Below are 57,671 nucleotides of genomic sequence, written 5' to 3' on the forward strand. Positions count from 1 at the left end.
ATAAGTTCTCCAGCGTCCAGCTCGCCGCTTGTCCGAAAACGCTGTTCGAAGGTTTTTGCGCGGGGATCGGGCATTTGGGAGCCTACGCTTTCGCATGCACAGCCCTCCCGTTGTCCGCCAAAGGTCGGACCCCATGAGACGTCTGCGAGCACAGCTTCAGAAGGAGCGGCCTTAACCGTGCTTCCTCATCGCGTCTTGCGGCGTTCCTACAGCGTCAAACTGAAAGGAGACAGCCAAACCATTTTCAGACACGCTCCGAGGCTTCGATCCCTTCGTTAGAACGTTCGGCCGATCTTAGGAATCAAGTACAGGTGTTTTTCAACAACCTTCTATGACCCTTTGGGGCCACGTTTTTGCCGTGCCTGCACGTAGTAAGCCACCCCGAAGATGCCTAAAATATATCCAATACCCCCAAGAATGTCCTTGAAGTCCGGCTCCTGCACGGCCGTCTTTAAGGCGGCCATCTCCCTCTTGATGGCCCGCAATTCCTGATTCATCTCTTTTTGTTGCGCCTGCAAAGCCTCCAGAACCAGCATGGAATCCTGTGCGGGCAAAGCCTTCACGTCCGAAGGTGCCGTTTGCATCCCCTGAGCCTCCAAACCGGTTGCATCCGGCGGCTGAGCGTAAGCCCACGCCCCTGCCAGGGCAAAAGCTAACATGAGCCATCCCAAGAAACATTTCACCATCGCCGTGCCCTCACATGTCGTTTTTTTTCAAAATGAATACCACTCGGTGCCCCATGGAGGCGTTGAGCTCGATGGTGAGGTCTGACTTTTCCGCAGGTACGGCGAATTGAGCCTTGCCTTGAGCATCCGTTTTCCCTTCAAAGACTGGGGTGCCCTTGGCATCCGTAACGCGAAGATTTCCTTGAACCACAGGAGATCCGTCGGGAAAATAGCTTTCCACATACACGGTTCCCCCCTCGGCGTAGGCAAACAGGTTAACCTTATGCGCCCAAGCAAGAAGTGAGAGGCCTACGGTAAGAGCCGTGATGCAGGTGCAGGCCACAAGAACCTTTTGAACCATTGGATGTCCTGGTGCTGCAGGCATCGCATTTCCCCCTTTCGTTGTTTTGGCCGAAATGCCGGCCATCCATTCATGCGGGCGCTGTAAAGACAACCCATCATTAATGATGTCTTCCTATTCATCGTGTTGTTAAAGCCTGGGGCACAAAACAAAAGGCCGAACGTCCATCCCCAGACGCCAGCCTTCGTGACCGCTTTTCCAAGAGGATAAGCCCCACTTGGTGCTCTATGGCTTCCATTGAGCTTCAGCCCGAGAGTTCCGAGTTCGCTCGGAGCCCTTGTGTAAACGTACCATAATCCCAACCCCCCAAAGCCGTCAAGGCGACGGCAAAGAGCGCACGGCGGGGCTTCAAGATTTCAGATTCCCTTTTCTCTCGTCAGCGCCACGGCGGCCTTTTTCCTAGGCCTTTGTCCCTTGGCCGCCGGAAAATATTTGCGTTTTACACGCACTTCATGTAGAAGTTCTCTAGTTTGTCACGTGAAATATCTCTCGTTCACGAGGTGGCCACCGCATGGAAGGCTCGCATTCGGATCTTCCCGCAGAAAGCGCCTGAGATTTCCTTTACGCCACACGAGACGCCATCCTTTTTGTGAATGCCCAAGGTCATATCGTCTACGCCAATCCGGCGGCCTGCCGTCTTCTCGGCTATGATGCAGAAGAGCTTTGCAAGGCGCACGTGAGTGTCTGTTTGCGTCAACAGGACATGGGACGTGCCTTGGCGGAAGCTTCGGAGCAGTCCAAAGTGCCTTCGCGGCTTGCGGAGTATGTCCCGACGCGTGCCGACGGAGCCCAGGTTTGGGTGGAGATGAGCGCCTTTGAGTTTCCCGTGGAACGCGCGGACCTCATGGGCTGGGGGCTGAGAGACGTCACGGCGCGCAAGGAATTGGAAGCGGACATCGCCAAACGCACAAAACTCGAAGCGGTGTCCACCATGGCCGGGGGCATTGCGCACGATTGGAACAACATTCTCACCATCATTCTCGGCAATCTGGATCTGGCGCTGAGCCTTTGTCGCCCGCAAGATGCCATCACGCCCATGCTCCGCAGTGCCAATGTGGCGGCCCTGGAAGCACGAGAGCTCACTTTCAAATTTCTGTGCTTTGCGCGCCGTGCCGTGCAGGAAAGGACGACGATTCACGCCGGATCTCTGGCCGAAGAGACTTGTCGAACCACCTTGTCGGGCAAGCCTGTGTCGGGTCAGGTGATTTTCGAAAACGGCCTGCGGAGCCTGAAAGGGGACCCGCAACTGTTGCGCACCGTTTTGGTGAACGTTTTGGACAACGCTCGAGCCGCAAGCCCTGTGGGCGGCCGCATTTTCGTGCGCATAAAAAACATTGATGTGAAACCCGACGATGCCCTGAGCGGGCAACTCCGCCCAGGCCCGTATCTTCGCTTGGAAATTCAAGACGAAAGGTGCGGGATTCCTCCGGATATTCAGGATCGCGTGTTCGACCCGTATTTTTCCACCAAACAGCGTGGCACGCAAAAGGGGATGGGCATGGGTCTTGCCGTGGCTTGGGGCATTGTGCAGAGTCATGGAGGGCACATTGCCGTCACGTCTCGGGAAGGGGCTGGAACCACGGTTACGATTCATTTACCTGCAGTTCCCGAAGCGAGATCCCTGGCTGCGGGTCTGGCCGAAATGGAAGGGCCTCTGCGGGCAAAAATCCTGGTGATGGACGATGAACCGATGCTTCGCCAGTTGGCGGAAGCCGTCATGGAACACTTGGGATACCAATGCGACACGGCGCGGCACGGCAAGGAAGCCATCGCCATGTACAAGCAGGCCATGGAAGCGGGAGAACCCTATGATCTGGTGATTCTAGACCTGACCGTCAAGGGAGGCATGGGCGGCATTCCCACCATGGCGCAACTTCTTAATGTAGACCCCAAGGTTAAGGCGGTCATCTATACGGGATATTCCGCAGACCCCATTTTTGGAAACTTACCGACTTTACGGCTTTCAAGGGGCCTTGCCCAAACCCTACGCCATCAAAGATATGGCCGCTCTCATTCGACGAGTGGTGGGGAAAAAGGAACACTAAGCGGCGTGTTCGTCGGTGCCGTCAACGGGAGCGACGCACTTCGCGATCGCTTATCGCGCCGTGCGATGCTCCTGTGGTCTCGAACCCAAAATGACGCGGGAAAGCCCTCCTTGAACGATCTCACCGAAAATGCGGAGCGCGAGGGAACGATCCTTCCCAATAACAAACATGGTGCAGGGGCCCATCTCCGAGTGCCCATAGCGTGACTAAACCCAGAGAAGCTTCGCCGATTCGGTTTGGCTGCGTCCTTTCACCTTGAGGCTGTGTGAGCGCCGCAAGGCGAGATAAGGCATCGCGGTTTGCCCCGCTCCTACTGGGGCGTTCACGGACGCGCTCTCGCATCGAAGGGACGCGCTCCTGCGCCTTCGTCCTGCCGGCCCCCACCAAGAAGCGCTCGTGCGTTTCCGAGAATATTCCGGACGGGCAGAAGCCGGTCCCTCCCTAAGAGCCAATCCATGCGTGACGACAGGGCGCAGTTCCTCGTCGGCCGCGTCCTCACGCCGGTCCGCCCTTCATGTTTTGCACCAGGTCTTGAATGGCACCTTGAATCTTGCTCAGGGCGCCAAGCCTTGCCTTGGCCCGCTCCAAGTACGGTAAGGCTTTGGGGTTCTTCTGCCGTCCAAGGGCTTGCGCCGTCCAGTTCACCACGTAAGGGTTTTCATGATTCGTCATATGCACCAGAATCCGAAAGCTCTGCTCCGTCGGCACGGCGCCCAGTACCATGAGAAGGCCTGTTTTAAGCTCATCAAAGGCCGTGTTTTCCAAGAGGGTCTTTTCGATGACCGGCACGGCGGCTTCCCCCATCTCTTCTAGATACTTCAAACACATCTGGGAAAAGTAGGGAAACCGAAACATGGAAAGTTCCGCCAAAAGCCGCGCCGATTCGGAATGTCCTCCGGTATGGAGCAGTTCCGGTACAAACATGCTGGCCCAGGAGAAATTGTAGCATAGGGGCAAAAGATACGGCACGGCGGCCGGCCCGTCCTTTTGAAGATCCTCAACGACCGATGCGAGCGCGTTTCGGCGCACCTCGAAGCCAGCCATGTCCTTTTGAGGAAATCTCTTGAGATCATTGGCAGCCTTGAGTCGGGCCACACGCTGCATGAGGCGCTGATTGTCATCGGTGGGAAATTCTTGGGCGTAGGCGCGGGCTCTTTGAGCAATCCAGAATTTCTCGAGCCATGTGCTGGGCGAGTAGAAATGTACCAGCTGCGTGCGCTCCAAACCTTCCCGCTTGTGGTAACCGTTTTCCTGAAAGAAATCTTTTTCTTCCACCGCCACCTGATAGCGCGTGCGGGCTCGATAGAAGGCGGCGTCGTAGTCTCCCTGTCCCAGGCAGGCGACAACGACGATATCGTGCAGTCGGTCATCTTCCGGGAACTTCTCCAAGAGTTGCTCGGCAAGTTTTCGAGCTTTGTTGTAAGATTCTTCCATAAGGGCCTGAAAGCCTTTGTGGATGTCCTCCTGAAGCTTTTCCCGTTTTTGAAGGCGTTCCTCGAGCTTTTGCAGTTCATCTCGGGGCAGGGCCTTGCGGGCTTCCTCGTGCAGGGCCATGCAGCATTTCTTGTATTTTTTCCCGGACCCGCACGGACAGGGATCGTTTCGGCCGACTTTGCGCACGATGAATTCATCGGCCAGGGCCATTTGACGCCGGGAAATTTTGTAATCGGCGATAAGCTTGTCCAAGTCCTGTTCTCGAAGGCCGTAGCGCGCGCAGACCGTTTTGCGGCTTACCCCTTGAAAGATATCGTACACAGGCTGCCAGGGGCTGGGGGTCGGTTCCATGGAGCCGGACGGTGAAGGGTTGAGTGTCTCGGTCATACAGAGGATCCTTTCAGCAAGGGGCGGTCCAAGTTCTTCAGCCATAGGGCCGAAGCACGCCATGTCTACCATCAGGAAACAGTTCTGTCAAAACCAGCCGAGGCTTCATAAGCTTGAAGGATTTTCTGTGCAAGCAGCTCCAAAGGGAAGGCATCTGCCTCGAGCACCAGATGTGCTGACGCTACGTACCAAGGTGTTCTTTGCTGAAGCACTTCGGCAGTCTCCTGGATGGTGGACTGCCCCGTGAGCGACGGTCTTTGGGTGGCCGTTTTGTCATCCAAGGCAAGGCGGTGACAGATCGTTTCAAGACGGCAGCAAAGCCACACAGAAAAGAAGTCTTTCTGTAGCCTTTCTCGGTTGATCGCGCTTTCCACGACCCCGCCTCCCGTGGCCACCACAATGTGGGTTTGTCGAGAAAGTCTTTCCAGAAGCCGGGATTCTTCCTGGCGAAACCGTGCCCAGCCGAATCGCTCGACCCATGCTGCGATGGAGTCGCCGAAAGAGCGGGTCAATTCCTCGTCCATATCCACGAAAACCCATCCCAGGGACCGAGCCACCAAAGGGCCAACGGTGCTCTTTCCCGAAGCTCGAAAACCCACCAAGGCCAGCCGTGGCGGCACAGCCATAAACCTTTCTCCCTTTGATTCTCAACAAACACGCTGCCAGGCACTTTCCTACGGAGGCCGTCCCAGAATGCCGATTTTGGTCAAAGGCGGCTTTGTAACTCATTGAAATTGCAAGCCTGTAAGCCGTAAGAAAGGGGTTCTTGCACAGGCTCCTACGGAGCTCGTCCGACAATGGTTTGGCCACGCCCTCGCAGCTCGAGACTGTAGGAGCACCGCAAGGCGCGATAAGGCATCGCGGCTTGCGGCGCTGTTACAGCATATATCGAAAACGGCCCCGAAAAGCCATTTTCGGACACGCTCCCAAGACGTCCTTGACGGCATGACGAAAAATTCTCGCTTTTCTGGCCTTGAAAAATCATGATGCACAGACGCAGAGCTTAAGATAGAAAAAAGCGGGTAATGAAACAATGTCTAACAAAGTGAGGAGTTCTCAGGGCATGAAGAGGGTTTTGGTGCTCCATGGTGTCAATCTCAACATGTTTGGCCGAAGAAATGCCCGCCATTACGGCACATGCACTCTTGCCGAAATCGATCGCGCTTTGGTGGATCTGGCGGCGGTTCTGGGAGTGCATGTGGAGACCTATCAGACCAACAAAGAAGGGGACATGGTGGAACGCATTCACGCGGCACTGGACGACGGCACCGACGCCATTGTGATCAACCCGGGCGCATGGACCCATTACAGCTACGCCCTGAGAGATGCGCTGGAAATGCTGTCCATACCGGTGGTGGAAGTGCACATGTCCCACATCGACGCGCGGGAACCTTTTCGCCAACAGTCTGTTTTGGCTCCTGTCGTCCAAGGTCGCATTTCAGGCTTTGGCATGCAAAGTTATTTATTGGGGCTTCGAGCCGCCCTGTCCTTGGTAGCGCCAGATGAGACGTCACCTTGACGCAGCTTTTTCAACTCGGCATAGAGCATGTCCGAGATTGCTGGCCGACGGATCGGTACCCCTGCTGGAAGGACACGATTTGTCCACGAGAGCACTCGGACAACATTTTCGGACTGGCTTCCGCAGAATGAAGCCGCGCGGGTGATGCTCAGTCAGAGTGCAAGTTGAAGCGAGGCACAAAAATGTAGATAGCTTTGCGTGCGCAAGGGAGCCTTTCAGGAGCTGAGTGTGCTAAGGGAGCTTTTTTCAGCCGACCATCCATTGCTGCGGCACCTTCCCTGCTGGGGAGCGTCGTTCCTTTCGGCCTGGCATCGAACGTGCCGCTTTCACGTCGTGGGAAAGGCTCATCTTCGAGCCGCGTTGGATAAGGTTCCTGGCGGTCTTTTGACCACGTGGCACTTCGCCTTTCCTTCGGTCCTTTATTTCTTTCGGCATGTAAACGGAATCCTCATGGTCAGCCGATCCCGAGACGGTGAATGGGCTGCACGACTTGCCCACTGCCTGGGTTTTCAGACCGTTCGAGGGTCTTCGCACCGTGGGGGTGCCCAAGCTTTGCGCGCCATGCTTCGACTCACACAAAAAGGTCACCCCGCCGGGCTCATTGCAGACGGCTCACAAGGCCCCCCGCTTCGGGCCCAAAGAGGGATCGTTTGGCTCGCCTCCGTCACCGGACTGCCCCTCGTGCCCTTGAGCCTTGCCGCCGATGCGGCCTGGCGCCTGCCCAGCTGGGATCGCACTTTAATTCCTAAGCCTTTTGCGCACATAGTCATTGCGGCGGGGGATCCCATTTGCGTGCCTCGCCGCGCAGCCGATCAAGACTTGGAAGCGTTTCGAGGTCTTCTGGAAACCCGCTTGCATGGGCTGACAGAGCTAGCCCAAAAAACCGTGTCGCGCACCGAGGCGTTGCCGTCAGTGCCTCGAGGCGGTGGCTGGGCGAAGCGGTTTCGCCACCAAACGCTTGTGTGAGCATGTGTCGGGGAAAGGAGAACCCATGATCCGCAGCGCCATTGTCGGCATCGGCAGCTACGTTCCGCTCAGAGTCGTCACCAATGATGACCTGGCTCAGAAGTCATCCAGCATATCCTGGACGTGAACGGCCTCAAGGGCGAAGATATCAAGTATGTCATTCCGCATCAGGCCAACATGCGCATCAATCAAATGGTGGCCCAAAAGCTGGGATTTCCCGAAGAGAAGTTTCTTCACAACATGCAGCGCTACGGCAACACGACAGCCGCCAGCATTCCTTTGCTTCTGGACGAAACCTATCGAAACGGTAGGCTCCAAGCGGGAGACCTTGTGCTCATGGCAGCTTTTGGATCCGGATTCACATGGGGAAGCGCCTTGCTGCGCTGGTAGTCCGAAAGAACCGAGACCGCTCGGTGCTTCACGCCGACGGCGTGCGCTCGAAAAGGCTTCCATGCCGGTATTCGCCAAGGTCTCGACCACTCTTGTGTGACATTGACAAGGACGCAAACCACTCACACAAGACGCTCGGGCGACGTCCCAGCACGAGCCGAGGCTGCGGTGGATCTTTTGGCCCTGTCAAAAGAGTTGCGGCTTTGAGCAGGGTTGAAGCCTGCTTCTCAGACAAGCGCGTCTTCCGGGCAAGTCGTGGCCTGGGCTTCAATGCCGAGAAATTCCTTGAGGCCGGACATGACATAGCTCAAGTCTCGAGCTTCCAGGCGTATTCCTACGGCGGCAATGACGGAATGGCGCCGATACGGGTCCACCTCAAACTGCCACGGCCGCACGAGCGCCGCCATCCCTTTGGTTCCAAGGAAGCTCTGAAACTCTTGAACCTGCCGGCACAGCTTTTCATATTCGTCTCGGCCGTAGACGACCCCGTCGAATTCTCCAAAGGAACATCGGCCAAAGGCGATCACGTACCCCGGATCTTGGCCGGGATTGTCGCTGGATTTTTCTCGCATGATGCGGAGTTCAGGATAAGGGGCAAAAACCGGATCCAAATGATAGAGATCCACGAATTCCCCTTCGGCCACGGCGCTTTGCAGGGTGATGGGACAGCCGTGCTTGGTTTGATCCAAAAAGGTTCGCAGGTACCGGCACACCACGTCGAAATCTTCGTCGGGAACGGCCAAACCGATGCTCACAATGCGCGCGTGCCCCTGCCCCAAGGGCGGCTCCCCTTGAATGATCCTCAACTTCTTTCGAAGGCGAGGGGTGATCTGCTCCAGATAGGCCAAGAAATGGCGTGCCAGGACTTCCTTTTCCGCGTACTTCATGAGGCCCGGATTGACCTGAACACTGTCCAGATCCTGATCGTATTCGAAGTTGCTGGCAAAAATAAGGTAATAGTAATGGGGCACGCGCATGAGATGAAACCCTTCGGCTTCAAACTCTTTGACCACACTCATGGTCCGGTTCTTGATGAAAATGTCCCGAATCACGTCCCCTTCGCTTTCGCCACGTTCTTTGGCTTTGGCCACCATGATCTCGTGAATCCAGTGCGTGCGCCACGTGGTGCAGAGCATGAGGGCTCTGAGGATCTTGAGCACCTCTTCGCCCAGCTGATGTCCTCGGTACACCAAGGGAGGCCCCAGGTCGAATTGGTCCACTCGAACGTCTTTCAGGGCCAGAGTGCGTTCCCGATCCCTTGCCGGAATGTAGGCCAGATAGGTCCCAAAGGCGTGCATGAGTTCTTTTTCGGAAACCGTGCGGTCGCCTTCCTTGATGCGCGTTTCCAGGCGCTGATAGTGGGCGAGCTCCAGTTCCATCTGATAATGAATGTCCAGGAGCGTTTCGTAATCGAGTTCGTGATAGCCCGCCCGGTCGAATTGCTCCCGCAGGTACTCCCAATCCACATAAAGTTTTTTGCGGATTTTTCTGTCCACCAGAAAATCGTGGGCTTCGGTAAAGCCCACGATGCCGCGTTCGCCGTCGACAAATATGTCACGGCCCATGTAGGCGGCCAGAGTGCATTGGGGATTGAGTTCAATGCGGTCTTCATCCACCAGAAGCAGTGGCCGACCGTGCACATCCGTCACGTTGATCAAATAAGGTTTGCTGTAGGCCACGGCGGAGACGGCCTCATGGCCGGTGACGTTTCCGTCACAGCGGATGATGCCCCGCACATTGGGATGATTGACGGCCAGATCCGTTTCTCCGTAAGGTCTTTTGCGAAGCATGATCACGGGTCGCCCTTTGCGGGCCAGTTCCAGAGCGTCTTCCGTTCCAAAAACCAAGGTGCCGTGATCCGCCGTGTCCGTGATGGGTTCCCCCACAGCCAACACCTGGTAGTCTCTAAAGCCTTCGCGAAGCATTTTTTCCGGCTGTTCCAGCGCCGTGTTGATGATGAGGGAGGCCATTTGGACAGTGGTTTTTCCCTCGTCCACCAAGTCCCACATAGCCCGAGCGGTGGCGGAAAAGGTCATGCGCAGTGGGCGGCGCTGCAAAATGTAGAGCTTGCGGTCTTCCACGGTAAATTCGACGTCTAGAGGCCTCTTGGCCCGGGCTTCCAGCCGGTCTCGAACGGTCATGAGCAGCTCGTAAATGTCCGGAAAGCGCTCTTGCAAGTCTTTTGTGTGCAGGAGTTCTTTGCGTAGCTTGCCCGAAACGATCTTGTCGCATTGCACCTTGGGGGCCCACTCAATGACAGGGGCAGCCGCGCCGGTTCTCGGATTGCGCGTGAACAGAACGCCTCCCAAGCACCCTCGGTCGTCGCGATTCCCAAAGACCATGCTCTGCACAATCACCGCCGTCCCCATGTCATCCGGCACCTTGGGGCTTCGGCTGAGCCGCGCTTCGACGGCGGTTTCGGCCATCCAGGAATGGAACACGCTTTCGATGGCCGCCCGCAGTTGCCGAAAAGGATCCGATTCCATTCGATGGGCCGACGCTTTCACAGGAGACTGGAGCAAGACTTTCTTATAGGCGTCAATCAGGGGAAAAAGGTCGTCCACGGACACGGATCCCTCATCCCCCACATGAAACTTCTGCAGCACTTCAAAAAAGCGTTCGTAGGGAATCCCCAGCACCACCTCACCGTACATGCGTAAGGCTTCCAGATATGTTCCCAACAAAAAGCCTTCATCTTCCCCCGCTTCAATCAGAGCGGTCACGATTTCGTCGTTCAATCCCACGTTAAGGATCGTGCTGATGGCTCCGGGCAAAGACACAGGAGCGCCCCCGCGCACGGCGACGATTAAAGGCATGCGGCCGCTGGTGTCGCCGTAACGCCGCCCCACACGACGTTCCAAGTCGGCAAGGGCCAAGGTCACCGCCACAAACAGTCCTTCCGGCAGGGATCCACCCTTGTCATGAAAAGCGCGCCAAGCGTCGGTGGTCAAAATGAATCCATCGGGAACGGAGATGCGGTCTTCCATTCCAGGAAAGTCCGATCGAAGATTTTGAAAATCTTCCACCAGTTTGGCCCCTTTGGCCCCCAGCTTGTCGATCTGGGAAGGGTCCGCCTTCTCAAAAGAAACCACCATGCTCTCGTAAGGCATGAAAGACTCCTCGCCTCTGTGGCTCATCCCACGAAAGACCTCAATACTCTTCATTTGATGCCACAGCTATGCTACAAAAGAAAAGGAATGTGAATTTTTTCGATTACCCGGCTCTTCCAGGAAGGTGGACACCAGCGCATGAAACGCGAGGACGCTCACCGTATCGAATATACAGTGCGTTTTTATCATGTGACGCTGTCTTTGAAAATCGACAGGCAACGCTGTATTCGATGCGACCTCTGCACCTTGGCCTGCCCTCGAGAAGCCGTGCGGATCGATGCTGATGAGCACGGCCTGCAGATTTATCTGGACCATCATCGATGCCTTCTGTGTGAAGTCTGCGCTTACGTGTGTCCCGTCTCAGCCGTGTCCCTGCACTATGAAAATCAGGACAAAGAACTGCTGCGTCGTTCGGGCGGCTTGCCTTCCATCCCCGATAAGGTTTGTGTGCGCGTGGAGCGCTGCCCGCACCGATGCGAACTTCTGGAACATCAAGAAAATCATTGGTGCCGTCAGCAACGTCGCATCGTGGAAAATCGCGAAGCGGAGTGCCCCAAGTATTGCTTTCGGTGTGTGCAGAACTGCCCTCGAAGCGTGTATCAGGAAACGCCCGAGGGCACATCGCCCGATGCTACCTTGTGCCTGCGCTGCGAGCAGTGCCAGGAAAGATGCCCTCACGGATCCATTCAGGTCCAGCCCCTTTTTCGCGGAAGCGTGGTGTTGGACGCGGATCGATGCCCAGAAGACTGCACACGCTGCATCGATGTGTGCCCAGTCCGGGTGATTCAGCGCCATGAAGGGCGGGTTCAGCTCATTCGAGACACCTGCGCTCTGTGCGGTGCCTGCGCCAACGTGTGCCATCGGGATGCCGTTCGCGTGGTGCGGGACGCCGTGCTCGTTTCCGATGAAAACACATGTCCCTTGTGGGACCGTCTGCGCACGGTCCTGACCAGCGCACTGAACCCAGATGGTGACGTAGCGAAATCCGAATTCGGATTAGTCGGCGCCTCTCCTTCTGACGGCTCGCTCAGGTCAAACTCCCCATGAGCCCTATCGGTGTCTATATCTGCCATTGCGGCCACAATATCGCGGGCGTCATCGACGTGGAGGCTTTGCGCGAACGCGTGCAGAAGGCCTGCGACGTGTCGGTGGTCAAGACCCATGTGTTTTGTTGTTCCGAACCCGGTCAAAAGGAGATTCAGGAGGACATTGCCGCCCACGGCCTGGAGAGAATTCTGGTGGCGGCATGTTCTCCAAGGCTTCACGAAGTGACCTTTCGAAGGACCATCGCCCACGCCGGCCTCAATCCTTACCTCCTGGAAATGGCCAATATTCGAGAACAGTGTTCCTGGGTGCACCGAGGTCCCGAAGCCTTGGAAAAAGCTGTCGACCTTGTCCTCATGGGTTTAGCTCGGCTGGCTCGATTGACGCCTCTTTCGGACCGGCAAGTGCCTGTGACGCGTCGTGCCTTGGTGATCGGCGGCGGCCTTGGAGGCATGAGTGCCGCTCTGGAACTGGCGGACTGCGGTATTTCGGTGATTTTGGTCGAAAAGAGTGCAGGTCTGGGAGGCCAGGCCGCTCGCTGGCGTGTGACGCCTCCACACACCGATCCCCTGTCGTGTTTTGTGGGGCCCCTGATCACGCGGACGCTGTTGCATCCTCGCATTCGCGTCATGGAGCGTTGCACCGTGGAGAGTGTCCTGGGCTATGTGGGCCGTTTTACGGTTTCCCTGCGGGAAATCTCGGGGCCGGAGCGGTTCACTGAAGAAGTGGGGGCCGTTGTTGTGGCCACGGGATTTGAACCGTATGAGCCGGAAGTGTCTCGTTATCCCTTTGTGGCCCTGCCCCAGGTCATAACCTCGGTGCAACTGGAAGAAATGTTTTCTCGAATTGCCCGAGACGCCAAAGATCTTCCCTCTGCGCTTCTGGGGGTGCGTTCCGTGGCTTTTCTCCAGTGTGTGGGATCTCGTCTGGAAGACGAGTATCCGCACTGCTCGCGCATCTGCTGCGCCGTGACTTTAAAACAGGCGCTGGCCCTTCGAGCCCTGGGCATGGAGGTGCGAGTGTTTCACCGAGATCTTCGGCTCTATGACAAGAGCCAGGAAGAGGACCTTTACGGCCTGGCTCGGCGCCGTGGCGTGCAGTTTCATCGAGGGACAGTGACCGAGGTGACGCCTCACGATTCGGGAGGACTTATCATCAGCTGGCACGATGAATTTCTTGGATCGGATTTTCGTGTTCCCGTGGATCGGTTGATCTGTGCGGTGGGCCTTCGGCCGCGCTCCGATGCCAATGCCTTGCGCACGGCGCTTCGGCTGGCCGCAAGCCCCGACGGGTTTTTGCTGGAATCGCATCCGAAACTGCATCCTTTGGAATCCGCCGTGGAAGGCGTGTTTTTGGCGGGATCTTGTCAGGGACCCAAGGACGTTCGAGAGACCGTGGCGGCATCGGTGGGCGCGGCCGCCAAAGCCTACGAGCTTTTGTGTCAGGATATTTTGCAGCTGGACGGCATGATCGCCGTCATTGACCACGAGCGCTGTGTGGGTTGCGGCGTCTGTGCAACGGAATGTCCTTACCAGGCCGTGGCCCTGCGTGAAGACGAGGAAGGGAACCTTAAGGCTTTCGTGGAGACGGCGGCGTGCAAAGGGTGCGGTGTGTGCGCTGGAGCCTGCCCGACCCATGCCGCGGATCACCTGGGCTACCCTACGCAAGCCCTTGACGCCGTGATCGATGCGGCCCTTGCACAGGACGCAGGGCGTAAGATTCTGGCTTTCTGCTGCCATTGGTGCGCTTATGCCGGAGCTGACGCAGCTGGAGTGGCCCGCCTGCCCTATCCTTCCATCGTGCGTATTGTCCGCGTACCGTGTTCAGGGCGCGTCAGTGTTTCGCTGGTGGTGCGTGCTTTCAAGAAAGGTGCGGGTCGCGTCGTGGTGGCGGGATGCCATCCTCCCGGCGACTGCCATTACATTTCAGGCAATCTGCGGTTTGAAAGCCGCATTCCGCGGATTCGAAAGGCCCTCGTCAAAAAAGGCTACGACCCGGACCGGTTTGTGTGTCAATGGATTTCGGCGACGGAGGGACCTCAGTTTCAGCAGTTGATTCGTCGTTTGGCCGACGAAATGGCCACGGCGGCCCAGGAAAGCCCATGACACCAAGGACCATCATGAAACAGTTTGAAGCAGTCGATATCCGGAATACCGCCTTGCAGATAGTGCTCTGCCGCTGTCCGGAACGGCACGGACATTTGGATCTGGATCAGGTGGCCCGGAAACTGGTTGCCGATGGGGTTTCGGTGCGTGTTGTGGATACCCTGTGCGATTACCGGACGTTTTCCCAGGAAGTTCTTGAGCCCTGCAGGCAGCACCAAAAACAGCTCATCCTCGGGGCCTGTTCTTTGAGCCTGATCGGCGAATTGTTGGAACAAACCTTGGGCCGGGAAACACATTCGGTGTGGAGCTTGATCGACCTCAAAGAAGTTCGCGACGCGACGGCCCTTTACGGCCTTCTTCGAGCGCGCCGATGTGCCGCGGAATATCCTGAATCCCTCAGGAGCTCAACGCCTCACCGCCTCGGCGCCGCTCGGTCTCTGTTTCGTCCCATCGGCGCCAAGGTTCCTTATCGTGCCCTGGTGGTGGGCGGTGGCGTTGGGGGCTGTCAAGCCGCTCTGGACCTTGCGGGGATGAACATTCCGGTCACATTGGTGGAAGCGGACGATTCTCTGGGCGGCAACATGGCCCGGCTGGATAAGACCTTTCCCACCCTGGACTGCTCCATCTGCATTCTGGGACCTCGTCTTGTGGACGCAGCGTCCCATCCCAACATCACGGTCTGGGCTTCCAGTCGAGTCAAGCGGATCAGTGGCCGCCCCGGTCATTTTCTTGCAGAAATCGAGCATCGTCCCCGGTACGTGGACATGACCCTGTGTTCGGGATGCGGAGCGTGCGCTGAAGTCTGTCCCGTCATTGTCCCCAGCGCCTGGAACGCTGGCCTTCGGCCTCGCAAGGCCATCGACATCGTTTTTGAGCAAGCGGTGCCCTTGCGCGCCGCCATTCAGAAAGCGTACTGCATCGAGTGTGGTTTGTGTGTCAGGGCATGTGAACGCCAGGCCATTCGCTTGGACGAAGAGCCCCGCATCAGCCGATTGCATGCGGCGGCCATCATCCTTTCAGAGGGGGCGCAGCTTTTCAACGCCGCGCATCTAGGCTCTTATGGTTACGGACGTTTTCCGGAAGTGGTCACCAACATGGAATTCGAACGCCTGGTCTGCGCCACAGGACCGACACACGGCGCTCTGATCACGCCCTTCGGTTCCAGGCCCAGATCGGTTGTTTTCATCCAATGCGCCGGCTCTCGAAACCGCCGTTTTCTTCCTTACTGTTCCGTGACATGCTGCACGGCGAGCATTAAAGAAGCCATGCTCGTCCTCGAACATGAACCGGAAGCTCAAGTGACCATCTTTTTCAACGACATCCGCACGGCAGGCAAAAGCTTTGAAAGCCTTCTGCTGCGGGCTCGGGAACGAGGCGTGCGTTTCGTCAAAGCCCTGCCGGATCGCGTAGAGCGGGCACAAGATCAGGGGCCGCTGACCGTCCATTACCGAAGTACCCCTACTTCAAAAGCGCACAGCCTTCAAGCGGACCTGGTGGTCTTAGCCGTGGGAGTGGTCGCGCCCGACGCGGATTCCCGGTGGGTGATGCGTTCGGCTCCTCAAAAAGACCGCTACGGCTTTTACCAAGAGGCCTTTTATTGGGGAGGCCAAACGCACAGTACTGTTCCGGGCATCTTTCTTGTCGGGGGATGCCATGGCCCCAGGGACATCACCCAAACCGTCACCGAAGGGTCCGCTGCCGCCGCGCACGTGGCCAAATGGCTGCGGCACATTTCGGGGCGTCGGGAATGAGCCATACACCATGACGCAAAGAACCGTTTCTTCCCTCGTGTGCTGCGGGTGCAGTTGCCTGTGTGACGACATCGATGTCGTGATCCAAAACGACCGCGTCATGGAGGTGGCAAACGCGTGTGCATGGGGAGCCGCGCGGTTTCTGGGATGGAAAAGGTTCAGCTCGTCGATGCCTCGAGCCCTTTGTGCCACCCATCGAAAGCGGAGTCGTCAGCGTCGTCAGGCCCTGCCGAGGCAGGATGCCGTCGCCGAATGTCGTGAGCATTTGTTTCATGCCCAACGCGTGGTGGTCTACGGGCTGAGTCAACTGTCCGTAGAATCCTTGGAATGCCTGATGCAGGGACTCCGCTGGTGGAAGACGCTATGGATTCCATCGGACGGTCTTCTTTTGGAAGCCTTTGTGAACCTCTATCGCTGGCACACGCCCGCGTCCACCACTCTGGAATGCGTTCGCAACAACGCGGACTTCGTTGTCTTTTGGGGAGCCAACCCCTTGCGAAGCGCTCCGAGACTTCTTGCGCGCTATATCCTCTTTCCACGGGGACGATTCACTGAAAGAGGGGTTGAAGATCGTGCGGCTTGGGCCGTGGATATTCAGACCACGGAAATGGCTCGCGTGACAAAACTTCTGTCGATTCCGCAGGATGCCGAAAGGGCTTTTCTTCAGACTTTGCACCAGGCAAGTTTTGAAGGGCCTGTGACATCGACGGCGGGCGTAGCCGACAAGGAGCTGAGGGCGTTCCTCAAGGATTTGAATAGGGCTCGATATCGCGTGTTTTTCTTGGGTCGCGGGCCCTTGTTTCACGCACATGGTTCGGCCGTGCTGGAGGGTCTGGCTGCGTGGGTGGAAAATCTCGGCGCCTTGGCTCCAACGTTTCTCCTGCCGATGCCTACGGATTTTAATAGTGCGGGGTTTTTGCTAGCCTTTTTAAGCTGCGGCGGTTTGGCCAATCCCTTATGGCACCTCCAGGGTGACCTGCACGGCTGGAACCCGCAACCCGGCGATCTCCTTTTGGCTTTGTCGGGAGACTGTTTCTGGTTTCTGAAAGAAGAGCAAAAACAGGCCGTTCAAAAACACCGCATTCCCGTGCTGGCCCTTTCGGCTTACGAAACCATGACCACGGCCGAAGCCGATGTGGTGATCGCCGTGGGGCTTCAGGGCTTGGAGGCTTCGGGTTTTGCGGTCCGTCTGGACGGCGTGTCGTTTTACGTCGAAAGGCTGTGGGACCGTGATCTGCCTTCGGATACGGTCGTGATGCAAGAACTTTTTGAATCATGGTCATAGGCGAGGAGCGATCGAATCCCGCTGGTCCGCGCACATGAGGATCCTCGGGAGCGGGTCGCTTCACATGGAGGACCGGTTCACTTGAGAACACGGCTCATTCAGTCCGGCACGGTTTACGATGTTACCTTGGGCTGTGAAGGGCAGATTCAAGACATCGCCGTGTGCGGGGACAGAATCATTGGCTTGGACGAGGTGGCCAGGGTGGACGAGGTCGTGGACGCCTCAGGTCTGGTGGTGACGCCCGCGGCGGTGGATTGCGCTGCCCACGTGGCTTTTCCCGGGGTATGGCATCTGCAGGCCTCAGGACTGTTTCCCGATACCGAAACCATCGCCCTTCGTTATGCTCAGAGGGGCTTCGGCCATGTTCACGAGAGCTGGACGACGGTGGAACATGCAGGCACAGTGCACAACGCGTGGGCTCGTGTGCCAAGCCTCAATGTCTCCATCGGCTTATGTCTGCCGCTCTATGACCTTATGGGGTGGATCGAAGCCCAGGACGTGAGGGCTGCGGGCACCGCCGTTGAACGTTTGTGTCAGGTCCTTGGGTTGCGAGGCTTGTATCTTCCGGAACCTCGGCTTCGTTTTCGAAATGAAGTCTATAAGCATCGAGAAAAATCGGCCGAGGACCTTCTCCCCTTTCTTCCCGAGGCCTTTGGGTCTCTTCAGGGACCTTTCATGGTGCCTGCAAGGGCTTTGGCCGACGAGGATGCCAAGGGATCCCTTTCCGGACTTCACGGACAACGGATCACGGAATTTTTGGAACAGGAAGCGCCGTGGTATCAGGCCGTGGATCAAGTGCTGCGGTCCGGCATCGGCGGCGATCTCGGCCTGCCGTGGCCCGAGAATGGGGTGCAGCTCAGCTGGCGATGTGAAACATCCGGAACCAAAGGGCACCGCTGGGATGTGGGAACACACCTTTTTCTTCAGGCTGAGCCGTTGCCGGAAAAAGACTTTCGAGACGATGAGGCGGCCATGGCGCTCATGCTCAAAGCCAAAGAGAAGGGCTGGGCCTTTTCGTGTCGACACGCCAACCTGGCGCTCGTACAGGACTGGAAAGGTTTGGTGGAAGCCGTTCTGAACGTGTGGACCATAAGGGACTGGCTTTTGGCCACGCGACTTCATGGCGCAAAAGCTTTGGGATTTGAGGACAAAGGGCACCTGCGTCCTGGAGCTCAGGCCGATGTCGCCATGTACCCACAGCCCGACGAGGACACACCTGCCAGCTGGGCGCAGGCCTTCAGCACATGCAAGCGCCTTTATATAAAGGGAAACCTGGTTTACGACGCTTCGCGCGGCGATCGCATCCTTCGGGCGAGAACCGAGCCCGTACAAAGCCCGAAAAAGCGAGATGTGAACCGGGAACTCCTGAGCGCATTTTTTGAGGGGCTCAGTTTGCGCCCTGAGACCCTGACCCGCCTGGTTGCCGGCCGAAGGCCTCGAACGGGTTGCGTCCCGACGGCCTAAGTCGGTAAGGGATTGAGCATCCATGAGGCAAAAGATTCTGGAGCACCTTCCCAAAACGGACTGCCAGATGTGCGGCATGACCTGTGCCGACTTTGCCGCCTTCCTTTTGTCCGGGGACTTGACCCCTCAGGAATGTCCGCTGCTTCAGGAAGATGCCTACTCAGCCCATAGGGAGGCTTTGGCGCAGATCTTGGCCGAGCTGGCGGCGCGAGCGAAATCGGGCCATTTGATCGACGGGGACAAATGCAACGGCTGCGGCATCTGCCTCACGGTGTGCGAATACAACGCCGCCAATGACCCGGAAAGCCGCCAAGGCAAAGGCCCCTATCCAAACGCCAAGGTGGTGCTGCGCATCGTCAACGGTCGGGTGGTTCTGGCCGATGAAACCCTGTGCACGCGACTGCTGCAAGCCGCGGACAAATGCACCAAATGTCAAGACCATTGCCCTACGCAAGCCATCGTGTTGGTGTGAAGGTGAGAAGAGGCGAGCCCCATGGAAGCGAAGGATGAAAAAACGGCCGTGAAGGTGGACCTTTTGAGCGGCGATTCCGGTTTTGCAGAAGAGGTGATGTCCGCTCCGGGCGGCGAAACCTTGTCTTTGTGTTATCAGTGCGGCACCTGCACAGGGTGTTGCCCGGTGAGTGCTGTGGACGAGGGGTTCAGCCCGGCACAGATCATTCAGTGGATTCGCCTGGGCCTTCGACAATGGGTTCTGGCTTCTTCCAAGATCTGGCTCTGTCTTCGATGCCATCGTTGCTCCTTTTATTGCCCTCAAGGCGTGCGATTTGCGGACATCAACGCCACCTTGAGGCATCTGGCTGTTCAGGAAGGACATGTGAGTGCCGTGATGGAGCCGCGTTTGTCGGCATTGGAATCCCATCTCAACCTTTTGCGTTGCGCCCTTATCGAACGGGCCTTGGACATTCCGGATGAGGCAACGATGGATTTGGATACTCTGATTCGAGAGGTTTCGAGGGACCTGAATGGTTAGTGTTCCATGTCGGCAGGAACGTTCCATCAATGGACCGCACCAGACCATTCTGGTTGTGGGCGGGGGTGTCGCCGGCATGCACGCGGCCTTGCAGGCAGCCGACATGGGCCACGACGTCGTGCTTTTGGAAAGAGACCTGGCATTGGGCGGTCACATGGCCCAGCTGGACAAGACTTATCCGACCCTGGACTGTTCCCTGTGCATTCTCTCCCCTCGGCTTCTTGCCATCGGTCGCCACCCGAAAATCCGCGTGTTGGTCCGGACCCGACTGGAGAGCGTGGAAGGCTCTGCCGGGCGTTTTTTCTGCTCCGTCGTCCGTGAGCCCACCTATGTCGAGGCTTCCCGGTGCATCGGTTGCGGCTCCTGTCAGCGGGCCTGTCCCGTGGAAAGGCCCGACCCTTACAATCTCAACCTCAGCCTCACCAAAGCCATTCGAATTCTTTACCCTCAAGCCTACCCCGCCGTTCCAGCCATCGATCCCACTCTATGTCGTCATTTTCAGGGCCAAACCTGCTCCCGGTGCGCGGAAGTCTGCCCCACGGGGGCCATTCATTTCGCGGATCAGCCCAAGGCACTGCACCTTCTGGCGGGAGCTTTGATTCTTGCCGGAGGCTTTGAACTTTTAGGCCCCGGCGATCTTCATGAACCCCAATGGCTCGATTCGCCGCACGTGCTGACCAATCTGGAGCTGGAACGGTTGTTGAGCGCCACAGGCCCGACGCGGGGCGTTCTGCACCCTTCGGGGTTGAAACAACCGCCTCGCCGTATCGTTTTTGCGCAGTGTGTGGGATCCCGGGATCCCCTGCATGGTGTAGCCTATTGTTCTGATTACTGTTGTGCCGCAGCTTTAAAGCAGATTCAATTAACGGCCGCCCTGTCCCATGTGGAACAGATTACACTGTGCGCCATGGACGTGCGAGCCCATGGAAGAGATTGCGAGCCGTTTTTTCGGCGGATTCAGGCTTTGGAAAAGGTTCACCTGGTGCATGGCAAGGTGGCTCGGATCGTTTCAAAGGGAGAAAACCAGGGCGTGGAAGTTTGGGCCGCGCACGGTGGTCTTTTGTGGCATAGTGAGGCGGACCTAGTGGTGCTGGCCGTGGGCATGCGCCCATCCCGGGACGCTGTGGATATTGCCCGCAACCTCGGCCTGCAGATGGACCCTCACGGTTTTGTTCGCATCAAAGAACACCACACAGTGCATACGACTTTGGACGGGGTCTATGCCTGCGGCACGTTCACGGGACCCAAAAGCATACCGTCCACGGTCCAGGAGGCGTGCGCGGCGGCTGTGGCGGCCAGCGCACGTTTGTCCGCAGAAACCAAAGCCCCAAGCCCCTCGCGGCTTGTTCCACAAACGCCGCTGCCCTCGGGGCGGAAGACCGATGAAGGTCATGAATCCTTGGGCCGCAGCGGAGCTCAAGGGGGCATCCAAGAATCCCTTCGCATCGGCGTGTTCGTGTGCCGATGCGGCACCAACATTGCCGGCGTTATCGATACCACCCAGCTTGTTCACCAGGCAAAGCGGCTTCCTCATGTCGTCTATGGCGCAGAAAACCTCTTTTCCTGTTCCCCGGATGCCACCTCGCGCCTTGCCAAGGTCATTGAGGAAAAGCACCTGAACCGCATCGTGGTGGCCGCCTGTTCCCCTCGAAGCCATCTTTCCCTCTTTCAAGATGTTTTGGCCAAGGCGGGGCTGCCTCCCGGCTATGTCCGCATGGTCAACATTCGCGAACAGGTTTCCTGGGTGCACAGGGACTGCCAGGAAAAGGCCCTGGAAAAAGCCCATTTTCTTTTGGCTGCGGCGGTTGCTCAAGTGCGTGCGGCCCAACCGGCGCAGGTTATGGACATTCCCATCGCCCCGTCTGCCCTGGTTTTGGGCAGTAGCGTTGCGGCGCTCACGGCTGCCCTGCGCCTGGCGGACAACGGCATTCAGGTTCTGGTGGCGGATTCAGGAGACACTTTAGGAGGCCGCCTGCCCCAGGCTTATTTCGGAGAACCCGAAACCAACCTGGATCGTTTGTACCGGCATTTTCTCAGCCGCATTCGCACGCAACCTCGGCTACGTGTGTCTCTGAACACACGTCTTATCGACTGTCGAGGAAGCCTTGGCCATTTTCAGGTGGAACTGCATCGCCGGCCTCGCCATACCGAGGGTGACGCCGAAAAGATGCAAGAAACCTTTGGAACCATTCTCATTGCCGTAGGGGCCCAGGTGTGGAAGCCGGTGAACCTTTTTCATTACGGCACCGTTCCACAGGTGATGACCCAGGAAGAACTGGCGGAAGCCTTAGTCCAGGGGCGTTTAGATTTACGGCGGGCTCGCCGTGTGCTGATGATTCAATGCGTGGGCTCTCGAAACGACGAACGCCCCTACTGCAGCCGTACGTGCTGTCGGCAGGCCGTCTCCCATGCTTTGGAACTCAAGAAACGCCATCCGCATTTGACCATCACCGTTTTGCATCGCGATATGCGCACTTACGGCCTCGCGGAACTCAGCTACCAGAACGCCCGTCGCATGGGCATTCAGTTCATGCGTTACGACGAAAAAAGGCTACCGCGTTTGGAACCAAACCGCTTTGGCCGACGCGAGACGGTGGATGTGTATTGGGACGATCCCGACGCCAAGTGCTCTTTTCACGAACGGGCCGATCTCGTCGTCCTCAGCACAGCCACGGTGCCCAGCCCCGAAAATCAACACATCGCTTCCATCTTACGAGTGCCGCTCAGTGCAGCTGGTTTTTTCATGGAACGGCATGTGAAGCTGGCGCCCGTGGAAACTGCCGTGGAAGGCATTTTCATCGCCGGCCAATGTCATTCGCCAAAGACTGTTGAGGAAGCCTTGGTCCAAGGCGACGCGGCGGCGTCAAAGATGCTCGCCGTTTACCGACAGGGTCTTGTGCGGCGCCCTGCGTTTGTGGCGACCATCGATGCCGGCCGTTGCCGCCGATGTCTTAGCTGTGCCGCAGTCTGCCCGGCTCAAGCTATTCGCGTGCCGTTCGTGGGACCCTTACGTCTGGACCCGGCAGCGTGCCGCGGCTGCGGCCTATGCGCCGCGGAATGCCCGGCCGGCGCCATCGATCTGGCGGGAGCCGAGAACAACGGTTTGCTCCAGAGCATGCTCTATTAAAAACTGTGACGAAGAGAGGTTCGCAAGGAGTTCACAATGCAGATGGAAGCACCGGAGAGGAATTTGGGACTGGACCTGGTTCGTGTTACAGAAGCGGCTGCGCTGGCTGCGGCTCGATGGCTCGGCCGAGGGGATGGCAAAGCCGGAGACAAGGCCGCTGTGGACGCTATGAGGCTCAGTTTTAACGCGGTGGATATTGACGGCGTTGTGGTGATCGGTGAAGGGGAAAAAGACAAAGCGCCCATGCTTTACAACGGGGAAAAACTTGGCACGGGGCGAGGCCCCAAGGTGGATGTGGCTGTGGACCCCGTCGAGGGGACGCGTCTGCTGGCCCACGGTCGTCCCAACGCCATTTCCGTCGTCGCCATGGCCCCACAGGGTTCCATGTTCAACCCGGGTCCTGCATTCTATATGAACAAACTGGCTGTTCCCGCCGCGGCGCGCGATGCCATCGATTTGGATGCCTCTCCGGAGGATAATCTGAAAAACATTGCCAAGGCCCTGGGCAAGGACGTGGGTGACCTGACCGTCTTTGTCTTGGACAAGCCGCGCCACAAGGAACTCATCGCCCACATTCGTAAGGCCGGTGCTCGCATCCAACTGCACACCGACGGTGATGTGGCCGGAGCCCTCATGGCCGTGCTGCCGGAAACGTCCGTGGATGTGATGATGGGCACGGGAGGGACACCCGAAGGTGTCTTGGCCGCCGCGGCCATCAAGGTGGTGGGGGGCGAACTCCTGGGGCGGCTGGACCCGCAATCAGCGGCAGAAAAGGAAGCGCTGCTCAAAGCGGGCTACGATCTCCACCGAGTGCTTCGCACCCACGACTTGATTCGCAGCGAGGATGTTTTGTTTGCGGCTACCGGCATCAGTGGGGGCGACTTTCTTCCAGGAGTGCGCTTTACAGGCCGAGGCGCCGTGACCAATTCCTTGGTGATGCGCGGCAAGACAGGGACCGTTCGCCGCATCGAAGCCTTTCATTCCTTTGAACAGCTCATGCAAATCAGCGCCATCAGTTATGATTGAGGAGGCGAAAGGGCGTGGCAAAACCATTTTCGGGCGTGTTTCTGTCCTGTGCGGTGCATCGACAAGGCCGGAGGTGAAAAGGATCTCTGCCCTGGCATCAATCGAAGAGCTGCGCACTCGGCCTCGCGCAAAGGTGTCAGAAGAAAAACAGCATGTCAGGGAAGTTGGCTTGATTCAGCCGACATCGAGGGAAAGTTTTGCGGCTCGACTTCACGCTCATGAAATCTCGGCAAGCAGATGGTGAAGACTGCACAGGGCTCTTCCCAGGAAAAATTGAGGACTCCGCCCATGGAGCGGATCAGGCGATAGCTGAGAGGCAAACCGATGGTCTGGCCTCCTTCGTCAAAGGGCAGAAACAAAGCGTCAGGATGCGTCACCACGGGTTTGCGGCATGGGTTTTGGAAACGAATGATCACATGCTGAGCGCTGTGGTAAGCCCGCACCATGAGCTCGTCACCTTTTTGCATGGCTTGGACGGCGTTTCGCACCAAATTGATAAAGACCTGCAATAGAGCGTTGGCATCCACGGGCAAAGGCTCCAGGCCGGGTTCCACCTCCAATCGGCACCTCATGCCCTTTCTTTCCAGTTCCAAACCCATGAGCTCCTTGCAACGGCGTAGAATTTCTTCCACAGAGTGTTGGCCCACTGAGATATCCACCGGCGAAAGATAATTGCGAATCCGGTCCAGGATCCTCTCCAGCCTTCGGCATTCGTCCAAAATGATGGACGCCTCCGAAGCTTCTGGATACCGGTTGAGCAACCGCCGCGCAAAGCCTCCGATGGCCACCAAGGGGTTTCGAATCTCATGGGCCACTTCTGCCGCCACGGCCCCCAGAGTCTTGAGCTTTTCTCTTTGAACGAGCGCTTTTTCCAGGAGCACGCGATCGGTGATATCCACCGCAATGCCTTCCAGTTGCTTGAGGCGATCGCGTCGTGCCGGACTGGCGGGGACAAAGGTCTTTATCAGGCAATGCAACACATGCCCTTCGCGATGCCTAAGCCGGCATTCCAAAAAACCCGCATCGCTCAGGCCGTCGAAAACCGCAGCAACATGATCGACGAGCCGATCGCGATCCTCTTCCACCACGCGCTCCAAAAGCCATCCTTTTCGGTCCAGCACCTCCGAAGGGTCCAAACCCAGAACCGTTTGGCATGCTCGATTGATGAAGCTCAAACTGAAATCTTTTCGCAGAGAAAAAATCAACATCGGTGCATGCTGCACCAGATCCGCGTAGCGCTGCTCGGCCTGGCGAATCCTGTCGCGAAAGGCTTGTCTTTCCCGATGCCTTCGAAGGCACATGAAGACGTCTTCAATACTGAAAGGCTTGCGAATGAAATCGGCCACACCCATTTGGATGGCTTGCACCGCGTTGTCAATGGTCCCGTAACCAGTCATGATGACGACATCGAGGTGAGGGTTTCGCGCTTTGAGCCGTCCCATAAGCTCAAGGCCGCTCATGCTCGGCAGCTGGATGTCGAGAAAAGCCAAGGAACAATCGTTGGTTTCAGCCAGGGCCAAAGCTTCCATAGGATGCGAGGTTAAAAGAGGGCTGCAGCCTTCTCCTCGAAGCACTTCCCCCATGATTTCCAAAACACTGGGGTCGTCGTCGACAACCAAGACGTTTCGTGCCGTTGAAGAAGGGTCGTCGTGCATCGGTGCCTCCCTTCCTGTCTGTCCTTTGGAATCCATAGGATTCAAGGCATTGCCGGGTGGGGATCACGCCAAACGAACTTTTTTTCATTTTTATTCATGATGCCGATAAAAAAAAGGGGGACGGGAGCATTTTTTCTGAGAGCGTGTCCGAGCCGTGGTTTTCTTCTCCAACGACGCTATCGACACGCCATCAAGGAGGGAGTGCGTTGTCGGGATCCGACTCTCGCGGGCCGCCCAGAAGCCGATCGATTAAATAGATTGGCAAGGGCATGCCTTTGAAGCAAGGCGGGATATGGGGGATTTCCCTTGTCGGATTGGCGCCAATCCGGCTGGACATCGATAGGGTTGTCACATTTGAAAAGGCGCATCATCAAGGGTCGCCACGAACCGGTTCAGCGCGATTGGTGAGGGTCACGCCGAGGCATACGGCCAAGGCTCCCACAATCAAGGAGACCTCCACCTGTTCCCCTAGAAAAAGGACAGCCATCACCACAGCGCTCAAGGGCACCAAGTTGATGAAAACGCCGGCCCTGGCGGGTCCGATGGCTTGAATACCTTCGTAATACCAACGAAATCCTAGAAACGATCCGAAAAAGCCCAGATAAAACATACCGACCCATGAAGATAGGCTGAAGCTGAAAAGCTGTGACCAAACCCCTTCGGCGCTGGCTGGAATCGCCAACAGCAGGGTACCCACCAGGCACCAATAGGCCACGGCGATTTCCGGTGAAACCGCCTGCATGACCCTTTTTCCCATCAAGGAATGGGCCGCCCAGCTGGCCACGCACCCCAAAATCAGTATATCCCCCAAGCCGACGCCGCCGTGCCACAGAATCCACGGGTGGCCTTTGGAGATGACAACAACGGCCCCAAAGACTGAAAGGACAATCCCTGCGCATCGCACGGCGCCCAAGCGTTCCTTGAAAAGGACGGCGGAGAAGAGGGCGATCAAGGCGGGATTGCTGGCGATGATGAGCGAAGCGCGGCGTGCCGGAATGGGCTTCAGGCCGGAAAAGAAAAACGCGTTGTAGGCAAAGATTCCCGTCAAACCCAAGATGGCGAAAGCCCGCCAATGGTGCGATGGGAAAGACGTCAGGCGGCCTCGGCTTAAAAGAAAGCCGAACAGGAAGAAAGAGGCCCAAATAAAGCGGAGAAAAGCTGCCGTAAAAGGCGGCACTTCACCGGCGATCATTCTTCCGGCAATGATGGTGCCTCCCCATAAAACGGCCGTCATGGTGAGTTTGAGATAGACCGTGCCCATGGAGGGTCAGGATTCTCGCTTCATGAGACGGTGCATGAACTCTCTGTCTTCTTCGGAAACGTTTTCGAAACGCACGCCGATCAGATAGGATCCGCCGTGACCGTTGGTGGCGTTCACTCGAGACCACACCACTCGCCCCATGAGGCGCCTTTGCTCTTCAGAACCCGCTTTCAGGTTCACACAAACCACTTCCTCTGGATTCACAGGCACTTGGCAGTCAATAAGCGCCCCCTCTTCACTAAGATTTTTCGTCGTGGCCCAGAAAGAGGTTTCAGCAAGCTCCACCGCCACAGCATGTTGCACGCATTTTCTTTCAAAACGGCGCCGGTCCTTCTTATGCACGATCCGAAGAAGGGTTTCTCGGAGCTTTCGAATGGTAAAAGGTTTCGTGATCACGGCGGCAAAGCCAAAATCCGCATAACGCTCAATCATTTCGTCCTGAACATACCCGCTGGAGACGATGGCCTTAACTTTCGGGTCCAAAGCACGCATCCCTTCCAGAGCCTCCCGGGCTCCTATGCCTCCTCGAACGGTGAGGTCCAAAATGACGGCGTCAAAGGGCCTTCCACTCTTTAAGGCCGCTTCATACTTTTGCACAGCTTCCAGGCCTTCCGCGGCCATCTCCGTTTCGTAACCCAGATGCGTCAACATTTCTTGAACGATGGTACGGACTGTTTCCTCATCGTCCATGATCAAGATGCGACCTTGGCTTTTCTGGAGTGTTTCCGCGTTGTGCTCGACCGGTGACGGCACTGTATTCGCCACTGGAAGATAGATGTGAAAAGTCGTTCCCTTGCCTTCCTCCGATTCCACCGTCACGCATCCCCCGTGACGCTTCATGACGGAGTAGACGATGGCCAGGCCGAGTCCTGTCCCTCTCTCGCTGGTGCGGTCTTTGGTGGTAAAGTAAGGGTCGAAAATGCGGTCCAGGTATTCGGCCTTAATGCCCGTACCTTCGTCACGAAACGCCACGTGCACATAGGCTCCATCGGGCACAGGCAAGCCCGAGGTCTCCGTGACCTCCACGTTCTTCGCCGAAATCCATACCGCCCCTCCGTTGGGCATGGCCTGTTTGGCATTGATCAACAAATTGCTGATCACCTGATGCATCTGGGCCACGTCCACATTCACCGGGCGCAAATCCTCGGGAAGATCGAAATGGATCTTGACGTTGGATCCGGAAAGCACGAAATTGGCGCCCTCTCGAATAAGACCGCCTAAGTCCGTCGTTTTCTTTGTGGAAACTCCCCCTCTGGCCAGGCTCAACAATTGCTGCGTCAAATCCCTGGCGCGATGCACGCCCTTTTCGGCCTCCGCCAGCCGTCGTTCCATCTTTTCCGGCTCGTTGACAAACATGCGGGCAAGGTTCAGGTTGCCCAAAATACTCATCATGATGTTGTTGAAATCATGTGCGATCCCTCCGGCCAGAATCCGTAGGGAGTCCAGCTTTCGAGCGCGAAGGACCTCTGCTTCCATCTTCTTTTGATAGGTCAGGTCTCGAACGGCAAAAATGACTCCCAGATTTTGCCCCTCGACATCGGTAATGGGCGCTCCGCACAGGGCCACGGGCTTGCGCGAACCGTCTCGAGCCACCAGGGCCAGTTCGTTGGCGTATTCCACCGGCCCACCCTTCTTGAGAACTTGTGCCACAGGGTCTGGCAAGGGTTCTTCGTCAGGGGTGCGGAGGAGCCGTAACAGTTCCATGGCCGGTTTTCCTATGGCGTCCTGCGCATCCCACCCGGTGAGCTTGGCGGCCGCTTCGTTGAAAAGAACCACCCGACCTTTCGTATCCGTGGCCATGACGGCTTCCGCAATGCTTTGAAGCGTCACAGCCAAGCGCTCTTTTTCGTCCCTATAGCGAGCCTGGGCTTCTCGCAGCTCTTTCATGGCGCGGCCCGCCTGCGCCAAGGCGGCGGAAAGCTTGTCATTCAGGTCCCGGGACTGTTCCACCAGTCGTATCTGGCGCACGGCGGACGAGAGCACACGGCCTAGTTTTTCATAAACGGCAAGGGATCGAGCCGCGTCCGCTGCCTCCTCATGAAGGCCTTCCTCATGAAGGATGGCTTCTCCTAGCACCAGATCGTCCACAACAATGGGCACGGCAATATAAGGCGGATGGTACTGCACGCGGCGGTCCATGACCGTTCCCCCCGCCGTGAAGCTGTAGCGTTTGCGGAATCCGCTCAGAAGCTGGCGCATTTCGAAGGGGATACCATTCAGGGCCTCCCGGCCATTGCTCCCCTCCTTGAACAAGGTGAAGGAGCGCGGTGCATCGTGGGTTTTCCACCAGGATCCGTAAAGCGTGGGTCCCGCATCGTCCCACACGTAGACCACGCCGTGATCCACCCCCAAAGCCTCCGCCACTCGCCCTGCTGCCTCTTCCAGCATGGTGGAAATATCCGTAAGAGCGGGAAGCACGGCCTCCAAAGCCTCCAACGCTTCCCGCTCACGGTCACTGCGGCGCACATTTTCCAACCGCAACCCCTTGGACGCCATTCGGCTCAAATGTTGATTGGCCCGCTGAAGGGCACTAAAATAAAAAGACAACTCATCCTGTTCAAAATCCAGCAGAGCGGTTCTGGCGCTGTAGCGTTTGGCAATGCGGCTTTTGATGTGATCGCAGTCCGAAAGGGTGAGTCCGAAATGGGCCAGGAGTGCTGGGTCGGGGCTGCGGAACAACTCGACGGCCACGGCGTCCGCCATCAGTTCATGCACCACGTGGTCGGACAGGTTGACCAAAAGGCTCAATTCTCGAATCTCAGGGTCCGCAATATCCATTAAAGCCAAAACATCCGGACCGTGGTGGTGCCACCACAAAGGAAAACTGAGGATGGGCGGCAGGTCCCACTTTTCCGCGAGCCAGCGGGCCACCGTGGCATGGTCGACACCCAACAGGTCCTGTTCCGCCTCGGCCATGGCCACACCGCGTTCGCGAGCGACCTTTTCCACCTCTTGATAGGTCTCCGCCGAGCATTCCATAAAAAGCAGCTTGCCCACATCGTGCAGAAGCCCCAAAACGAAAGCTTCCGAAGACCTCTTGGGCAGCACCTTTTCCGCAAACAACTCACAACACACCGCGCATGCCAGGGAATGTTCCCACAGAGCCTGCTGATCCTTTCGGGCCCTGCGCCGCAATTCCTTGATGAGGGATTCGGAAACGGTCACGCTGAGTAGCATGCAGCGAAGCTGTTTCATACCAAGCAGCGTTACCGCCCTGTGCAGCGTGGTCACTTTCTTGGAAAATCCATAGTAACTGGAATTGACCAGGCGCAGAAGCTTCATGGCCAGACCCTGGTCCGTTTCCAGAAGCTTGACCACGCGCTCCATATCCGGCCGTGCTTGGGTTAAGGCATTGAGGATATTCGTAGCGACGGCGGGCGCCGAGGGGAGAGTCTCCAGGGTCCGAATCACTTTGCGCACTTCGTCCCGAAGAGACCCGTTGGCAGTTCCCGAGCCTATTTTCCTCTCGGTCATCAAGATTACCCTCTGCAAGAGTCCTCAGCTGATGGTTCCTCTCACGCCTCCTTCCTTTATTCGGCAACCGGGATAAGGAACACAAGAAAAAAATCGGCAAGAACCAACACTCGGCTCTTGCCGGTATCCCCTTTGGACCCATGGTGGATCAAAAGAATCCAGAAGGTGGGGCACTGGATCAAAAAGACTCACCCCTGCGGCCATGAAAAGGTCAAGGGCACGGTTCATTGGGCATCTTCAATGTTCGCGCAGCGCTTAAAGAGATGTGGAGTTGGAGAGAGAGAGCGAAGTGCAGATAACCCTCAACGGAGTGGCCCTTTCCCCTGGCGCGTTTTTTGATATGATGTATGCGTCGAAGAACCCTCGCAGGCATGCTCGAACAGGCTCTCAAGAGCCTCTCCAAAAACGGCTTTTTGGGGTCGTTTTCCTTCTATCCTGTAGGAGCGGCGCAAGCCGCGACTCCTTATCGCGCCTCGCGGCGCTCCTACTGAGTCCAACGAAAACAGCCTTGAAAAGCCATTTTCTGGGACCCTCCTAGGGGCAAGAGTTTTGCCCTTGGAGGCAAGAACACCAGATGCAGAAAGGGCTCTCCATGAAACCGCCGAGACGTCGCGTCTTGACCATGGATTCGCTCTGGCTTTCTCCATGGTTGATTCTGGGTGCCGTGGGGCTGCTAGCCGTGATTCTGATTGTAGTGGCTTTTCGGAACGCCGATCGCGAACGGCGGTTCACGGAAATGTTACTTTCCGCTCAGGCCCACACGCTCATGGAATCCCTCGAGGCCGGGACGCGAACGGGTTTGATGGGCCGCATGGCATGGGGGCGCAACCAATTGCAGATGCTGATGGAACAAACAGCCCAGGAGCCTTCGGTCCTATACATTCGTCTTGTGGACCGCGCAGGACGAGTCGTCGCGTCCAGTCATGCCGAAGAGATCGGTCAGGTGCTTCTCCCCGCTCAGGCTGCAGAGATTTCCGGGCATGCTTACACCGACTTTCATGGCAAAAGGGCTTTTGAAGTGATTCGGCCATATCAACCGTGGGCAAGGTGTGCCGGCACACCCCGCAATCCTTGTAATACAGAAAACGGTCCGCGGTATGGTCCGGGTACGGGGTGGCCGCCGGTGGGTTTAGGCCAGGATCCTTTTCCCGGTGCCGGTCCGTTGCGGTTTGTGTTGGGCTTGGATGCCACTCCCCTTTGGGAAGCCATGCGCCAGGACATGATGCATCATGCCCTCCTTCTGGCCATCCTGTTCGCTCTTGGCGCGACGGGGCTGATCGCCCTCTTTTGGGCCCATGGATATCGTCTGGCTCGAAAGTCGCTGAGAACGATGGAAGTGATGACGGAAGCCATTTTTTCCCGCATGCCCGTAGGTCTCGTGGCCACGGACCAGCAAGGTGTCATTCGCCGAACCAATCCTGCCGCAGAGCGGCTTCTGGGTCCGCATGCCGAACCCGGGCGCACCCTCAAGGACTTTCCCGCCTTGGAAAACCTGCGGCAACGCCTGGAAAAGGGTGAGGATCCCATTGAAGACAATGTCCAATGTGAAGTGGGCGGGACCATGCCCAAGCCTTTGCTCATTCACGCCACAGGAATTCACAACTTCGAAAAAACCCCTTCGGGTTTTGCCTTTCTGCTGTCAGATATGACCGCTGTGCGTACGCTGGAAGAAAAACTTCGCCGCCACGAACGTCTGGCCGCCCTGGGAAAGCTTGCCTCGGGAGTAGCCCACGAAATCCGAAATCCCTTGAGCTCCATTAAGGGATTTGCGGCGATTCTTGCCCGCAAGGCGGCCGACGATCCATCGGCCCAAGAAGTGGCCCGGACCATGACCCACGAAGTGGACCGCCTCAACCGTGTCATCTCGGAACTGCTGGAATTCGCTCGCCCTGCCGAAGTGCACCCAAGGCCTGTGCAACTTCGAGACATCATCGAACATAGCATAAAACTCGTGGAAAGAGATGCGGAACATGCAGGCGTGCAACTCTCCGTGGATCTTTCCCCGCCCAATCTTCAGGCCGTGGTGGATGCAGACCGTTTTTCGCAGGTCCTTCTGAACCTTTACTTGAACGCCATCCAAGCCATGGACCTGGGTGGAAAACTGAGCGTGCGTGCCGCCACGGCGCAGGGAATCCTGCGGGTGGAGGTGGAAGATACCGGGCCGGGCATCGCTCCTGAAGTCCTGGGACATGTCTTTGATCCTTACTTCACCACGAAACCCAATGGTGTGGGTTTGGGGCTGGCCATCGTGCATAAGATTGTGGAGGCGCACGGCGGCGACATTGCGGTGGACCAATCCGATGCTCATGGAACCCGCTTCGTCATTCGCATCCCTCAAGACGGGGCGGACCTTTCCCCTCGAATGCCAAAGGCCGCGGGTTTCAGCCGGACGTTGGGTCATGAAGGCCGAGAAGCTTAAGTGCCGCAGATGCAGGAGCCTGTTCGCCGATGGTTTAGCCGCGTCTGTTCTGCTTGAAACTGTAAGAGCGGCGCAAGTCGCGACCCCAACCCAACGATGGGTTGATGGTCATTGCGAAAATGTTCCGTGGCTCGGGGCACTTTTCGGGTTTATGGCCGCTGTCTCAGCTTTCATGCGGGACCCGGCACGCCCACGTGGGTCCGTCGCATACAAGGATACTCAGGGCTTCACGGATCTGGAATGTCGGGCAGAGAAACACCGCCTTACCGACAAGGGAGATGAATCATTGTCATGACAATAGAAGGGCTTCCGCATATTCTCGTCGTGGATGACGATCCAGCCCATCGCCTCATGCTCACCACCCTTCTTGCGGACTGGGGGTATCACGTGCTCGAGGCGGACGGGGGCCTTGTGGCCGTGCACAGGGTGCAGGAGCAACCCTTGGATGCGGTGATTATGGACGTGCGCATGCCCGATATGGACGGCATTGAAGCCACACGCCGCATCCACCAATACAATCCCGCGCTGCCGGTGATTGTGCTCACAGCCTTTTCTTCCGTCCCCTCCGCCGTGGAAGCCATCAAAGCCGGAGCCTACGATTATCTTACCAAACCTCTGGATTTCGACGCGCTACGCCTCGCCTTGTACCGCGCTCTGGAACACACGAAGCTGCGCGCCGAAAACCAGGAACTGAGGGAACAGCTCGCCCGATTGCGCTTGCCGGAAATCATCGGCAAAACCGCTTCCATGGAACGTCTTGTGGAACTGCTGGCTTTGGTGGCGCCCAGCGAAGCCACGGTGCTCATCACCGGCGAGAGCGGCACAGGCAAAGGTATGGTGGCTCGAGCCATCCATGCCAACAGCCGCCGCAGCCAAGGGCCGCTCGTGGAAGTCAACTGCGCCGCCATTCCCGAAAACCTTTTGGAAACCGAGCTCTTCGGCCACGACAATGGAGCCTTTACCGGCGCGGACAAGGCCCGTCGCGGGCGGTTCGCTCAAGCGGACGGCGGCACCATTTTCCTGGATGAGGTGGGGGAACTGTCCCTGCCCATGCAGGCAAAACTACTGCGCGTGCTTCAGGACGGCCACATTCAAAGGGTGGGCAGCGATCAGGCCATAACTGTGGATGTCAGGATTCTGGCGGCCACCAACAGGGACTTGCAGCGCATGACACAAGAGGGTGCTTTTCGCGAAGACCTCTACTACCGGCTCAACGTGGTCACCATCGAGGTTCCACCTCTTCGGGAACGTAAGGACGACATCCCCCTTCTTGTGGAGCATTTCCTTAAAACCTTCACAGCAAAAAACAAAAGAACGGTTCGAGGCATCACACCCCGTGCCATGGACCTTTTGGTCAAATACGATTGGCCTGGAAACGTCAGGGAACTGGAAAACGTCATTGAACGCGCCGTGATTCTGCTTCGGGGTGAGTATCTCACCGAAGCGGAGCTCCCGCTGCATCTGCAGCGGGCCGCACCTTCTGCCCCTTCACCGTTCGAAGGCAGAGGCTCCTTGGAAGAATTCGAGCCTTCCTCGTCCATGACGCTGGCGGAGATGGAAAAGCGTCTTATTGAGAAGGTGTTGATTGAGACAGGGGGGAACAAGAGCGAAGCGGCTCGGCGCCTGGGAATCACCCGGCGAACCTTAAAGCTCAAACTCAAAAAATACGCTGAAGACTCCGCCTCCTCGTGATTCCGCTCTTTGAAACATCTCTTGATTTCTTTGCCTACGATAGGGTATGCATCAGCTGAAAGAACGATGGCATGAGGTGGCTCACGAGGCGTTCCATGGAAAGGCTCATGCGAGACCCCGACGAGTGCCGCACGGCGCCATGGTGGGTCGCGGTGTGCGTCGTTCCTGAAAGGTAAGTTGTCGAATGAGCCCTTAGGAAAAAGGAGGGCGCACCATGGTCAGCCTATCGACACGCAGCCGTTACGGAACCCGTTTTCTGATGGCCCTCGCGAGGCACTCGAGTAAAACACCCATGCAGATTGCCGATGTAGCCATGGATCAATGGATTTCTGTGAAATACCTGGAACAAATCGCTCTTGTCCTCACCAATGTTCCCGAGCTTCGCGGTGCGCGACTCGATGGGTGTGGAAGGAGTTGTCCGAGACTCTTTTTGAAAAGCTGCGTTTTTGGACCTTGAAGGATCTTCTCCATCTGGAGGATATGCTGGTGGAACGGCAAGACGCCGCAGAGGGGGAGGACGAGAAGACCTTTTATTGTCCCTCCCTTCTTCACTTTCCTTTGTGACCGTATGCATCGCGATCACCCCCGGCAGCCTGTCTGACCATGCCCTTTGTGAAAGCGCTGCCCGCGCCGACTCTTTATGGCGCCCTGCGGTGCATCGACGCAGCGGATTGCCGACAACCTCTAAAAGCGATTATCGCACAGGCTGCGAGGACCGTATTCGAGAAGGAGGCACATTCAAAAGAAGGCGGCGGTCTCCAGCGGGAGCGTTGCGCCCCCGCAGGGACCGCCCGGCTGAAATGGAATGTGCGCCAAAATCTATTGAACGCACGAATTTTTGCGTGCCTTATCGGCCCATCAGTAGGCGCTCAAGAATTCGTCCAAAATGTCCACGGACTTCTTCTCCACCACCTTGTCAAAGATCTTGTCCTTGACGTGCCTCGGCAAAAGCTCGATGCTTTTGGTGGTCGCCGAATCGAACTTGGCGGTGGGAAACACCTTGAGGATCTTGTCCCTTTGCGCCGCGTTGGCATAAACACGGATGACCTTCATGCCGGCGAGCATTTCCTCGCACATGTGGGCCAATCCCGCGTCTTTAAGCTTTTCATAGCGTTCCTCATTGACCCAGATGTTGATGGGGTATTTTTCTTCGCTCATGACCTCACCTCCTATCAGCCCGCCAAGGGCGGAATGGTGAAAACGGGCGTCCTTTTTGCCAGATACTCCTCGGTGACGAACGGAGAGCCGAAGCCGTATTTTTCGGCGCATTCCATGACCAGATCAAAGACCTCCGGTCGGAAAATGAGTCGTGGCGGTTTGACGCCGTCTTCGACGATGCTGCGAATGAGCGTCCCGCTGAACTTTTGCCACTCGTTCTTGTGATTGCACAACCCTTCACTGGTGATTTCTCCGCAGTGAGGGCAGTAGAGCCAGTTCATGGAATAGACCGGTGTAATGCTCAACTCGTTCTGCACGGTCGCCAACAGGTGATGCGCATCGTAGGGGCCGTAGTAGGTTCCGACACCCGCGTGGTCACGGCCGTACATGTGGTGGGTCAGACCCAGATTGGTGCGCAAAGCCGCGTGAAAGACGGCTTCCTTGGGCCCGGCATAGCGCATGTCCCAAAAGGTTAGGGACGTCATGTGGTTATGGTCGCCAAAGTAGCCTGACTTGCGCAGTTCGTCTTGGGTCAAAATGATGGCTTCGTCAATGTAGTCGCCCTTGCGCTTTTCGCCGATGATGGCGTTGACCAACACGCCGACCAAGGGCTTTTCGATGGGCAATTCGGCATAGGCTTGAAACCAGGCCCCTTTCATGAGCCATTCGTGACCCGTGTGCGGCACGTTGCGAGTTTGATGCGCCACGATGCGTTGCCAGCCCTTTTCGCGAAAGCGCTTGCGCATCTCCAAGGGAGGAATGAAGTAAGGATCGAAGGGTGGGTTGATCTTGGGAGGAGTGACCAGGGTAATGTTGCCGCCCAAAAATTTGTCTTTGTAAGCGTAAGTTCGAGCGCATCCCGGGTGTTTGCTTTCGGCCGTTCCAAAAATGGACCGGCACATGGCTTCTTTGTCGTAGGAATAGATTTCGCTGATTTCAAAGATGGCCATGGGATTGCCGTGATATGTCAGACAGACTGTATCCCCTGCCTTAATCCCGTAGTCCGAAAGCTCTTGGTCCGACATGTCAAACAGAATGGGAATGCTCCAGATGGTGCCATCTTGAAGACGCATTCTTTTGACCACGGAATCCAAGTCTTCTCTTCCCATAAAGCCCGTCAAAGGGCAGAAAAACCCATAGGCGATACCGATCACTTCATTGGCAATCTGACTCCGGACCGGCACCTGTTTCAGTCCCCGCACTTTTGCAGGGGCTTCCTTAGGGTCCAGAATCCGTTCCACAATCTCTTTGCCGCCATGCCCGATTTCAGCCATGATACACCTCTCCTGTCTCGCCGTCCCGTCGGTTATGCCCTGCGTGGAAAAGGCAGGTCCCTCAGCCCAATCCAAATCGTTGATTACCACCCCCTTTCCTTGAGACATTGCGCCGTCGCCGGTCAGGCGACCTCAGCGCCATGAGCCCCTCTCAAAGCTCCTCGGCTCCGTGCCGAGCCCCTGCGGCTCTTCGTTGAGCTTTCAAAGGCCCGGAAGCCTGTTTGGATGGGGCCTTATCAAGGGCATCTATCTGCCCTATTTTCTCGAAGCGCCGCACGGCGAAGGCATCGTCGCGTGCGCCGCTCCTCTAAAGGCATCCTCAGCCAACAGGCCTCCAAGGGCCGTCAGCGAAAAGCCCTTAGGGGCGATACTTTGGCAAGTCATGCCTTCGGCATGAGGGCACCGCGGCCACAGCGCACAAGGCACTCGACAAAGAGCGCGAACATGGGCATAGATGACGTGATGGGGAAGGCGCAGGAGGTGCCCCCACACCCCATGTTTCCCAATGTGTTCTATTCTAGTTGTTTTTTTCTCAAACGGTCAACGGGCAAAACGGTTCATCGTGCACGGGGTGTCGCATGCAATGGTACGGCGTTGTGAAAGAGAGCAAGGGGAGGGAGACCATGTTTCTGAAGAAGGCGGAAATCTTTGTGGGGTGAGCCCGGAGTTCTTGGACCGGATTGCAGGGATGGCGGAGGAGGCACAGGTTCCGGAAGGGCATGTTTTCTTTCGAGCCGGCGAGCCGGCGGCGTTTCTCTATGTGTTGAAGGAGGGGCAAGTGGCTTTGACAACGGGGGCGCCGTGCCCATCACGTTCCCCATCGGTGAAGCCGGCGCCGTTTTTGGCTGGTCAGCCCTTGTGGAACCGCGCACCTACACGGCCACATGTGAAACCACCATGCCCTCCACGACCATTCGACTGGAGGGCGCCCAGCTTCTTCAGATTTTCGAGGAAAGTCCCAGAGACGGCTTGCTGGTGCTTCGTCGCCTGGCTCGCGTCATGGCGTCTCGTCTCAAGGCCAGCTACGAGCGTTTCGCCCGATGAATCAATCGCAGGCGTTCACTGTGCAGCTGCCGCCGGCCTCCATGGGAATCAAGAGTTCTTGGGAATCGAAACCCACCAGAGAACTTTCGAGAACGCTCAGGAGATACCCGGGAACGTCGGCGCCGGTCACGATGCGACCCTGATGCACCACGAAGGGGGCGGTGAGAAAACCTCGTTCCATACAAAAGGCATTGTTCGCCCGCACGACCGCTAGAGTGGACTTGAGGCACTTGAGGCGCTCGGGCCATCGAGTGCAGGTCTCGCGGTGCTCTTGCACCAACTTCCACACCGATGCCAAGCTCCAGGCCTCAGGGCACAAGCGCACGCGGTTTTTCACGGCCATTTTCTCAAGCATTTCCAGGACGCTGTGGCAATGGGTGCAAGTGGGTTCAAAAAAGAGATACAGCGCTTGCTCGTCCCCGCTCACGGTGGCAAAGGGTGATTCAGAGCAGGCGCAGACGCTGCGCGTCAAGGAAACAACGAGGAGAGCGGCGCCGAGGGTGGCCGCCGCAAGTCCCCAAGAGGCTTTTTTGGCCAAGGGAAGCATTTCCGGACCGGCCAGAAAAACCCAGAGCACGAACAGGGCCGTGTAGCCCAAGCAGGCGGGACAATAAAGATTCAGGAGCACTTGGGTGAGGACCAAGGCACACTCTGCAGCCATGCCCACGACCACGATGCCGCCCATGAGCATCCTGGCAAACCGATAGGCGCAGAGAAGGACTCCGGCATAGACGGCCCCCGCCCACCACAAAGCGTTTTTTTGCAGCGCCTGGCAGCTTATAGAATCGCACAGGGCTTTTCCGCCGCCAAGGGCATTGGCCAGGGCATAGGCGATGAGCAGGAAGCCAAGAATAGAAACAGCAGTCGGTCTTTTTCGCCACATGGTTTTGTCTCCAACGTCACGGCCCGAACCGATTCACGGCGCGCAGCAATCTTGTCAATCCTGTGCGTTTGTGTCAATCATGGTCGTTAAGACCGCTTGTATTCATTAATCAAATCGGAAGATTCTCGTGATGGCTTAAATCTATTGGAAGATCGTGGGCAAGGGAGGGTCCTATGAGTGTCAGCGTGACGTGGTACAGCCATGCCTGTGTCTTGATCGAATCAGAAGGAACCCATCTTCTGGTGGATCCGTTCTTGACGGGAAATCCTTTGGCCCCGGTGGGAGCCGACGAGGTTTCGGCCGACGTCATTTTTGTTTCCCATGGGCACGGGGACCATTTGGGAGATACGGTCGCCATTGCCAAGCGCACGGGAGCCCCGGTGATTTCCAATTTTGAAATCTCCAATTGGCTTGCCGCTCAGGGTTTGACGAAACTGCATCCGCACCACATTGGTGGCGGATCAAATCATCCATGGGGACGGGTCAAGCTGACCGTTGCCCACCATGGATCCGCTTTACCCGACGGATCCTATGGCGGCAATCCCTGCGGCTTTCTTTTCAGCGTCGGCGGTTCCAAAATCTATCATGCCTGCGACACGGGGCTCTTTTACGACATGGTCCTCATCGGCGAAGAAGGCCTCGACCTCGCCATTTTGCCCATAGGGGACAACTTCACTATGGGGCCAGACGATGCCCTGCGCGCCGTGAAGCTCCTGAAACCGTCCAAGGTTCTGCCCATTCACTATGACACCTTTGACATCATTCATCAGGACCCAGCGGCATGGAAGGACCGGGTGGAAAAGGAAACCTCCACCCATGTGGTGCTGCTCAAACCCGGCGAAACGCTATTGCTCTAGGTTTGTCCGAAAATGGCTTTTCTCGGGCGTTTTCGTTTCATTCTGTAGGAGCGCTAAAAGGCGCGATCAAGCATCGCGACTCGCGCCGCTCCTACTAAAGGCGTTCTCGGACAGACTCTCAGACCATAACCATGAACACGACAATGTGAAAGCATCGGCGCTTCAGACCGTTGCTGCGTGGTGGAGCGGCGTGAGCCGCGTTGAGGGGCCGGGCGGTCTCTTGTATCCGCGCGCACGCCGAGAATATGGCCCCTTGCGGCGCTTCCACAGATAAGAAATGCCCTGCGACGGCTTTTGGCTTTGTGCGATTGGGCCGCGGCATTTCATGAGCTGCAATGTGTAATATGTTTGACAGACGTTCGGTTCTGTGCGAAGCTTAACTACCATCCTGGCACGCCGAGGTCGTCAGGGGACCGTCGTGGACACACGTGCGATCCGTTTGTGCGCCCGCCACGAGTGGTTCTCTTCATTCCTGGTTCACCGCCGGTTTTTCCGGGATGCGACCAAGCGTCACCGAAGGTTCGGTGATGGGTCGGTCCTTCGTTCTCGTGGTTGGAAAGGATCGACCCTTGAGGCCATGAAACCACGCGCAAAGGACACTCTATGAATCTTTACGTCGGAAACCTCGCTTACAGTGTCACGGAAGACGATCTACGCGCCGCTTTTGCCAAGTATGGCGAAGTGAGCAGTGTGAACATCATTGTCGATCGTCAAACCGGACAATCCAAAGGCTTCGGCTTCGTGGAAATGCCGCAGAACGCCGACGCGGACAAGGCCATCAAGGCCCTTAACGGTGCGGACCTAAAGGGCCGCACCCTCAAGGTCAACCAGGCCAAACCGCGACCCAGCCGCCCTTCCCGCGGCCCGCGCTATTAAGCGCCGTTTTCCCGCCCGCCTTCGAACGCCTCGGTATGCCCACCGAGGCGTTTTCGCATGTTCAGGCCGTGTTTTGATCAAACCATTGGGCGAGCCGTTCCATAGCTTCGTCCAGTTCGGCTTCCGTGCCGCCGAAAGAGAGCCGCACATGGCCTTCGCCGCCAGGCCCAAAGGCGCTGCCGGGAATGGTAATGACGCGGGCTTCGTGAAGCAATCGAAGGGCTACGGTCATGGAATCGCCGATCTGAGGTGGAAACTGCACCATGACATAATAGGCCCCTTGCGGCCTGACATACGAGAGGCGAGGCGCCATGCGGTCCAGAAAGGCACACACCCTGTCTCGCCTGGCCTGAAGGGTTTGTCGAAAATGCGCCACGCATTCCTGAGGCCCTTCCAAGGCGGCGAGGGCCGCCACTTGAGACGGCGTCGGAGCACAAATGGCGGCGGCATCGTGTACCTTCATCACGTGATCGAGAATATCCGCTGGGGCCACCAGGGCTCCGACTCTCCAGCCGGTCATGGCGTATTTTTTGGAAAAGCTGAAAACCCCGATCACCTGACGCCGCAGTTCCGGCATGGACAGCACGCTCCAATAAGGTCTGCCGTCATAGGTGAGAAAGTCGTAAGTTTCATCGCAAAGAATGAAAAACCCGTGTTCCAAGGCCCACTGGGCCACCATCTGCAGATCCTCTTTGGCGAACACGGCACCGGTCGGGTTGTGGGGATGGCACAGAATGAGCGCCTTGGTCCGCGGGGATATGGCCTTTTGAAGCGCCTTCATGTCCAACTGCCATGTGTCGGGCTTGAGCGGAAAGAAGACCGGGCGCCCTTCGGCCAACAGCACTTGTTCGATATGGGAAGCGTAATTGGGTGACGGCAACAGCACTTCGTCGCCGGAATCCACCAGCGTGAGAATGCTGGCACACAACCCTTCCATGGCTCCCACAGTGATGCAGATTTCCGTTTCCGGATCGACCCACAGGCCCCGTTCGCGAACAAGCATGTCCGCAAAGGCTCTGCGAAGTGCCGGAAGCCCAGGGCCCAACGTATATTTTCCCGACCAGGCCGTATCCCTCAGATGCCGGCACACGGCTTCCACAATGTGCGCGGGTGTAGGAAACGAAGGAATACCCTGTCCCAAGGAGATGCAGTCAGGAACCTTTTGAGCCAGCAGCGGCATTTCCTTGATAGCCGACACGGCGATGTTTCGCACCCTTCGGCTGATCCCTTCGGTTCGATACCTCTTGCCTGCCGCTTCTAAGGCTGAACGCTCCAAAGCCACCCTTAAACCCTCCACGACGCATGGTTCCAAGGAAAAATCTTTCCGGGGTTCAAAATAAGGTTGGGATCGAACACCTTCTTGAGGGCCATCTGCAGGCGGATTAGTTCGCTGTCTTGTTCCAAGGCAAGGTAAGGCTGTTTGGCCACACCGACCCCATGTTCTCCGGAAATGGTCCCTCCACGCTTGAGCACCTCGGCGAGCAAGGCCCGCACGCCCTCTTCCACCCGTTCCGGCCGGCATTCCCGAGACGCCGTGATGTTCAAATGAATGTTTCCATCCCCGGCATGCCCGAAGCAGTAGATCCTGAGGTCAAATCGCCGTTCGATTTCCGGAATGCAGCGAATGAACCCGGCAATTTCTCCCAGAGGTACCACCGCGTCTTCTGGAACGTAAACGGCGGCGCTGTGTTCGATTCTGAGCGACACTTCGCGGCGCACAGCCCACATTTTCTCTCTTTTGGCGGCATCGGGAGCCATCAGCACCTCCCGGGCACCGTGCTCCAGGCACACCTCGCCCATGCGTTCGATTTCCCGCGCAATCACCTGAGGGTACCCGTCGGCTTCCACCAAAAGAAAGGATCCGGCATCATGGGCCTCCTGAAAAGGCAGGAGATCTCCCACCAGTTCCAGACAGCGTCGATCCAAGAATTCCAAAGCCGAGGGAACCAAGCCGGATGTGAGGATTCCCGAAACGGCGTTCATGGCCTGCGTCATGTCGGAAAAGAGCGCCACCAGAGTGGTCACGGCGGGCGGGTGAGGAATCAGCCGAAGGATCAATCGAGTGATGACTCCCAGCGTGCCCTCGCTGCCCACAATGAGTCGTGTCAGATCGTATCCGACGACACCTTTTCGCGTTCTGACCCCGGTGCGGATGAGAGAACCGTTGGGAAGCACCACGTGGAGCCCAAGGACGTAATCTCGAGTGACCCCATACTTGACACAGGAAGGACCACCTGCGTTGGTGGCGGCGTTGCCGCCGATGCTGCAGGTCTCAATGCTCGCGGGATCCGGCGGGTAGTAAAGGCCATGGGCTTTCGCGGCGCGTTTGAGTTCGGCGGTCACTACGCCCGGTTCCACCTCGGCCAGGAGATTTCGGGCATCAATGGTCACAATGTGATTCATGGCGGAAAGGTTCAGCACCACGCCCCCACAAACGGGACTGGCCCCGCCGGCCAGACCTGTACCCATCCCTCGGGGCGTGACCGGAAAACGATACCGGTCGGCCAGTTCCATGAGGCGCACCACGTCTTGTTCGCTGCGTGCCGTGACCACCGCCTCCGGATACCCTGGCGTATGGGAGGCATCCTGTGAGCATTGCGCCAATTTTTCCGGATCCGTGGAAACCAGATCTTGTCCCAGAACGTGCCGCAACGCCGCAAGAGCTTCTGAAGTCAACCGCCGAGGTGGATGATTTTTGAGGAGTTGCACTGAGTTTGTCCTTGACCGGCCCTGAAAAGGCCTTCCGCAAAGCCAGCCTCGGCAACAGAGGTGCCGGGCCAGCTTCTCCCGAATGCCTTCCACGGATGTCGGCAAAAAACCGCAGGGGCATTCACCTGCGGTCTTCTGATGCATCGGATGTGACCACTGAAACCGTGCGCAAGCGTCCCGCCCGCTTTTTCTGTGCGCGAAAGGCCCACGCTTCCTTGAAAATGCCCTCTTGGGGCACCTAACTCTGACGGACTATTCTCAGATCCATGGACCCGACCTGGCGGTTTTGGCCGCTTTCGCAGAAACGGCCTTCGGCACCTCAGCCCATGCTCGGGCCAGCGGAAGTTGACCATTTCCGGCAAAGGACCGTCCGAAAGCGATCCTTACACGGGGCTTTCTGCACTGACGGTCCCCCAATAGAGGGATTGTCGGTCAGCACCTTACAGTTGGTACTTCTCTTTCAGTTCCTGCCATTTGGGAGATTTCATCAGTCTTTCGAGGCCCTCATTGAGCACCTTGATAAATTCCGTATCTTCTTTGCGCACGCCGTAAGCAAAGGTCTCATCCGGCATCCCAAAAGTTCCGAGAATCTTCAACGGTTTTTCACGCACCAGTTCGTGGGCGGGAGCATCATCCATGGCCGCCGCGATGATTCGCCCGTTCAACACATCTTCACCGGCCAGAGGTCCGGAATCGTAATACACCAGTTCAAATTGACGACCCTTATCGATAAGGTTTTCCTTCATCCATTTGGCTTCCGAGGTGCCCCGCTGCACGCCCACCTTCTGGCCGCTGTTCAAGACCTGGTCCACGGTGAGGTTGGCATCCTTCTTGACCACGAGCACCTGCTTGATTTCCCAATAAGGAATCGTATAGGCAATCTGTTTCTTGCGTTCTTCCGTAACGCTCAATCCCGAAGCAATGACGTCAATCTTGCGGGCCGTCAGGCTGGGAATGATGGCATCCCAGTCCATGGCTTTATGCTCGACCTTAAAGCCCATCTCTTTGGCGATCCAGTCCAGAGCTTCCACATCGAACCCGGCAGGCTTGCCGTCTTTATCGATGTAGGCGAACGGTGGAAAGTTCGCATCGATGCCGTTGATGTAGACCTTGTCGGCCGCCTGGGCACCATGGTCCAGAGCACCAGCCACCAAAATCAACCCTGCCAATAGCCCAAACCATAACCCTCGCCGCATGATTCTCTCCTTGCCTTAAGGTTGACCAGGACAACGCACCAAGCCTGGAAGCTATACCTCGAAAACCGGTTTTTTCGCAAGACCGGTGAAGACGTTTGTGAGGCGTTACTGCGCGCCGTTCCCGCTGTCTTGTTCCAGTGTCAAAATGCTCTTGGCCGTGGACAGCGCTTCCTCCACAGCATCCACTATGTCCGGATCGTCACTGTTGAGCAGATCCCCCAAAACCTCGGGGGCTCTTTCCGGCATGACGGTAGCGACGGCATCGATGGCCGCAAAAAGAAGATCCTCGTCGATTTCCTCGGACTGAAGAATTTTTTCCAGCACCGGCGCTGCCTCTGCAATTCCCCAGGCACCCGCTGCGCACACGGCCTGATAAAGGATATCGGGATCTTTGGATTGCAAGGATTCCACAATCTCCTTTTCATAACCGTCCACCCAGCGCATGGCAAACACGGCAGTGAGCCTCCAATTTTCGTCCTTGGACCCGTAGGCCCCTTCAATAACTTGTCTGTGCCATGGCTGAGGCGCCCTCACCGCTCCTTCAAACACGTGGCGCCGCACGTCCTCAGGGGTTCGCGGATCGTGATAAAGCGTGTAAAACGTCTTTTGAATTTTTTTAAAAACTTCTTCCGAAAGGGGATTTTCCTCCGGGTCGTCAAAACCTTCCATGTCGGCCAATTCCAGGGCGGCCCCCAGCGCCACGGCCGCCGTGCCTCGAAGGGATGGGCTTTCATCGGGATTTGCCGCAATTTCCAGTAACACGCCCGCCACGCTGTCGTCCATGACGGAAATATCCGAAAGAAGTTCAGCGGCTATTTCCCGATCTTCCATCGGCGCCTCGGCGTTTTGCACGAGAGCCATAAGCTTTTCCTTTGTCCCTTCCGGCCATTCCCATGATGGCAGATCATATAACGCTTCCAAATCCATGATGTTTTCTCCTTTCACAATGGTGGATGGTCTTCGTGTCTTTGTCGGTCTCTAACCCGTCTTTCCCTCCTCGGGAATCCTTACCTACCATAACAGCCGTTCACAGTGTGGAAAAATGAGCACCAAGTGGTTTCCAATTTTTTGTCAAGTTTTACTCAAGACACGCCGAAAAGATTTATGACTCAGTGGGCGGTGGTCCATGGGAGGGTTCCGTGCACCCCTGTCAAGACACCAAGACAGGCGATCAAGGGCGCTGATGTGTTGCAAGAGGAGGAATTATGATGGGGCATCTCACTTTGAAAATGAAGCTCATCGTTTTTGCCGTGATTCTCGTGGCCGTGCCTCTTGTGGCCAACACGGTGGTCAATACCGTTTTGTCTGTGCAGCACTCCAAGCGTATTTCCCAGTACGTCACGACCGCCCTGGAGGAAGATGCAGCCCAGTACCTCAAGGCGCTCCTTGAAGGGGATTATGCGGTAGTCAGCGGCATCGTTTCAAAGGTTGAAGATGATGCGCGGCGCTTGGCCGCTTCGCCTAATCTGCGCAATTACCTGGCGAATTCCAGGGTAACGCAGGAAATCCGGTCGGCTGTGGAAGCGCAGGTCAAAGGCCAAATCGGCCAGGTTCGAGCGCTCTTTGATGTAGAGCGCCAGTCGATGGCCAGGCAGCTCAATAACGACATCAAACTGGCTGAAGCTTTAGTGCAGCGCTATGGCAAGCTGGAAGCCTCCGACTCGTTGTACCGCTGGCAAGCCACCAACCAATTCACCAAAGAGACCCAGACTGTGGAATTGCCTCTGCTGCGTTTGGGCTCACAGATCCTCTACCCTACGGAAAACTTCGACACACGGGTCCCCGTGGTGGATGAATTGACGGAACTGACGGGGAGCACGTGCACCATCTTTCAGAAAATGAACGACAACGGTGACATGCTTCGGGTGGCCACATCCGTGAAAAACAAGGAAGGCAAGCGTGCCGTCGGAACGTTTATTCCCGCGGTCAATCCCGATGGCACGCCCAATGCCGTGGTGACCACGGTTGCTCGAGGGACACCGTACACAGGCCGTGCCGTTGTGGTCGATGACTGGTACCAAACCATCTACAAACCCCTCAAAAACCCCTTTGATGAAGTCATCGGCATGCTTTATGTGGGCGTTCCCGTAAAGAGCATCGGGGCAATTCGGAATCATATCACGGAAGCTCGACTGGGACAAACCGGCTTTGTTTTTATTGCAGACGAAGAAGGGCGCGTGGTGCTCCATGCCCACCGCAGCCTGGAAGGCCAGGATGCCGGACGAGCGCTCGGCATTTCTTCCTGGAATGAACAGCTCAAAGAGGTTCTTCGCAAAAGGGAAGTTTTTGCTGGCTTTCGATCTCTGGATGGCCGCGAAGGCTTTGTGGCGCTTCTCCATTACCCGGATTGGAAATGGGTGCTCGTGGGCGTCGGCTTCTGGGATGAATTCACAGGTGAATCCGCAGCCCGGGCGTTTGGCCAATTCGCCGAAGAACTGAAAGCCATGTGGCAGGTGGGCCTGATCAAGACCGCCGACGGCTCCCAGGCGCTCTACCCACAAATTCGCTATCTTGATGCCGCTGGCATGGAACGCATCAAGGTCATTGATGGAGCCTTGCGGGAAGATTTTCAAACACAGGCAGACACCGACTGGTTCCACCAAAGTCTTGAAGCCGAACTATTCTACAATACCGGTGTCGAGATAGCCAGAAACACCGGAAAGCCCGAGCTACGGGTGGCCGTTCCCGTGCGCTTGGAGGGACGATTGGAAGGCGTGGTGGTGGTGAACCTCGACTGGAGCGTCGTCTGGAATGTTCTGAAATCCCGAAAGCACGGTAAGACGGGTTATCCAGCTGTGGTTGATCCTCAGGGTCGAATCGTCTCTCATCCCAAATACACTTTGGCAGACGGTGTGCGCATTACCGATGACAAGTACGGCGATTTGGCCGCTCTCATCAAAGCCGGGCTTGCCGGATCTGCCGGCACGGGGAGATACACCTTTGAGGGAATTCCCAAGTTCATGGCCTATCAACCCTTGTCTATGGGATCCAAGACCTACCTTGTCGCCACGACCATGGCGCAGGACGAATTGATGGAAATAGCCGCTCATGTGTCGGAAAAACTCGCCGCAGGTCGGTCCCAGGCGTTGAAGTGGGCCGTGAGTCTTGCGGCGATCATGGTTCTTGTGGGTATCGGGGTTTCCATCCTTTTCGGCCGCCGCATTGCCGATCCCATCGTGCAAGCGGTTCATGGTCTCAACGAAGGCGCGGACCAAGTGGCCGACGCCTCGGCTCAGGTGGCCGGATCCAGTCAGCAGCTGGCGGAAGGGGCTTCTGAACAGGCGGCATCTCTGGAAGAAACCTCTTCAGCTTTGGAAGAAATGGCTTCCATGACCCGGCAAAACGCAGACAATGCCGCTCAAGCCAACGCCCTTGTCAAGACTTCAGGCACGGATTTGCAAAACGCTCAAGCCGCCATGGGCCAGCTTGAAAAAGCCATGGCTGAAATCCAGTCCGCCAGTCTAGAGACGCAGAAGATTATTAAAACCATTGATGAAATCGCTTTCCAAACCAACCTTTTGGCGCTCAACGCCGCGGTGGAAGCGGCTCGAGCCGGGGAAGCGGGAGCCGGGTTTGCCGTAGTGGCCGACGAAGTGCGCAACCTGGCGATGCGGGCTGCGGAGGCGGCACGGAGCACTTCCGGCATTATCGAAGAAACGGTGCGCAAGGTGCTCACAGGGCACGAAGCGGCAGGTCTGGTGGCCCAATGTTTTTCAAAGGTTACCGAATCAGCGGCCAAGATCGGAGAACTGGTGGCAGAAATTGCGGCGGCGAGCGGCGAACAGGCTGAAGGCATCGATCAGGTCAATCGCGCGGTGGCGGAAATGGATAAGGTGGTCCAACGCAACGCCGCCAGTGCGGAGGAATCGGCGTCAGCCAGCGAGGAACTCAGCGCTCAAGCGGCTGTGGTTCGCGAATATGTGCAACAGTTGGCCCAACTGGTGGGCCTCGTCGGCGAAACCATGCGAGTTAAAAGCCGTGGAAAAAGCCCTCGAGAGCCCCAGGATTGGGCGGACGAAACGCCGGCAGAAGAAAAGATCTTATCCGAACAAACTGACCGCACTCGAAAGGTCTCTCACGTTCCCAAGCCGACACGCCAGCTCGTTAGGACATTGAAAAAGGCCGAACCCGCTCAAGCCGGCAGCATCGTTTCTTTGAAGAATCGCCGTGTGAAGCCGCTCATGGAGTGGTCTTCCGAATATTCCGTGGGAGATTTCGACCTCGACCAGCAGCACCAAAAACTTTTCAAGCTGGTCAATCGGTTCAATGAAGCCATGCAATTGGGACAGGGCCGTGCCATGCTGGACCGAGTCCTTACGGAACTGGTCGACTACACCGTCAAGCATTTCAGTGCCGAAGAGAAAGCTATGGAACAGGCCGGCTATCCCGAGCTGGAACAGCACAAGGAAATTCACCAAAAACTGGTTCAAAAGGTCTCGAAAATGGTCCAAAGATTTCAAAGCGGGGAGACGGGACTCACCGTGGAGATGATGAATTTCCTGGAACAATGGCTCAAGCAGCACATTCTGGGTGTGGACAAACAGTACGGGCCCTATTTGCATCCAGAAAAGGAAGCGATGTTTTAATGATGGTTGACGGGTGGAGGAGGATCCCATGAGAAGGCCCACTCTTTGGGGAGCGGTGCTTTATCTCGCCTTTTGCCTTGTCGGGTGCGGCCGTGAACCTTTTCGAGTGGGTTTTTCGGCAACCCTCACGGGGACTTACGCCGACCTAGGCATCCATGGGCGCAACGGGGCCCGCATGGCCATTGAAGACATCAACGCCGCAGGCGGCGTGCACGGGCGACGCCTGGAGCTGCTGGTGGCCGACGATACAGGACAGCCGGAGGGAGCCCGTGAAGCAGATCGTCGTCTGGCGGCCCAAGGCGTCGTGGCCATCATCGGCCACATGACCAGTGCCATGACGATGGCCGCACTGCCTGTAACGAAAGAAACCGGAGTGCCCCTCATCTCCCCGACCACATCCTCGCCCCACTTGCAAGGTCAAAAGGATCTGTTCTTCAGAGTACATCCGACATCGGATACGGCCGCTCGAGCTCTGGCCCGCTGGGTTACGGGCAAGCCTGGGATACAAACGGTGTGCACCGTTCGGGACCTGCTCAACGAGCCCTTCTCTTCACCGTGGGAAGCCGCCTTCGTGGACGAATACGAAAAGCTCAACGGGCCCGTCATCTGCCGCTTGACCTATAGCTCCACAGATGAGGCTTTTCTCTCCTCTCTGGTCGGTACGCTGAGACAATCCGTGCCCGATATGGTTCTTCTCGTCAGCTCCGCACGGGATACAGCCTTTATTTCACGCACACTTCATGAAGCCGGAATCCCAAGCCTGATTCTCACTTCCGGCTGGGCGCATACAGACGCACTGCTCGTCGAGTTGGGCCTCCACTCCACAGGGCTCCTTTTGGCGACCGATAACGCCCCGACGGATACCACTGCCATGCTTCGCGAGTTTTCGTGGCAATACCACAAACGCTTTGGTGTTTACCCTTCCTTTGCGGCGGTTCGCGCCTACGACGCTGTGCGCCTACTTGCAACGGCCCTGGAAGAGGCGAAAGGGCAGCCAAAGCACCTCGTGGAGGCTCTGTCACGGCCTCGAACCTTGGACAGTCTGTACGGCCCGTTACACATCGACGCTTTTGGTGATGCGTCGGGAGCTGTTTACCTTGTTGCCGTTAAAAACGGTCGTTTCGTCGTGCTGGAACAGATAGCCGGAGACATGCCGTGAACGTCAGACCCCTACTGCATGATATCGTGCAGAAGTATTTCATTAGAAGGCTCATTGTGCCTCTGGCGCTCCTTTCTTTTCTGGCCGTTGCGGTGGTGACAGCTTTTAAGCTTCGAGATCTTTACACAAGTCACAAATTCTTTGTGAAAACGATAGATCGTTACATCGGCGCAGTGATGTCCGCTGCTCACGGAACTCTTCGGGGTAACGCTTTTGCGGCAGAGGAACTCGAAAAATCAAAGGTGGATTTTCTTATCTCTTTGCCTGTGGAGTTTCATCGCGTCTTTGTTTTCAAAGACATGCTGGACAGCAAATCCGATGGAGAATATGCTTTGCCCTTGCCCGCCTCGGTGGATATTCCCCTTTCGCTTTTTCCAGACTTACAAGAATTTCCAGCCTTGACCATTCCTTATTTCAACCGACATTTAAACGCGATGACACTTGGGGTTTTGGTTCGGGCTGATCGATGGTATGCCTTTGGAGAGCTCAATCTGGAGCGTGTTGAGCGATTGTTGAGAGATTTTTCTGAGTCCGCACCGGAAAATCTGATCCTTATGTTGGATCGCTTCGGCAATGTCATCTATCACCATGATCCTCGGTTGATGCGTTCTCAGGAAAACCTTAGGCATCAACCTCTTGTGAGGCGAGCCATAAGCTATTCGCAACCTCGGTTCCTGATGGATCGGTTGGACTCTCGATGGATGTTTGGTTACTGTTGGACCGTCGCACCGTGGAATTGGGTCATCGTCGTCGCAAAGCCCGTCGTCCAGGCTCTGTTGCCCCCGGTGCTTTGGTCTGTAGGTGGTATCTTTCTGTTATTCCTTGCTGTTTTCTCTCTCTTGATCGCCTCAAAAAGACATGTGGAGCACATTATTGTTCGCCCCATCATGCACTTGAGAACGCAATGGGACGCTTTCTCCCGCTATCATAGGACAGAGCTCTTAAAGAAGGCCGCCGATACCGCTCCCTTTTTCGAACTTCATCTTTTGGCCGAAAAACTCTACCGCAGTTCTCAAGCCGTTCTGGATCGGGAGGCGGCTCTAATAGCCCAGGGACGAGAGCTCCATCGCGTTTTGGAGTCCATCGGGGATGCGGTGATCGTCGCCGACGCCGCCAGCCGCATTGTCCGCATGAATGCCAGGGCCGAGGAAATTACGGGCTGGCCTCGTCTGCAGGCTCTGGGCCGGTCCGTGGAGCGCATTCTTTCCATCTCGGATGCCAAGTCGGGAAAGCCCTTGCAAAGCCTGGATCAGCTTGTGCTCGCCACGGGAACCGCCCAAACCCTATCGAGCCACGGCCTTTTGCACGCCGCCGACGGATCCTCTGTGGTTGTCAGCCACAGTGCCGCGCCGATTCGCGATGATGCCGGCACGCTTCAGGGTGTGGTCATGGTTCTTCGGGATGCCACCGCAGAGTACGAGGCGCAATGGCTTTTGGAGGAAAGCGAAAGAAAATATCGACACATGATGGAAACCATGGAGGAGGCCTATTTTGAGCTCGAACCCAACGGCCGTGTCAGCTTTTGTAACCAGGCGACGCTGAACCTCTTGGGCTGCTCGTGGGAGGAGCTTCAACAACGGACGTATCTGGATTTTGCGGATGAAGCCACGGCCCAGCAAATGTACACCTTTTTCTCACAAATCTTTGCTTCAGGAAGCTCCGCCGGTCTTCAAGACTTCACGATACACGACATGCGCGGGCAACGCAAGACGGTGGAAATTTCCGCCGGTGTTCGTCGCGACGAAGACGGCCGGCCCATCGGGTTCCGTGTGCTGGCGCGGGACATTACGGAAAAGGTGCAAGCTCTGGAACAAAGCCGTCGTCTGGAGAAAATGCTCGTGCAGACCCAAAAAATGGAATCCCTCGGGACCCTGGCCAGTGGTATTGCTCATGAGTTCAACAACCTTTTGCAAGCCATGTCCGGCTATCTGGAAATGGCATTAAGCCATACAGATGCCCATGACCCTCGAAGCCGGTGGTTGTCTCGAGTGCAAGAGGCCGCCTTCAGGGCTCGGGATTTGATTCGCCGCCTCCTTTCCTTTGCCCGACAAACCGAGCCTGTTCCAGAGCCCATGTCCTTCAACGATGTGGTGGAAGACACCCTGGACCTTCTTAAGAAAAGCATTCCCCGCATGATCGAGGTTCAAAAGGATCTGGCGCCAAATCTTCCTGCGCTGGTGGCGGATCGCTTGCAAGTGGAACAGGTCCTCATCAACTTGACGGCCAATGCTCGAGATGCCATTGGAAGTGACAGCCCCGGTGTGATTTCAATACAAACAAGCACTTATACCGACGCAGACGGTCAGGTCTGGATTCAACTCAAGGTTCAAGACACAGGCAGCGGCATTCCCGAAGAGATTCAGGACCACATTTTCGATCCTTTTTTTACCACCAAGGAACCCGGAAAAGGCACAGGTCTAGGGCTTTCTACCGTTTACGGGATCGTGACCAATCATGGCGGCCGTATTCGATGTGAAAGCCAACCCGGTCATGGAACGACATTCTACGTGGATTTTCCCGTGAAACCCTGGAAGAGGGAGGCATCAGATGGGAAGATTGAACCTTCGGCCGGGCCCGAAGTGTCGCCGCCGGTTGGAGCCACACTGCTCATCGTCGACGACGAACCGATGCTTTTGGAGCTGCTCCAGGGGCTTTTGGAGCCCGTCGGATGGCGCGTGCGTACTGCGCGTTCGGGAGAAGAGGCTTTGAGGTGCCTAGCCCAAAATAACGGGAGTGCTCAAGCTGTCGTTTTGGACCTCAGCATGCCTGGAATGGGGGGACGGCGTTGTTTGGAAATTCTCCGTGCTCAATATCCCCATCTTCCCGTCATCGTCGCCAGTGGGGACGCCAGCCATGAAATCTTTCGAGACCCCGAGAGCTATGGCGCTCGAGAATGCATCACTAAGCCCTACCGCCTGCAGACCCTGATGGAAGCTTTGCAAAAGGTTCTTAATTAAGGGCTTTTGATAATATTATTTAAATCGGTGCGCTTTTCCGCATTCCCTTCCGCCATGACGCCCGGACATTCATCGGGGGATGCCTTTTTCTACAAACCGTTGGAGGGGAATCCTTCGAAGGGCAGCCGCCCTCGAGCTGTGCTGCCCGTAGAGACCGCATATCCTTGCGGTCCTCTTCTCTGGCGTTCGTACGCCCCCCGCATGTCTCAGCGGAGCAACCGCGTGCTCCCGGTCCCTCCGTCCCCTATGGGTCAATTTCCAAGGAGGGACCGGCTCCTGCCAGTCCGTTTATTTCTGGACGCCCAAGAGCCAGTCCCTCCGATGCCACGGGCTCGCCCCTTGATCCGCCCGTAAACATCGCGTCCTCATGGTCCAACAATTGACGGGCGCCCGGAACGCTGTCCTTCGGAAATGATGGGCACGGAAATCCTCGATGCGAGCCCAAGAGTCCTCGAAGGAGCTCCTATGGATGGTACCGCAACCGGTACGGATAGGGATGGAGCATGAAATCCGCCAGGGTCAAGAGCACCATGGCTTCGCAGACCGGCACGATGCGAGGAATGGCGGAGACGTCGTGGCGCCCTTCCATGCGCACAGTGGTTTCGGAGCCATCGCGCGTCACAGTTTTTTGAGGCACGGCCACGGACGGAATAGGCTTGACGGCCACCTTCACCACCAGGTCCATGCCCGTGGATATGCCTCCCAAAACACCCCCCGCGTTGTTGGAAGCATATCCTTGGGCTGTGGGGGGATCATTGTGAAGGCTTCCCAGCATGGAAGCCGCTCGAAAACCGGCACCGATCTCCACGCCTTTGACGGCCCCGATGGACATGAGTGCCGAGGCCAATCGAGCATCCAGCTTGTCAAAAACGGGTTCTCCCAAGCCGGCGGGACATCCCGAGGCCACCACGAGCACGACACCTCCAATGGAATCGCCCCCGGCTTTCATTTCTTTGAGATGTTCTTCCATGGCCTTGGCAGCCTCTGGATTCGGGCAAAAAACCGGGTTGTTAAGAACCTCCTGCCAATCGGTGGGCTCACAGCGCACAGTGCCCAAAGCAATGGTACCGGCACGCACGTGAATTCCTTCCCGGGCCAGAAACTTTCTGGCCACGGCTCCCGCCGCCACTCGAGCCACCGTCTCTCGGCCCGAACTTCGCCCTCCACCACGCCAATCCCGAAGACCATATTTCTGTTCATAGGTGCGGTCGGCGTGGCCGGGGCGGTAAAGATCTTTCAAGGCTTCGTAGTCTCGGCTGCGCACGTCGGTGTTTTCGATCATCAGGCTGATGGGGGTGCCTGTGGTGAGTCCCTCAAAAACACCGGAGAGAATGCGCACCCTGTCCGGTTCTTTGCGCGCCGTGGTGAGTTTTTTCCCTGGCCGACGCCGTTCCAAATCTGTTTGAATATCGGCTTCGCTCAAGGCAATACCCGGAGGGCACCCGTCAATGACGGCTCCCAGCGCCGGGCCATGGGATTCTCCCCACGTCATCACTCGAAAGATCCGACCAAAACTGTTGCCTGCCATGTCATGATCTCCTCTGGGTTTTAGGCGCTGAAAAGGAGGAGGCCGCGACCCTACAGTCCGTAAACTCGTACTTAAAGCATCCTTCGCGGAGCCCCTTCTTGAGACGGGTTTTTCGGCTAAGGCCCCTGCCCCTCTCTACCATGCTTGACTCCACGGCTCAGGGCGTTATTCTTGAAAAGCAAGGTCGAGCATAAAGTAAACCTGTGCCCAGAAGAAGGAGAAACTGGAAAAGGGGTCGAGGCGTATGAGCGAGCACGATCCAGAATATCGTGAAAGCTTGGAAAGCCAACTGGAAGAGGAACTGCTCGAACCCCCCATGTTCAAGGTTCTCCTCCACAATGACGATTATACGACCATGGAGTTTGTGGTCGAGATTTTGGAAAAGGTTTTTCACAAATCCACGGCCGAGGCCACGGAGATTATGCTCCATGTGCATCGGAACGGTGTTGGCGTATGCGGCGTGTACCCTGAAGAGATCGCGGAAACCAAGGTGGAAATGGTCCATCATCTGGCCCGCAAGAACGGGTTTCCATTGAAATGCACCATGGAGCAGGTCTGAGGCAAGGAGAGAGGTTCCCGCCATGATCAGCCGGGAATTGGAAATGGCTTTTTCGGCGGCGGTGCGTGAAGCGAAGACGCGGCGCCACGAATTTTTCACCCTGGAACATATCCTCTATGCCATTGTGCACGATGCGGGCGGCGCGGAAATCCTGTACCACTGCGGAGCCGATCTGGATCGCCTCAAACGGCAGCTGGAGGAATTCTTTGAACAGCGGCTGGAACGGCTGCCCAAGGAGGTGGACCGAGACCCGATTCAGACCATGGCAGTGCAGAGAGTCTTGCAGCGGGCCGTTATGCACGCTCAAGGGGCGGAAAAGCGCCACGTGGATGTGGGCGACATTTTGGCGGCCATGTTCCATGAAGAAAACTCCCATGCCGTGTATTTCTTGAAAACGCATGGTGTGACCCGGCTGGATGTGCTGGAGTATATCTCCCACAGAGTGTCCAAGGTCGCCGAAGAGCCCGGCGAACGGCCAGGGGCAGGCCTGGCGCCTCGACCCCAGAAAAGACCCGAGAGGCCGTCGGCTCTGGAGCGGTTCACCACAAACTTGACGGAAAAGGCGGCCCTGGGTCTGATTGATCCGCTTATCGGGCGGGAAACCGAAATCCTGCGCGCCATTCAAATCCTTGGGCGCCGCACCAAGAACAATCCCATCCTTGTGGGCGATCCCGGCGTGGGCAAAACGGCCATCGCCGAAGGTCTGGCCCTCAAGATTCACCGCCGGGAAGTGCCCCCAAGCTTTCAAAACGTGGCCATTTACGCTTTGGATATGGGCGCATTGCTGGCTGGAACCAAGTTTCGAGGCGACTTTGAGGCGCGCCTCAAGGCCGTGATCAGTGAACTTAGAAACAAGCCGGGCGCCATCCTTTTCATCGACGAAATCCACACCGTGGTTGGGGCTGGCGCCACCAGCGGCGGGTCCATGGATGCTTCCAACATTTTGAAACCCGTTCTGGCCTCGGGAACCCTTCGATGCATCGGCTCCACAACCTACGAGGAATACAAGAACCATTTTGAAAAAGACCGAGCGCTGAGTCGGCGTTTTCAGAAGATCGAAATCCACGAACCCAGTGTGGAGGAGACGTATCGAATCCTTCAAGGGCTTCAAGAATCCTATGAAAAACACCATGGGGTGCGGTATACGGCCGCAGCCCTCAAGGCCGCCGCGGAACTTTCCGCACGTCATATCAACGACAGGTATCTGCCGGATAAGGCCATCGATGTCATGGACGAGGCGGGGGCCAGCCTTCGCTTAAAGGCGGACAAAAGGGCACGGCGCGTCGTGCACGTCAAGGATATCGAAGACGTGGTGGCCAAGATGGCCAAGATTCCACCGCGCTCCGTCTCCGCGTCCGATCAGACCCGATTAAAGCACCTGGAAGAGGAACTGAAACAAAAGGTCTTTGGCCAGGACGAAGCCATTCGAGCACTCACGACGGCCATCAAAAGATCGCGGGCGGGATTGCGCGTGCCCGAACGTCCCATCGGCTCTTTTCTGCTCATCGGCCCCACCGGCGTGGGCAAGACGGAGGTGGCCAAGCAGTTGGCGGCCATTCTTGGGATTCATTTTCTGCGCTTTGACATGAGCGAGTATATGGAAAAACACGCCGTGGCTCGGCTTATCGGCGCGCCGCCGGGCTACATCGGCTTTGATCAAGGGGGGCTTCTCACCGACGCCATTCGCAAACACCCCCATTGTGTTCTGCTCATGGACGAAATCGAAAAAGCGCACCCGGATCTTTTCAGCATTTTATTGCAGGTGATGGACTACGCCACGTTGACGGACAATAACGGCAAAAAGGCCGATTTTCGCAACGTCGTGCTGATCATGACCTCCAATGCCGGAGCCCGCGAGATGAGCAGCAATTCCATTGGCTTTGGCAGCACCAGAGAAAGGGATGACCGGGCGTCTAAAGGCATGAAAGCCGTGGAACAGCTTTTCAGCCCCGAGTTTCGAAACCGCCTGGACGGCATTATTCCATTTGCCGGTCTGGATCTTTCCATCATGGAAAAGATCGTGGACAAGTTTATGGACGAACTGAGGCGCCAGGTGGCGGAAAAGAAAATCGTCATTCAATTGTCTGCAAAGGCGCGTCGATGGTTGGCCGAAAAAGGTTACGACCCGGCCTTTGGAGCCCGTCCTCTGGCTCGAGTCGTTCAGACGGAAATCAAGGACCCCTTGGCGGAAGAAATCCTTTTTGGGCGCTTGCAAAAAGGCGGCCGGGTTACGGTGCTGTGCCGGGATGAGATGGAGGACGGAAAGGACGCGTTGATCACCGCATCCATGGCATTCGTCTTCGAAGCCTTGTGACGCGGTTTGGCACCACCAAGGGCAGCCTCATTCTATCATGGCCATTTTCAGCCTCAACAAGGACCTGGTGTTTCCACCGCCGGAACTGGCCGAACCGGACGGTCTGTTAGCCATCGGAGGAGATCTGAGTCCTCGACGGTTGCTCCTTGCCTATCGCCACGGCATCTTTCCGTGGTACGCTCCGGGAACCCCTATCCTTTGGTGGTCCCCAGACCCACGGCTCGTGCTCTTTCCTCGGGAATTGAAAGTATCCCACAGCCTTCGCCGTGTGCTCAAGAAAGGGCGGTTTCAGATCACTTGCGATACGGCGTTTCGAGACGTCATTGAGGCATGTGCTTCGGTTCGCTTGCGCAAAGGGGATGAAACTTGGCTTGTGCCGGACATGATTGAAGCTTACCAT

The 57,671-nt window shown here is 56.9% G+C and carries 41 protein-coding genes and 1 pseudogene (1 of these 42 running past the window's edge); 26 read left to right on the forward strand and 16 right to left on the reverse strand.

The window, feature by feature from the left end; all coding sequences use genetic code 11:
* Nucleotides 1–329 precede the first annotated feature (329 nt).
* Together ACUVSA_RS04495 and ACUVSA_RS04500 are read right to left on the reverse strand one after the other, a co-directional pair.
* On the reverse strand, nt 330–686 hold the full coding sequence (locus ACUVSA_RS04495; protein ID WP_445891049.1) for a hypothetical protein: 357 nt from the start codon (nt 684–686) through the stop codon (nt 330–332).
* 10 nt (nt 687–696) lie between these two features.
* Nucleotides 697–1,026, reverse strand: a complete 330-nt coding sequence (locus ACUVSA_RS04500; protein ID WP_445893939.1) for a carboxypeptidase regulatory-like domain-containing protein — start codon at nt 1,024–1,026, stop codon at nt 697–699.
* Between the two features lie 571 nt (nt 1,027–1,597).
* Between ACUVSA_RS04500 and ACUVSA_RS04505 the strand changes: the two are divergent.
* Nucleotides 1,598–1,906 (forward strand): annotated as a pseudogene (locus ACUVSA_RS04505) (PAS domain-containing protein); the annotation flags it as partial.
* Nucleotides 1,907–1,909: 3 nt separating this feature from the next.
* Entirely contained in the window at nt 1,910–3,277 is a 1,368-nt protein-coding gene (locus ACUVSA_RS04510) for an ATP-binding protein (protein ID WP_445893984.1), read from the forward strand.
* A 289-nt stretch (nt 3,278–3,566) separates the two neighbouring features.
* Here the strand turns inward: ACUVSA_RS04510 and ACUVSA_RS04515 are convergent, their stop codons facing one another.
* Nucleotides 3,567–4,892, reverse strand: a complete 1,326-nt coding sequence (locus ACUVSA_RS04515; protein ID WP_445893940.1) for an SEC-C metal-binding domain-containing protein — start codon at nt 4,890–4,892, stop codon at nt 3,567–3,569.
* A 71-nt stretch (nt 4,893–4,963) separates the two neighbouring features.
* A complete protein-coding gene (locus tag ACUVSA_RS04520; RefSeq protein WP_445891045.1) occupies nt 4,964–5,518 on the reverse strand; it encodes a shikimate kinase in 555 nt (184 codons plus the stop codon).
* A gap of 437 nt (nt 5,519–5,955) precedes the next feature.
* Here ACUVSA_RS04520 and aroQ point away from each other — a divergent pair, with 437 nt between their 5' ends.
* The 3 genes from aroQ to ACUVSA_RS04535 all read left to right on the forward strand — a co-directional run bounded on the left by aroQ (nt 5,956) and on the right by ACUVSA_RS04535 (nt 7,767).
* Nucleotides 5,956–6,411 (forward strand): type II 3-dehydroquinate dehydratase, encoded by a 456-nt coding sequence (aroQ, locus tag ACUVSA_RS04525; RefSeq protein WP_445891044.1) that lies wholly within the window; start codon nt 5,956–5,958, stop codon nt 6,409–6,411.
* A 198-nt stretch (nt 6,412–6,609) separates the two neighbouring features.
* Entirely contained in the window at nt 6,610–7,377 is a 768-nt protein-coding gene (locus ACUVSA_RS04530) for a lysophospholipid acyltransferase family protein (protein ID WP_445893941.1), read from the forward strand.
* A 123-nt stretch (nt 7,378–7,500) separates the two neighbouring features.
* Nucleotides 7,501–7,767 (forward strand): 3-oxoacyl-[acyl-carrier-protein] synthase III C-terminal domain-containing protein, encoded by a 267-nt coding sequence (locus ACUVSA_RS04535; protein WP_445891042.1) that lies wholly within the window; start codon nt 7,501–7,503, stop codon nt 7,765–7,767.
* A gap of 227 nt (nt 7,768–7,994) precedes the next feature.
* Here the strand turns inward: ACUVSA_RS04535 and ACUVSA_RS04540 are convergent, their stop codons facing one another.
* A complete protein-coding gene (locus ACUVSA_RS04540) occupies nt 7,995–10,877 on the reverse strand; it encodes a PEP/pyruvate-binding domain-containing protein (protein ID WP_445893942.1) in 2,883 nt (960 codons plus the stop codon).
* 138 nt (nt 10,878–11,015) lie between these two features.
* Here ACUVSA_RS04540 and ACUVSA_RS04545 point away from each other — a divergent pair, with 138 nt between their 5' ends.
* The 9 genes from ACUVSA_RS04545 (at nt 11,016) to glpX (ending at nt 23,670) form a co-directional block, all read left to right on the forward strand.
* Nucleotides 11,016–11,924, forward strand: a complete 909-nt coding sequence (locus ACUVSA_RS04545) for a 4Fe-4S dicluster domain-containing protein (RefSeq protein WP_445891040.1) — start codon at nt 11,016–11,018, stop codon at nt 11,922–11,924.
* Complete coding sequence (locus ACUVSA_RS04550) at nt 11,921–14,026, forward strand: hydrogenase iron-sulfur subunit (protein ID WP_445893943.1); 2,106 nt, start codon at nt 11,921–11,923, stop codon at nt 14,024–14,026. Before ACUVSA_RS04545 ends, ACUVSA_RS04550 begins: the two co-directional genes overlap by 4 nt.
* 14 nt (nt 14,027–14,040) lie before the next feature.
* Nucleotides 14,041–15,777 (forward strand): 4Fe-4S binding protein, encoded by a 1,737-nt coding sequence (locus ACUVSA_RS04555; RefSeq protein WP_445893944.1) that lies wholly within the window; start codon nt 14,041–14,043, stop codon nt 15,775–15,777.
* A 100-nt stretch (nt 15,778–15,877) separates the two neighbouring features.
* Nucleotides 15,878–17,062: a hypothetical protein gene (locus ACUVSA_RS04560; protein WP_445893945.1), complete on the forward strand. Its 1,185-nt coding sequence runs from the start codon at nt 15,878–15,880 to the stop codon at nt 17,060–17,062.
* 81 nt (nt 17,063–17,143) lie between these two features.
* Nucleotides 17,144–18,526: a hypothetical protein gene (locus tag ACUVSA_RS04565; protein ID WP_445893946.1), complete on the forward strand. Its 1,383-nt coding sequence runs from the start codon at nt 17,144–17,146 to the stop codon at nt 18,524–18,526.
* Nucleotides 18,527–18,548: 22 nt separating this feature from the next.
* Nucleotides 18,549–18,998 carry a (Fe-S)-binding protein gene (locus ACUVSA_RS04570; RefSeq protein ID WP_445891035.1) on the forward strand — a complete coding sequence of 150 codons (450 nt, stop codon included), beginning with the start codon at nt 18,549–18,551 and terminating at the stop codon, nt 18,996–18,998.
* 21 nt (nt 18,999–19,019) lie between these two features.
* The gene (locus tag ACUVSA_RS04575; protein ID WP_445893947.1) at nt 19,020–19,517 is read left to right on the forward strand and encodes a 4Fe-4S dicluster domain-containing protein; all 498 of its coding nucleotides are present in this window, start codon (nt 19,020–19,022) and stop codon (nt 19,515–19,517) included.
* Nucleotides 19,510–22,644, forward strand: a complete 3,135-nt coding sequence (locus ACUVSA_RS04580; RefSeq protein ID WP_445893948.1) for an FAD-dependent oxidoreductase — start codon at nt 19,510–19,512, stop codon at nt 22,642–22,644. Before ACUVSA_RS04575 ends, ACUVSA_RS04580 begins: the two co-directional genes overlap by 8 nt.
* A 42-nt stretch (nt 22,645–22,686) precedes the next feature.
* The gene (gene glpX / locus ACUVSA_RS04585; RefSeq protein ID WP_445893985.1) at nt 22,687–23,670 is read left to right on the forward strand and encodes a class II fructose-bisphosphatase; all 984 of its coding nucleotides are present in this window, start codon (nt 22,687–22,689) and stop codon (nt 23,668–23,670) included.
* 155 nt (nt 23,671–23,825) lie between these two features.
* Here the strand turns inward: glpX and ACUVSA_RS04590 are convergent, their stop codons facing one another.
* The 3 genes from ACUVSA_RS04590 to ACUVSA_RS04600 form a co-directional block, all read right to left on the reverse strand.
* Entirely contained in the window at nt 23,826–25,325 is a 1,500-nt protein-coding gene (locus ACUVSA_RS04590) for a response regulator (protein ID WP_445893949.1), read from the reverse strand.
* A 370-nt stretch (nt 25,326–25,695) separates the two neighbouring features.
* Nucleotides 25,696–26,586 carry a DMT family transporter gene (locus tag ACUVSA_RS04595; protein ID WP_445893950.1) on the reverse strand — a complete coding sequence of 297 codons (891 nt, stop codon included), beginning with the start codon at nt 26,584–26,586 and terminating at the stop codon, nt 25,696–25,698.
* A 6-nt stretch (nt 26,587–26,592) separates the two neighbouring features.
* Nucleotides 26,593–30,060, reverse strand: a complete 3,468-nt coding sequence (locus ACUVSA_RS04600) for an HDOD domain-containing protein (RefSeq protein ID WP_445893951.1) — start codon at nt 30,058–30,060, stop codon at nt 26,593–26,595.
* A gap of 592 nt (nt 30,061–30,652) precedes the next feature.
* Between ACUVSA_RS04600 and ACUVSA_RS04605 the strand changes: the two genes are divergently transcribed.
* From ACUVSA_RS04605 to ACUVSA_RS04615, 3 genes are all read left to right on the forward strand, one after another.
* On the forward strand, nt 30,653–32,479 hold the full coding sequence (locus ACUVSA_RS04605; RefSeq protein ID WP_445891029.1) for an ATP-binding protein: 1,827 nt from the start codon (nt 30,653–30,655) through the stop codon (nt 32,477–32,479).
* A 291-nt stretch (nt 32,480–32,770) separates the two neighbouring features.
* Nucleotides 32,771–34,171, forward strand: coding sequence for a sigma-54-dependent transcriptional regulator (locus tag ACUVSA_RS04610; protein WP_445893952.1), 1,401 nt, complete (start codon nt 32,771–32,773; stop codon nt 34,169–34,171).
* Between the two features lie 214 nt (nt 34,172–34,385).
* Entirely contained in the window at nt 34,386–34,628 is a 243-nt protein-coding gene (locus ACUVSA_RS04615) for an Rrf2 family transcriptional regulator (protein WP_445891715.1), read from the forward strand.
* A gap of 401 nt (nt 34,629–35,029) precedes the next feature.
* On the opposite strand, the gene ACUVSA_RS04620 is transcribed toward ACUVSA_RS04615, so the two are convergent.
* Both ACUVSA_RS04620 and sat read right to left on the reverse strand, forming a co-directional pair.
* On the reverse strand, nt 35,030–35,329 hold the full coding sequence (locus tag ACUVSA_RS04620; protein WP_445891716.1) for a DUF6955 family protein: 300 nt from the start codon (nt 35,327–35,329) through the stop codon (nt 35,030–35,032).
* 14 nt (nt 35,330–35,343) lie between these two features.
* Nucleotides 35,344–36,603: a sulfate adenylyltransferase gene (gene sat / locus ACUVSA_RS04625; protein ID WP_445893953.1), complete on the reverse strand. Its 1,260-nt coding sequence runs from the start codon at nt 36,601–36,603 to the stop codon at nt 35,344–35,346.
* An 801-nt stretch (nt 36,604–37,404) separates the two neighbouring features.
* Here sat and ACUVSA_RS04630 point away from each other — a divergent pair.
* A complete protein-coding gene (locus ACUVSA_RS04630; RefSeq protein WP_445893954.1) occupies nt 37,405–37,647 on the forward strand; it encodes a hypothetical protein in 243 nt (80 codons plus the stop codon).
* A gap of 1 nt (nt 37,648) precedes the next feature.
* On the opposite strand, the gene ACUVSA_RS04635 is transcribed toward ACUVSA_RS04630, so the two are convergent.
* Nucleotides 37,649–38,530, reverse strand: a complete 882-nt coding sequence (locus ACUVSA_RS04635) for a hypothetical protein (protein ID WP_445893955.1) — start codon at nt 38,528–38,530, stop codon at nt 37,649–37,651.
* Between the two features lie 173 nt (nt 38,531–38,703).
* On the opposite strand from ACUVSA_RS04635, the gene ACUVSA_RS04640 reads away from it, so the two are divergent.
* Nucleotides 38,704–39,387 (forward strand): metal-dependent hydrolase, encoded by a 684-nt coding sequence (locus ACUVSA_RS04640; protein WP_445893956.1) that lies wholly within the window; start codon nt 38,704–38,706, stop codon nt 39,385–39,387.
* Between the two features lie 603 nt (nt 39,388–39,990).
* A complete protein-coding gene (locus ACUVSA_RS04645; RefSeq protein WP_445891721.1) occupies nt 39,991–40,263 on the forward strand; it encodes an RNA recognition motif domain-containing protein in 273 nt (90 codons plus the stop codon).
* Nucleotides 40,264–40,324: 61 nt separating this feature from the next.
* Here the strand turns inward: ACUVSA_RS04645 and ACUVSA_RS04650 are convergent, their stop codons facing one another.
* The 4 genes from ACUVSA_RS04650 to ACUVSA_RS04665 all read right to left on the reverse strand — a co-directional run bounded on the left by ACUVSA_RS04650 (nt 40,325) and on the right by ACUVSA_RS04665 (nt 45,095).
* Complete coding sequence (locus ACUVSA_RS04650) at nt 40,325–41,539, reverse strand: pyridoxal phosphate-dependent aminotransferase (RefSeq protein WP_445893986.1); 1,215 nt, start codon at nt 41,537–41,539, stop codon at nt 40,325–40,327.
* A gap of 8 nt (nt 41,540–41,547) precedes the next feature.
* The gene (locus ACUVSA_RS04655) at nt 41,548–42,972 is read right to left on the reverse strand and encodes an FAD-binding oxidoreductase (RefSeq protein WP_445893957.1); all 1,425 of its coding nucleotides are present in this window, start codon (nt 42,970–42,972) and stop codon (nt 41,548–41,550) included.
* A 440-nt stretch (nt 42,973–43,412) separates the two neighbouring features.
* Nucleotides 43,413–44,168: an ABC transporter substrate-binding protein gene (locus tag ACUVSA_RS04660; protein WP_445891723.1), complete on the reverse strand. Its 756-nt coding sequence runs from the start codon at nt 44,166–44,168 to the stop codon at nt 43,413–43,415.
* Between the two features lie 105 nt (nt 44,169–44,273).
* The gene (locus tag ACUVSA_RS04665) at nt 44,274–45,095 is read right to left on the reverse strand and encodes a HEAT repeat domain-containing protein (protein WP_445891724.1); all 822 of its coding nucleotides are present in this window, start codon (nt 45,093–45,095) and stop codon (nt 44,274–44,276) included.
* A 278-nt stretch (nt 45,096–45,373) separates the two neighbouring features.
* On the opposite strand from ACUVSA_RS04665, the gene ACUVSA_RS04670 reads away from it, so the two are divergent.
* From ACUVSA_RS04670 to ACUVSA_RS04680, 3 genes are read left to right on the forward strand one after another with little or no spacing between them, the layout of a single operon-like run.
* Nucleotides 45,374–48,754, forward strand: a complete 3,381-nt coding sequence (locus tag ACUVSA_RS04670; RefSeq protein ID WP_445893958.1) for a bacteriohemerythrin — start codon at nt 45,374–45,376, stop codon at nt 48,752–48,754.
* 28 nt (nt 48,755–48,782) lie between these two features.
* Entirely contained in the window at nt 48,783–49,913 is a 1,131-nt protein-coding gene (locus tag ACUVSA_RS04675) for an ABC transporter substrate-binding protein (RefSeq protein WP_445893959.1), read from the forward strand.
* A complete protein-coding gene (locus tag ACUVSA_RS04680) occupies nt 49,910–52,870 on the forward strand; it encodes a PAS domain-containing hybrid sensor histidine kinase/response regulator (RefSeq protein ID WP_445893960.1) in 2,961 nt (986 codons plus the stop codon). Before ACUVSA_RS04675 ends, ACUVSA_RS04680 begins: the two co-directional genes overlap by 4 nt.
* 463 nt (nt 52,871–53,333) lie before the next feature.
* Here ACUVSA_RS04680 and aroC read toward each other — a convergent pair whose 3' ends face one another.
* Entirely contained in the window at nt 53,334–54,398 is a 1,065-nt protein-coding gene (gene aroC / locus ACUVSA_RS04685; RefSeq protein ID WP_445891728.1) for a chorismate synthase, read from the reverse strand.
* A gap of 244 nt (nt 54,399–54,642) precedes the next feature.
* On the opposite strand from aroC, the gene clpS reads away from it, so the two are divergent.
* The 3 genes in view from clpS to aat are tightly spaced (at most 37 nt apart) and all read left to right on the forward strand, a layout consistent with a single transcriptional unit that may run on beyond the window.
* Nucleotides 54,643–54,957: an ATP-dependent Clp protease adapter ClpS gene (clpS, locus tag ACUVSA_RS04690; RefSeq protein ID WP_445891729.1), complete on the forward strand. Its 315-nt coding sequence runs from the start codon at nt 54,643–54,645 to the stop codon at nt 54,955–54,957.
* A gap of 22 nt (nt 54,958–54,979) precedes the next feature.
* On the forward strand, nt 54,980–57,271 hold the full coding sequence (clpA, locus tag ACUVSA_RS04695) for an ATP-dependent Clp protease ATP-binding subunit ClpA (protein WP_445893961.1): 2,292 nt from the start codon (nt 54,980–54,982) through the stop codon (nt 57,269–57,271).
* A 37-nt stretch (nt 57,272–57,308) separates the two neighbouring features.
* Nucleotides 57,309–57,671 carry the 5' portion of a leucyl/phenylalanyl-tRNA--protein transferase gene (gene aat, locus ACUVSA_RS04700; protein ID WP_445891731.1) on the forward strand. The gene runs 327 nt beyond the window's last position, so 363 of the gene's 690 nt are visible here — the first part of the coding sequence; the start codon lies at nt 57,309–57,311; its stop codon lies beyond the right edge, outside the window.

It is taken from the genome of Desulfosoma sp. (assembly GCF_052743555.1).

What these genes read in the sequence shown, in the direction of transcription:
- ACUVSA_RS04640 (WP_445893956.1), top strand. Translation starts at nt 38,704, where the DNA reads ATGAGTGTCAGCGTGACGTGGTACAGCCATGCCTGTGTCTTGATCGAA.
- clpA (WP_445893961.1), top strand. Translation starts at nt 54,980, where the DNA reads ATGATCAGCCGGGAATTGGAAATGGCTTTTTCGGCGGCGGTGCGTGAA.
- ACUVSA_RS04575 (WP_445893947.1), top strand. Translation starts at nt 19,020, where the DNA reads ATGGAAGCGAAGGATGAAAAAACGGCCGTGAAGGTGGACCTTTTGAGC.
- ACUVSA_RS04600 (WP_445893951.1), bottom strand. Translation starts at nt 30,060, where the DNA reads ATGACCGAGAGGAAAATAGGCTCGGGAACTGCCAACGGGTCTCTTCGG.
- ACUVSA_RS04550 (WP_445893943.1), top strand. Translation starts at nt 11,921, where the DNA reads ATGAGCCCTATCGGTGTCTATATCTGCCATTGCGGCCACAATATCGCG.
- ACUVSA_RS04675 (WP_445893959.1), top strand. Translation starts at nt 48,783, where the DNA reads ATGAGAAGGCCCACTCTTTGGGGAGCGGTGCTTTATCTCGCCTTTTGC.
- sat (WP_445893953.1), bottom strand. Translation starts at nt 36,603, where the DNA reads ATGGCTGAAATCGGGCATGGCGGCAAAGAGATTGTGGAACGGATTCTG.
- ACUVSA_RS04615 (WP_445891715.1), top strand. Translation starts at nt 34,386, where the DNA reads ATGGTCAGCCTATCGACACGCAGCCGTTACGGAACCCGTTTTCTGATG.
- ACUVSA_RS04665 (WP_445891724.1), bottom strand. Translation starts at nt 45,095, where the DNA reads ATGGATTTGGAAGCGTTATATGATCTGCCATCATGGGAATGGCCGGAA.
- aroQ (WP_445891044.1), top strand. Translation starts at nt 5,956, where the DNA reads ATGAAGAGGGTTTTGGTGCTCCATGGTGTCAATCTCAACATGTTTGGC.
- ACUVSA_RS04545 (WP_445891040.1), top strand. Translation starts at nt 11,016, where the DNA reads ATGAAACGCGAGGACGCTCACCGTATCGAATATACAGTGCGTTTTTAT.
- ACUVSA_RS04520 (WP_445891045.1), bottom strand. Translation starts at nt 5,518, where the DNA reads ATGGCTGTGCCGCCACGGCTGGCCTTGGTGGGTTTTCGAGCTTCGGGA.
- ACUVSA_RS04500 (WP_445893939.1), bottom strand. Translation starts at nt 1,026, where the DNA reads ATGGTTCAAAAGGTTCTTGTGGCCTGCACCTGCATCACGGCTCTTACC.
- ACUVSA_RS04570 (WP_445891035.1), top strand. Translation starts at nt 18,549, where the DNA reads ATGAGGCAAAAGATTCTGGAGCACCTTCCCAAAACGGACTGCCAGATG.
- ACUVSA_RS04595 (WP_445893950.1), bottom strand. Translation starts at nt 26,586, where the DNA reads ATGGGCACGGTCTATCTCAAACTCACCATGACGGCCGTTTTATGGGGA.
- clpS (WP_445891729.1), top strand. Translation starts at nt 54,643, where the DNA reads ATGAGCGAGCACGATCCAGAATATCGTGAAAGCTTGGAAAGCCAACTG.
- ACUVSA_RS04620 (WP_445891716.1), bottom strand. Translation starts at nt 35,329, where the DNA reads ATGAGCGAAGAAAAATACCCCATCAACATCTGGGTCAATGAGGAACGC.
- glpX (WP_445893985.1), top strand. Translation starts at nt 22,687, where the DNA reads ATGGAAGCACCGGAGAGGAATTTGGGACTGGACCTGGTTCGTGTTACA.
- ACUVSA_RS04605 (WP_445891029.1), top strand. Translation starts at nt 30,653, where the DNA reads ATGAAACCGCCGAGACGTCGCGTCTTGACCATGGATTCGCTCTGGCTT.
- ACUVSA_RS04580 (WP_445893948.1), top strand. Translation starts at nt 19,510, where the DNA reads ATGGTTAGTGTTCCATGTCGGCAGGAACGTTCCATCAATGGACCGCAC.
- ACUVSA_RS04610 (WP_445893952.1), top strand. Translation starts at nt 32,771, where the DNA reads ATGACAATAGAAGGGCTTCCGCATATTCTCGTCGTGGATGACGATCCA.
- ACUVSA_RS04560 (WP_445893945.1), top strand. Translation starts at nt 15,878, where the DNA reads ATGGAGGTGGCAAACGCGTGTGCATGGGGAGCCGCGCGGTTTCTGGGA.
- ACUVSA_RS04540 (WP_445893942.1), bottom strand. Translation starts at nt 10,877, where the DNA reads ATGCCTTACGAGAGCATGGTGGTTTCTTTTGAGAAGGCGGACCCTTCC.
- ACUVSA_RS04670 (WP_445893958.1), top strand. Translation starts at nt 45,374, where the DNA reads ATGATGGGGCATCTCACTTTGAAAATGAAGCTCATCGTTTTTGCCGTG.
- ACUVSA_RS04635 (WP_445893955.1), bottom strand. Translation starts at nt 38,530, where the DNA reads ATGTGGCGAAAAAGACCGACTGCTGTTTCTATTCTTGGCTTCCTGCTC.
- ACUVSA_RS04660 (WP_445891723.1), bottom strand. Translation starts at nt 44,168, where the DNA reads ATGCGGCGAGGGTTATGGTTTGGGCTATTGGCAGGGTTGATTTTGGTG.
- aroC (WP_445891728.1), bottom strand. Translation starts at nt 54,398, where the DNA reads ATGGCAGGCAACAGTTTTGGTCGGATCTTTCGAGTGATGACGTGGGGA.
- ACUVSA_RS04645 (WP_445891721.1), top strand. Translation starts at nt 39,991, where the DNA reads ATGAATCTTTACGTCGGAAACCTCGCTTACAGTGTCACGGAAGACGAT.
- ACUVSA_RS04590 (WP_445893949.1), bottom strand. Translation starts at nt 25,325, where the DNA reads ATGCACGACGACCCTTCTTCAACGGCACGAAACGTCTTGGTTGTCGAC.
- ACUVSA_RS04515 (WP_445893940.1), bottom strand. Translation starts at nt 4,892, where the DNA reads ATGACCGAGACACTCAACCCTTCACCGTCCGGCTCCATGGAACCGACC.
- ACUVSA_RS04495 (WP_445891049.1), bottom strand. Translation starts at nt 686, where the DNA reads ATGGTGAAATGTTTCTTGGGATGGCTCATGTTAGCTTTTGCCCTGGCA.
- ACUVSA_RS04555 (WP_445893944.1), top strand. Translation starts at nt 14,041, where the DNA reads ATGAAACAGTTTGAAGCAGTCGATATCCGGAATACCGCCTTGCAGATA.